57 protein-coding genes and 3 pseudogenes (2 of these 60 only partly in view) are annotated in these 56900 nt (G+C 73.6%); 52 read left to right on the top strand and 8 right to left on the bottom strand.

Translation table 11 applies throughout. The annotated features are described in order from the left end of the window. The 9 genes from AFB00_RS28170 to AFB00_RS28130 all read left to right on the top strand — a co-directional run. Window positions 1–1699: the 3' portion of a primosomal protein N' gene (locus AFB00_RS28170; RefSeq protein ID WP_083275889.1), read on the top strand. The gene continues 395 nt to the left of window position 1, outside the view; only the last 1699 of its 2094 coding nucleotides appear in the window; the start codon falls outside the window, past its left edge; it ends in the stop codon at window positions 1697–1699. Window positions 1700–1805: 106 nt separating this feature from the next. Continuing rightward, window positions 1806–2354 (top strand): peptide deformylase, encoded by a 549-nt coding sequence (gene def / locus AFB00_RS28165; RefSeq protein ID WP_068799689.1) that lies wholly within the window; start codon window positions 1806–1808, stop codon window positions 2352–2354. Then, window positions 2351–3283, top strand: a complete 933-nt coding sequence (locus AFB00_RS28160) for a methionyl-tRNA formyltransferase (protein WP_068799688.1) — start codon at window positions 2351–2353, stop codon at window positions 3281–3283. The genes def and AFB00_RS28160 overlap by 4 nt, the downstream gene beginning before the upstream one ends. A gap of 796 nt (window positions 3284–4079) precedes the next feature. Then, window positions 4080–5423 carry an RsmB/NOP family class I SAM-dependent RNA methyltransferase gene (locus tag AFB00_RS28155; RefSeq protein ID WP_068800760.1) on the top strand — a complete coding sequence of 448 codons (1344 nt, stop codon included), beginning with the start codon at window positions 4080–4082 and terminating at the stop codon, window positions 5421–5423. Window positions 5424–5521: 98 nt separating this feature from the next. Beyond that, window positions 5522–6208: a ribulose-phosphate 3-epimerase gene (gene rpe / locus AFB00_RS28150; RefSeq protein WP_068799687.1), complete on the top strand. Its 687-nt coding sequence runs from the start codon at window positions 5522–5524 to the stop codon at window positions 6206–6208. A gap of 298 nt (window positions 6209–6506) precedes the next feature. Beyond that, window positions 6507–7151 carry a riboflavin synthase gene (locus tag AFB00_RS28145; protein ID WP_068799686.1) on the top strand — a complete coding sequence of 215 codons (645 nt, stop codon included), beginning with the start codon at window positions 6507–6509 and terminating at the stop codon, window positions 7149–7151. A 41-nt stretch (window positions 7152–7192) separates the two neighbouring features. Beyond that, window positions 7193–8461 carry a bifunctional 3,4-dihydroxy-2-butanone-4-phosphate synthase/GTP cyclohydrolase II gene (locus AFB00_RS28140; protein ID WP_068800759.1) on the top strand — a complete coding sequence of 423 codons (1269 nt, stop codon included), beginning with the start codon at window positions 7193–7195 and terminating at the stop codon, window positions 8459–8461. A gap of 103 nt (window positions 8462–8564) precedes the next feature. Next, on the top strand, window positions 8565–9050 hold the full coding sequence (gene ribH / locus AFB00_RS28135; protein WP_068799685.1) for a 6,7-dimethyl-8-ribityllumazine synthase: 486 nt from the start codon (window positions 8565–8567) through the stop codon (window positions 9048–9050). Further along, window positions 9047–9571, top strand: a complete 525-nt coding sequence (locus AFB00_RS28130) for a PH domain-containing protein (RefSeq protein WP_083275887.1) — start codon at window positions 9047–9049, stop codon at window positions 9569–9571. The genes ribH and AFB00_RS28130 overlap by 4 nt, the downstream gene beginning before the upstream one ends. Here AFB00_RS28130 and AFB00_RS28125 read toward each other — a convergent pair. Then, the gene (locus tag AFB00_RS28125) at window positions 9558–10382 is read right to left on the bottom strand and encodes a DUF2786 domain-containing protein (RefSeq protein WP_083275886.1); all 825 of its coding nucleotides are present in this window, start codon (window positions 10380–10382) and stop codon (window positions 9558–9560) included. The two genes, AFB00_RS28130 and AFB00_RS28125, sit on opposite strands and share 14 nt — an antisense overlap. Window positions 10383–10551: 169 nt before the next feature. On the opposite strand from AFB00_RS28125, the gene uvrC reads away from it, so the two are divergent. From uvrC to AFB00_RS28070, 11 genes are all read left to right on the top strand, one after another. Continuing rightward, window positions 10552–12555, top strand: coding sequence for an excinuclease ABC subunit UvrC (gene uvrC, locus AFB00_RS28120; protein WP_068799684.1), 2004 nt, complete (start codon window positions 10552–10554; stop codon window positions 12553–12555). Further along, window positions 12533–13435 carry an RNase adapter RapZ gene (rapZ, locus tag AFB00_RS28115; RefSeq protein WP_156819755.1) on the top strand — a complete coding sequence of 301 codons (903 nt, stop codon included), beginning with the start codon at window positions 12533–12535 and terminating at the stop codon, window positions 13433–13435. The genes uvrC and rapZ overlap by 23 nt, the downstream gene beginning before the upstream one ends. Before the next feature lie 59 nt (window positions 13436–13494). Further along, window positions 13495–14520, top strand: coding sequence for a gluconeogenesis factor YvcK family protein (locus AFB00_RS28110; RefSeq protein ID WP_068799683.1), 1026 nt, complete (start codon window positions 13495–13497; stop codon window positions 14518–14520). Further along, window positions 14511–15503 carry a DNA-binding protein WhiA gene (gene whiA / locus AFB00_RS28105; protein ID WP_068799682.1) on the top strand — a complete coding sequence of 331 codons (993 nt, stop codon included), beginning with the start codon at window positions 14511–14513 and terminating at the stop codon, window positions 15501–15503. Before AFB00_RS28110 ends, whiA begins: the two co-directional genes overlap by 10 nt. 66 nt (window positions 15504–15569) lie before the next feature. Further along, window positions 15570–16394, top strand: coding sequence for a hypothetical protein (locus AFB00_RS28100; RefSeq protein WP_156819754.1), 825 nt, complete (start codon window positions 15570–15572; stop codon window positions 16392–16394). 240 nt (window positions 16395–16634) lie between these two features. Then, window positions 16635–17648, top strand: coding sequence for a type I glyceraldehyde-3-phosphate dehydrogenase (gene gap, locus AFB00_RS28095; RefSeq protein ID WP_068799680.1), 1014 nt, complete (start codon window positions 16635–16637; stop codon window positions 17646–17648). Beyond that, complete coding sequence (locus AFB00_RS28090) at window positions 17645–18838, top strand: phosphoglycerate kinase (RefSeq protein ID WP_068799679.1); 1194 nt, start codon at window positions 17645–17647, stop codon at window positions 18836–18838. Before gap ends, AFB00_RS28090 begins: the two co-directional genes overlap by 4 nt. Continuing rightward, window positions 18838–19623, top strand: a complete 786-nt coding sequence (tpiA, locus tag AFB00_RS28085; RefSeq protein WP_068799678.1) for a triose-phosphate isomerase — start codon at window positions 18838–18840, stop codon at window positions 19621–19623. The genes AFB00_RS28090 and tpiA overlap by 1 nt, the downstream gene beginning before the upstream one ends. A gap of 204 nt (window positions 19624–19827) precedes the next feature. Beyond that, a complete protein-coding gene (gene secG / locus AFB00_RS28080) occupies window positions 19828–20061 on the top strand; it encodes a preprotein translocase subunit SecG (RefSeq protein WP_068799677.1) in 234 nt (77 codons plus the stop codon). 29 nt (window positions 20062–20090) lie between these two features. Next, window positions 20091–20432, top strand: coding sequence for an RNA polymerase-binding protein RbpA (locus AFB00_RS28075; protein WP_068799676.1), 342 nt, complete (start codon window positions 20091–20093; stop codon window positions 20430–20432). A 66-nt stretch (window positions 20433–20498) separates the two neighbouring features. Beyond that, complete coding sequence (locus AFB00_RS28070) at window positions 20499–20861, top strand: nitroreductase family protein (RefSeq protein ID WP_068799675.1); 363 nt, start codon at window positions 20499–20501, stop codon at window positions 20859–20861. 15 nt (window positions 20862–20876) lie between these two features. Here AFB00_RS28070 and AFB00_RS28065 read toward each other — a convergent pair whose 3' ends face one another. Next, window positions 20877–21821 (bottom strand): LysR family transcriptional regulator, encoded by a 945-nt coding sequence (locus tag AFB00_RS28065; RefSeq protein ID WP_068799674.1) that lies wholly within the window; start codon window positions 21819–21821, stop codon window positions 20877–20879. A 115-nt stretch (window positions 21822–21936) separates the two neighbouring features. On the opposite strand from AFB00_RS28065, the gene AFB00_RS28060 reads away from it, so the two are divergent. The 8 genes and pseudogenes from AFB00_RS28060 (at window position 21937) to AFB00_RS28030 (ending at window position 28887) form a co-directional block, all read left to right on the top strand. Beyond that, window positions 21937–22806: an alpha/beta fold hydrolase gene (locus tag AFB00_RS28060; RefSeq protein ID WP_068799673.1), complete on the top strand. Its 870-nt coding sequence runs from the start codon at window positions 21937–21939 to the stop codon at window positions 22804–22806. A 142-nt stretch (window positions 22807–22948) separates the two neighbouring features. Continuing rightward, a complete protein-coding gene (locus AFB00_RS28055; protein WP_068796246.1) occupies window positions 22949–23746 on the top strand; it encodes a transposase family protein in 798 nt (265 codons plus the stop codon). Window positions 23747–23849: 103 nt separating this feature from the next. Beyond that, window positions 23850–25334, top strand: coding sequence for an MFS transporter (locus tag AFB00_RS28050; protein WP_231974114.1), 1485 nt, complete (start codon window positions 23850–23852; stop codon window positions 25332–25334). A gap of 250 nt (window positions 25335–25584) precedes the next feature. Then, window positions 25585–26392, top strand: a pseudogene (locus AFB00_RS28045) (IS256 family transposase); the annotation flags it as partial. 165 nt (window positions 26393–26557) lie between these two features. Next, window positions 26558–26794: pseudogene (locus AFB00_RS36470) on the top strand (transposase); the annotation flags it as partial. Between the two features lie 239 nt (window positions 26795–27033). Next, the gene (locus AFB00_RS28035; RefSeq protein ID WP_083275376.1) at window positions 27034–28149 is read left to right on the top strand and encodes an IS110 family transposase; all 1116 of its coding nucleotides are present in this window, start codon (window positions 27034–27036) and stop codon (window positions 28147–28149) included. A 12-nt stretch (window positions 28150–28161) separates the two neighbouring features. After that, window positions 28162–28372 (top strand): annotated as a pseudogene (locus AFB00_RS34320) (IS256 family transposase); the annotation flags it as partial. After that, window positions 28369–28887 (top strand): GNAT family N-acetyltransferase, encoded by a 519-nt coding sequence (locus AFB00_RS28030; RefSeq protein WP_068799671.1) that lies wholly within the window; start codon window positions 28369–28371, stop codon window positions 28885–28887. The pseudogene AFB00_RS34320 and the gene AFB00_RS28030, both read left to right, overlap by 4 nt. Window positions 28888–28941: 54 nt before the next feature. Here AFB00_RS28030 and AFB00_RS28025 read toward each other — a convergent pair whose 3' ends face one another. Continuing rightward, window positions 28942–29166, bottom strand: a complete 225-nt coding sequence (locus AFB00_RS28025) for a hypothetical protein (RefSeq protein ID WP_156819753.1) — start codon at window positions 29164–29166, stop codon at window positions 28942–28944. Between the two features lie 11 nt (window positions 29167–29177). On the opposite strand from AFB00_RS28025, the gene AFB00_RS28020 reads away from it, so the two are divergent. Continuing rightward, window positions 29178–29540: a hypothetical protein gene (locus tag AFB00_RS28020; RefSeq protein WP_156819752.1), complete on the top strand. Its 363-nt coding sequence runs from the start codon at window positions 29178–29180 to the stop codon at window positions 29538–29540. Between the two features lie 41 nt (window positions 29541–29581). Here AFB00_RS28020 and AFB00_RS28015 read toward each other — a convergent pair whose 3' ends face one another. Both AFB00_RS28015 and AFB00_RS28010 read right to left on the bottom strand, forming a co-directional pair. Next, a complete protein-coding gene (locus tag AFB00_RS28015) occupies window positions 29582–30310 on the bottom strand; it encodes a peptidase E (protein ID WP_068799668.1) in 729 nt (242 codons plus the stop codon). A 188-nt stretch (window positions 30311–30498) separates the two neighbouring features. After that, a complete protein-coding gene (locus tag AFB00_RS28010) occupies window positions 30499–31701 on the bottom strand; it encodes an FAD-dependent monooxygenase (RefSeq protein ID WP_068799667.1) in 1203 nt (400 codons plus the stop codon). Window positions 31702–31761: 60 nt separating this feature from the next. Here AFB00_RS28010 and AFB00_RS28005 point away from each other — a divergent pair, with 60 nt between their 5' ends. The 14 genes from AFB00_RS28005 to AFB00_RS27945 all read left to right on the top strand — a co-directional run bounded on the left by AFB00_RS28005 (window position 31762) and on the right by AFB00_RS27945 (window position 41895). After that, on the top strand, window positions 31762–32343 hold the full coding sequence (locus tag AFB00_RS28005) for a MarR family winged helix-turn-helix transcriptional regulator (RefSeq protein ID WP_197519688.1): 582 nt from the start codon (window positions 31762–31764) through the stop codon (window positions 32341–32343). 151 nt (window positions 32344–32494) lie between these two features. Further along, entirely contained in the window at window positions 32495–32764 is a 270-nt protein-coding gene (locus AFB00_RS34315) for a hypothetical protein (protein ID WP_197519687.1), read from the top strand. After that, entirely contained in the window at window positions 32724–33014 is a 291-nt protein-coding gene (locus AFB00_RS28000; protein WP_060710840.1) for a transposase, read from the top strand. The genes AFB00_RS34315 and AFB00_RS28000 overlap by 41 nt, the downstream gene beginning before the upstream one ends. Next, a complete protein-coding gene (locus AFB00_RS27995) occupies window positions 33011–33919 on the top strand; it encodes an IS3 family transposase (protein WP_060710839.1) in 909 nt (302 codons plus the stop codon). The genes AFB00_RS28000 and AFB00_RS27995 overlap by 4 nt, the downstream gene beginning before the upstream one ends. 53 nt (window positions 33920–33972) lie before the next feature. Then, complete coding sequence (locus AFB00_RS27990) at window positions 33973–34449, top strand: GntR family transcriptional regulator (RefSeq protein ID WP_231974113.1); 477 nt, start codon at window positions 33973–33975, stop codon at window positions 34447–34449. Window position 34450: 1 nt separating this feature from the next. Continuing rightward, window positions 34451–35584 carry an LLM class flavin-dependent oxidoreductase gene (locus AFB00_RS27985; protein ID WP_068799665.1) on the top strand — a complete coding sequence of 378 codons (1134 nt, stop codon included), beginning with the start codon at window positions 34451–34453 and terminating at the stop codon, window positions 35582–35584. Continuing rightward, entirely contained in the window at window positions 35581–36219 is a 639-nt protein-coding gene (locus AFB00_RS27980) for an amino acid synthesis family protein (RefSeq protein ID WP_068799664.1), read from the top strand. Before AFB00_RS27985 ends, AFB00_RS27980 begins: the two co-directional genes overlap by 4 nt. Next, window positions 36216–36773, top strand: coding sequence for an amino acid synthesis family protein (locus tag AFB00_RS27975; RefSeq protein ID WP_068799663.1), 558 nt, complete (start codon window positions 36216–36218; stop codon window positions 36771–36773). The genes AFB00_RS27980 and AFB00_RS27975 overlap by 4 nt, the downstream gene beginning before the upstream one ends. Beyond that, the gene (locus AFB00_RS27970; RefSeq protein WP_068799662.1) at window positions 36770–37549 is read left to right on the top strand and encodes an alpha/beta fold hydrolase; all 780 of its coding nucleotides are present in this window, start codon (window positions 36770–36772) and stop codon (window positions 37547–37549) included. Before AFB00_RS27975 ends, AFB00_RS27970 begins: the two co-directional genes overlap by 4 nt. Then, window positions 37546–39075 (top strand): aldehyde dehydrogenase, encoded by a 1530-nt coding sequence (locus AFB00_RS27965; protein ID WP_156819751.1) that lies wholly within the window; start codon window positions 37546–37548, stop codon window positions 39073–39075. Before AFB00_RS27970 ends, AFB00_RS27965 begins: the two co-directional genes overlap by 4 nt. A 14-nt stretch (window positions 39076–39089) precedes the next feature. Further along, window positions 39090–39623 (top strand): flavin reductase family protein, encoded by a 534-nt coding sequence (locus tag AFB00_RS27960; protein WP_068799661.1) that lies wholly within the window; start codon window positions 39090–39092, stop codon window positions 39621–39623. Beyond that, window positions 39620–40375, top strand: coding sequence for a 3,4-dihydroxy-2-butanone-4-phosphate synthase (locus tag AFB00_RS27955; protein ID WP_068799660.1), 756 nt, complete (start codon window positions 39620–39622; stop codon window positions 40373–40375). The genes AFB00_RS27960 and AFB00_RS27955 overlap by 4 nt, the downstream gene beginning before the upstream one ends. A gap of 21 nt (window positions 40376–40396) precedes the next feature. Continuing rightward, window positions 40397–41134, top strand: coding sequence for a GntR family transcriptional regulator (locus AFB00_RS27950; protein WP_231974112.1), 738 nt, complete (start codon window positions 40397–40399; stop codon window positions 41132–41134). Window positions 41135–41205: 71 nt separating this feature from the next. Next, window positions 41206–41895, top strand: a complete 690-nt coding sequence (locus tag AFB00_RS27945; protein ID WP_068800752.1) for a DUF3159 domain-containing protein — start codon at window positions 41206–41208, stop codon at window positions 41893–41895. 70 nt (window positions 41896–41965) lie between these two features. Here the strand turns inward: AFB00_RS27945 and AFB00_RS27940 are convergent, their stop codons facing one another. Beyond that, window positions 41966–42994: a M20/M25/M40 family metallo-hydrolase gene (locus AFB00_RS27940; RefSeq protein ID WP_231974111.1), complete on the bottom strand. Its 1029-nt coding sequence runs from the start codon at window positions 42992–42994 to the stop codon at window positions 41966–41968. Between the two features lie 229 nt (window positions 42995–43223). Between AFB00_RS27940 and AFB00_RS27935 the strand changes: the two genes are divergently transcribed. The 5 genes from AFB00_RS27935 to AFB00_RS27915 are packed head-to-tail and all read left to right on the top strand — an operon-like array spanning window position 43224 to window position 48807. After that, the gene (locus AFB00_RS27935) at window positions 43224–43958 is read left to right on the top strand and encodes a GNAT family N-acetyltransferase (RefSeq protein WP_197519686.1); all 735 of its coding nucleotides are present in this window, start codon (window positions 43224–43226) and stop codon (window positions 43956–43958) included. Continuing rightward, entirely contained in the window at window positions 43955–44632 is a 678-nt protein-coding gene (locus tag AFB00_RS27930) for a MurR/RpiR family transcriptional regulator (protein ID WP_068799657.1), read from the top strand. The genes AFB00_RS27935 and AFB00_RS27930 overlap by 4 nt, the downstream gene beginning before the upstream one ends. Next, window positions 44629–45792, top strand: a complete 1164-nt coding sequence (menC, locus tag AFB00_RS27925) for an o-succinylbenzoate synthase (protein WP_083275883.1) — start codon at window positions 44629–44631, stop codon at window positions 45790–45792. The genes AFB00_RS27930 and menC overlap by 4 nt, the downstream gene beginning before the upstream one ends. Continuing rightward, window positions 45789–47228, top strand: a complete 1440-nt coding sequence (locus AFB00_RS27920) for a Na+/H+ antiporter NhaC family protein (RefSeq protein WP_083275882.1) — start codon at window positions 45789–45791, stop codon at window positions 47226–47228. Before menC ends, AFB00_RS27920 begins: the two co-directional genes overlap by 4 nt. Before the next feature lie 10 nt (window positions 47229–47238). Further along, entirely contained in the window at window positions 47239–48807 is a 1569-nt protein-coding gene (locus AFB00_RS27915; protein ID WP_068799656.1) for an N-acyl-D-amino-acid deacylase family protein, read from the top strand. Window positions 48808–48814: 7 nt separating this feature from the next. On the opposite strand, the gene AFB00_RS27910 is transcribed toward AFB00_RS27915, so the two are convergent. After that, the gene (locus AFB00_RS27910; protein ID WP_068799655.1) at window positions 48815–51625 is read right to left on the bottom strand and encodes an FAD-binding and (Fe-S)-binding domain-containing protein; all 2811 of its coding nucleotides are present in this window, start codon (window positions 51623–51625) and stop codon (window positions 48815–48817) included. Window positions 51626–51653: 28 nt separating this feature from the next. Between AFB00_RS27910 and AFB00_RS27905 the strand changes: the two genes are divergently transcribed. The 4 genes from AFB00_RS27905 to AFB00_RS27890 all read left to right on the top strand — a co-directional run bounded on the left by AFB00_RS27905 (window position 51654) and on the right by AFB00_RS27890 (window position 56007). Next, window positions 51654–52328 (top strand): GntR family transcriptional regulator, encoded by a 675-nt coding sequence (locus AFB00_RS27905; RefSeq protein ID WP_068799654.1) that lies wholly within the window; start codon window positions 51654–51656, stop codon window positions 52326–52328. A gap of 119 nt (window positions 52329–52447) precedes the next feature. After that, the gene (locus tag AFB00_RS27900; RefSeq protein ID WP_068799653.1) at window positions 52448–53722 is read left to right on the top strand and encodes a hydroxyacid-oxoacid transhydrogenase; all 1275 of its coding nucleotides are present in this window, start codon (window positions 52448–52450) and stop codon (window positions 53720–53722) included. A gap of 16 nt (window positions 53723–53738) precedes the next feature. Beyond that, a complete protein-coding gene (locus AFB00_RS27895) occupies window positions 53739–55079 on the top strand; it encodes an MFS transporter (protein ID WP_068799652.1) in 1341 nt (446 codons plus the stop codon). 130 nt (window positions 55080–55209) lie between these two features. Further along, window positions 55210–56007: an IclR family transcriptional regulator gene (locus AFB00_RS27890; protein WP_083275880.1), complete on the top strand. Its 798-nt coding sequence runs from the start codon at window positions 55210–55212 to the stop codon at window positions 56005–56007. Here AFB00_RS27890 and AFB00_RS27885 read toward each other — a convergent pair. Then, window positions 55974–56900, bottom strand: partial view of a phosphate acyltransferase gene (locus AFB00_RS27885; RefSeq protein ID WP_068799651.1) — the 3' portion only. The gene runs 120 nt beyond the window's last position; only the last 927 of its 1047 coding nucleotides appear in the window; its start codon lies beyond the right edge, outside the window — the gene reads right to left on this strand; its stop codon occupies window positions 55974–55976. The two genes, AFB00_RS27890 and AFB00_RS27885, sit on opposite strands and share 34 nt — an antisense overlap.

Here is a 56900-nt window from a genome sequence, read left to right as displayed (position 1 = left end):
CCGGCACGCCCGCGTCGAGTCGGAGACCCCGCGCGAGCGGGTGCAGCCCGCGCCGGAGCCGCCGGACCGGGCCGGCTGGGCGCGCTACCCGCGGGGCGGTCCGTTGCTCGACGCCCTGACCGGCGGGCGAGCCGCGCACGCGGTGTGGCAGGCGCTGCCGGGGGAGGACTGGCCGGTCCGCCTGGCGGAGGCGGCCGCAGCGACCCGGCTCGCCGGCCGTTCGGCGTTGCTGGTGGTGCCCGACCAGCGCGACGTCGACCGTGTGCACGCGGCCTGCGCCGCGCTGCTGGGCGCCGACACGGTCGTCGCCCTCACCGCTGATCTCGGCCCGGCCGAGCGGTACCGGCGGTGGCTGGCGGTGCGCCGCGGGGCCGTACGGGTGGTCGTCGGCACCCGGTCCGCCGCGTTCGCGCCGCTGGGTGAGCTGGGCCTGCTCGCGGTGTGGGACGACGGGGACGACTCGCACGCCGAGCCGCGCACACCGGGGCCGCAGGTCCGGGACGTGCTGATGCTGCGCGCGCACCGCGAGGGGGCCGCCCTGCTCGTGGGCGGCTTCGCACGCACCGCGGAGGCGCAGCTGCTGGTCGAGTCCGGCTGGGCCGGGTCGGTGGTCGCGGACCGGGCCACCGTGCGGGCCGCGGCCCCGCGGATCACGGCGATCGGGGAGTCCGACACCCAGCTCGCCAGGGACCCGGTGGCGCGGGCCGCGCGGGTGCCCGGTGTGGCGTTCGAGGCGGCGCGTGCGGCGATCGCCGCCGGGCGCCCGGTGCTGGTGCAGGTCCCGCGCTCGGGCTACCTGCCGTTCCTGGCCTGCACGTCCTGCCGGGAGTCGGCGCGCTGCCGGCACTGCGCCGGGCCGCTCGGGCTGCCGCGGGCGGCGTCCGGGTCCGGCGCGGACGGGGGCGCGGCGGGGCTGCCGGCCTGCCGGTGGTGCGGGCGGGCCGAGCCGGCCTTCCGCTGCGGGCACTGCGGCTCGCGGCGGCTGCGCGCCGGGGTGATCGGGGCCGGCCGGACGGCCGAGGAGCTCGGCCGGGCGTTCCCCGGTGTGCCGGTGCGCAGCTCCGGGGGCGGCACCGCCGTGCTCGACGAGGTCCCGGCCGGGCCCGCGCTGGTCGTCGCCACGCCGGGTGCGGAGCCGGTGGCCGACGGCGGCTACGGCGCGGCACTGCTGCTCGACGGCTGGGCCATGCTCGCCCGCCCGGACCTGCGGGTCGCGGAGGAGACGCTGCGCCGCTGGTTCGCGGCCGCGGCGGGCGTCCTGCCGCACGAGGACGGCGGCCGGGTCGTGGTCGTCGCCGAGTCGGCCATCCCGACCGTCCAGGCGCTCGTCCGGTGGGACCCGGTCTGGCACGCCGAGGCCGAGCTCGCCGAGCGAGCCGGTGTCGGTTTCCCGCCCGCGGTACGGATGGCCGCCGTCGAGGGGCCGCCGGCGGCGGTCGCCGAGATCTGCGACGCCGTCCTCGACCCCGGCCACGATCCGCCGCCCGGGGTGGAGCTCCTCGGGCCGGTGGAGATCGATCCGCCGGAGCACCCGTCCGGATCCGGGCGTGCGGAGATCCGGGAGCGCGCGCTGCTGCGGGTGCCCCGGGCGCAGGGCCGCCGGCTCGCGACGGCGCTGCACGACGCCCAGGCGTCCCGGACGGCGCGCAAGGCACCCGAGACGGTGCGGGTACGGCTGGATCCGGACGAGATCGAGTGAGGGCCGGACGCCGCGGACGGCAGTGGCACAATGGCGCGTCGACCCGCCGCCCGCCGTCGTGCGCGCCCTACCCGGCCAGCCCGGACCCCCAGCCCCGAGGAGCCCCGTGCCCATCCAGCCCGTCCGGTTGTTCGGCGATCCCGCGCTCCGCACCCGCGCCACCGAGGTCACCGACTTCGACGCGGAGCTGCGCACGCTGGTCGCCGACCTCACCGACACCATGCACGACGAGGGCGGTGCCGGGCTGGCCGCGCCCCAGATCGGGGTGGGCCGGCGGGTGTTCGTGTTCGACTGCGACGGCGTCTCCGGTCACCTGGTGAACCCGGTGTGGGAGCCGGTGGGCGAGGAGGAGCAGATCGGGCGGGAGGGCTGCCTGTCCATCCCGGGTCTGGGCTGGGACTGCCGCCGGCGGGCGAACGTCGTCGCCCGTGGGTGGAACATGTACGGCGAGCCGCAGGTCATCGAGGGCACCGCGCTGTTGGCACGGGCCATCCAGCACGAGACCGACCACCTCGACGGTGTCCTGTTCGTCGACCGGCTCGACGCCGAGACCCGCAAGCAGGCGATGCGCGAGATCCGCCAGGCGGCCTGGTTCGGCGAGCCGGAGCCGGTCGTCAAGGTCAGCCCGCACGCCATGTTCGGCAAGGCCCGATGAGACTGCTCTTCGCCGGTACGCCGGAGCCGGCCGTACCCGCGCTGCGGGCGCTGCTCGCGTCGTCGCGGCACGAGGTCGTCGCCGTACTGACCCGGCCGGACGCCCCGTCCGGCCGCGGGCGCCGGCTCACCCGCTCACCGGTGGGCGCGCTCGCCGACGAGGCGGGCGTCCCGGTACTTACCCCGGCGCGGCCGACCGGCGCGGAGTTCGTGGAGACCCTGCGCGGGCTCGAGCTGGACTGCGCGCCCGTGGTCGCCTACGGGGCACTGCTGCCCCGCCCGGTGCTGGACGTCCCCCGCCACGGCTGGGTCAACCTGCACTTCTCGCTGCTGCCGGCGTGGCGCGGTGCGGCCCCGGTGCAGGCGGCGATCCGGCACGGCGACGACATCACCGGCGCGACCACGTTCCGGCTCGAGGAGGGCATGGACACCGGGCCGACCTACGGCGTCGTGACCGAGCCGGTCGGCGCGACGGACACCGCGGGAGAGGTGCTCGCGCGGCTGGCCGAATCGGGGGCCACGCTGCTGACCGCGACGCTGGACGGGATCGCCGACGGCACCGTCGACGCGGTGCCCCAGCCCGCCGACGGGGTGTCCCACGCGCCCAAGGTCACCCCGGCCGGCGCCCGGGTCGATCCCGCGTCGCCGGCGGCCGCGATCGACCGGCTCGTGCGGTCGGTGACACCCGAGCCGGGTGCGTGGTGCGAGTTCCGCGGGGACCGCCTCGGCCTCGGCCCGGTCCGCCCGCTGCGCACCGGCGAGATCGAGCTGGCCCCCGGCGAGCTGCGGGTGGAGCGCCGCCGGGTGCTGGCCGGCACGGCGACCGTCCCGGTCGAGCTGGGTGCGGTCACCGCGAAGGGCAAGCGGCAGATGCCGGCCGCGGACTGGGCCCGCGGGGCCCGGATCGACGCCGGCGAGCACCTGACGTGATGCGGGCCGGTGATCCGGCCACGAGAACTGCGACGACGAGGTACGAGGACGGCCGGGCCCCCGGCCGCGGCGGACGACCGCCGAGGAGAACGACGTGAGCGAGCAGGACCCCGGATCCCGTCCGGACGACGGTGACCGCCGCGACCAGCGCCGCGCCCCGCGCGACGGCGACCGCCGCGGCCCCGGTGCGGACCGGGGGCGTCCACGCGACGGCGGCGGCCGCGGAGCGGAGCGGACCGGTTCGGGCTGGGGTGGTGGCCGGGACCGTTCCGGCTCCGGCCGGGGCCCGGATCGCGACGACCGCGGCGGGCCGGGTGGCGACCGTGGGGGTTACCGCGGCGATCGCGGTGGCTTCGGTGGCGACGGTGGTGACCGGGCCCGCGGCGGGCACCGGGACGATCGCGGTGGTTCCGGCACCGGTCGCGGCAGGTACGGCGGTGGGCGTGGTGGGCCCGGTGGCGACCGGGCCCGGCGCGACGACCGTGACTCCCGGGGCGGGCGTGGTGACGGGGGCGACCGGGGCGCCGGGCACGACCGCCGGCCCAGCCACTCGCGCTCCGGTGGCGACGTCGCTCGCCGCCCGGGCTCCACGGGACCCCGCGGCGACACCCGCCCGTCCCGGGACCGCGACACCGGGCGCGGCCCGCGCCGCGAGCAGGACCGGCACGACTCCGAGCGCCGCGACGGCGGCCGTCGCGAGCGCTCGGCGGGCCCGCGCAACTCCGGCCCGCCGCGCGGTCGGGTCGGGCCCGGCCGGCCGCCGGGCGACGACCCGGCCCGTCAGGCCGCCTACGAGCTGCTGACCGCGGTCCGCGAGCGGGACGCCTACGCGAACCTCGCGCTGCCGGGCATCCTGCGCCGGTACCGGCTCCGGGACCGTGACGCCGCCCTGGCCACCGAGCTGGGCTACGGCACCCTGCGCGCCCAGGGACTGCTCGACACGATCATCGACGCGTGCACCGACCGGCCGCTGTCGAAGATCGAGCACCCGCTGCTCGACGCGCTGCGGCTGGGCGCCTACCAGCTGCTGCGGACCAGGGTCCCGGCGCACGCCGCCGTCTCGACCTGCGTCGAGCTCGTGCGCGGCGACCACGGTTCGCAGTCGGCCGGCTTCGTCAACGCCGTGCTGCGCCGGATCGGCGAGCACGACGAGGGCGAGTGGCTCGACCGGCTCGCCCCGGACGCCGCCGAGGACCCGGTGGGCGCGGCCGCGCTGCGCCACGCCCACCCCCGGTGGATCGCCCAGGCGTTCGCCGACGCGCTCGGCGACACCGGCGAGGAGCTGACCGCCGCACTGGCCGCCGACGACGCCCGGCCCCGGGTGCACCTGCTCGCCCGCCCCGGCGAGATCTCCGCCGAGGAGCTCGCGCTGGCCACCGGGGGAGAGCAGGCGCCGTGGTCGCCCTACGGGGTGCACCTGGAACCGGGCAGCGGCGACATCGGCGAGCTCGACGCCGTCGCCGAGGGCCTGGCGCTGGTCCAGGACGAGGGCAGCCAGCTCGTGGCGGCCGCCCTGGCCCGGGCCGAGCTGCACGGGGAGGACACCGGGCGCTGGCTGGACCTGTGTGCCGGGCCGGGCGGGAAGTCGTCGCTGCTCGGGGGGCTGGTCGCCGCGCTCGGCGGCACCCTGGACGCGGTGGAGTCCAGCGAGCACCGGGCCGGGCTGGTCCGGTCCGTCACCGACGAGCTCCCGGTGACCGTGCACGTCGCCGACGGCCGCGAGGCCCCGCTGCCCGACGGCGTCTTCGACCGGGTGCTGGTCGACGCCCCGTGCACCGGGCTCGGTGCGCTGCGGCGCCGGCCCGAGGCCCGGTGGCGCCGGCGCCCGGAGGACACCGCGGCCCTCGCCCGGCTGCAGCGCGAGCTGCTGGTCGCGGCGCTGCGGCACGTCCGGCCGGGCGGTGTGGTCGCCTACGTCACCTGCTCACCGCACCTGTCCGAGACCGCCGGGGTGGTCGGGCGGATCGTGGGCCGGGCGGACCGGCCCGGCCCGGCCGGCCCGGTCGAGCAGCTCGACGCGCGGTCCGGCCTCCCCGCGGAGATGCCCGGCCTGGGCGACGGCCCCGCCGTGCAGCTGTGGCCGCACCGGCACGGCACCGACGCCATGTACCTGACGTTGCTGCGCAAGCCGCTCGGGTGAGCCCGGCGCCGTCGCACCCCGGACGGGTGTGACGGCGCCCTCGCCCACGGGTGTCCGTGCCCGGACCGCGCCGAAGTAGCCTGCTCCGCGTGCACCCCATGATCGCGCCCAGCATCCTCTCGGCCGACTTCGCGCGGCTGGCCGACGAGGCCGCGGCCGTCGGCCCGCGTGACGGCACGACCGGTGCGGACTGGCTGCACGTCGACGTGATGGACGCGCACTTCGTGCCGAACCTGACCCTCGGGCTCCCGGTCGTGCAGAGCCTGCGGGCCGCCACCGAGATCCCGCTCGACTGCCACCTCATGATCTCCGACCCGGACCGCTGGGCCCCCGGTTACGCCGAGGCCGGCGCCCGCAACGTCACCGTGCACGTCGAGGCCGCGGACGACCCGGTGAAGCTGGCGAAGGACCTGCGCGCCGCCGGCGCGCTCGCTGGGCTGTCGATCAAGCCGAACACCCCGCTCGACCCGTACGTGGAGCTGCTCGGGCACTACGACACGCTGCTGGTGATGAGCGTCGAGCCGGGCTTCGGCGGGCAGAGCTTCATGCCCGAGGTGCTGGACAAGGTCCGGACGGCCCGCCGGCTCGTCGACACCGGTCACCTGCGGCTGATCGTCGAGATCGACGGCGGCATCAACGCCGACACCATCGAGCAGGCCGCCGAGGCCGGCGTCGACTGCTTCGTCGCGGGGTCCGCCGTCTACAACGCCGAGGACCCGGGGCGCGCGGTCGCGGCGCTGCGCGACAGCGTGCGCCGGGCGAGCCCGCACCGCTGGGCCGGCTGAGCACGACCGGGCGGCGCCGCGGCGCCGGAGCGGCGGGTGCCTCCGTGTGACTCCGCGCACAGCAGGCGGTCCGGGTCATGACCTGTGCCGCAGGAGGACCGCGATCGCTCCCGGCAGGGGTAGCGTCCGCACCGACGGCCCGGCACCCTGCCCGGCCACCGGGAACGGTGGACGGCACCCGGCGTGGGAACGATCTCGGACACCGTGCGGTTGCAGGGGACGAGGACCGCTCGGCCGGACGTGGAGATCGACCCACGGTCGGCGTCGGCGCCGATCGGAGGAGCAGGAGGGAACACCGATGTTCACCGGCATCGTGGAGGAGGTCGGCGAGGTCGTCGACCTCCGGACCGACGGCGACGTCGTCGTGCTGACGGTACGGGCGGCGCTCGCCGCCGACGTCGGGCACGGGGAGTCGGTGGCCGTGAACGGGTGTTGCCTGACCGCCGTCGTGGACGGCCCCGGCGCTGCGACCCTCACCCTCGAGCTCGTCCCGGAGACCCTGAAGCGCACCTCGCTCGGAGCGGTCGGCCCCGGATCCGGGGTCAACCTGGAGCGCGCGGTGCGCGCCGGTGGCCGGCTCGACGGCCACATCGTGCAGGGCCACGTCGACGGGGTGGGGAGCGTCGTCTCGCGCACCCCGGGCGAGCGCAGCGACGAGGTCCGCTTCTCGTTGCCCGCGGAGCTGGCCCGGTACGTCGTGGAGAAGGGTTCGATCGCCGTCGACGGGGTGTCGCTGACCGTCGCCGCGGAGTACCCGGACGGGTTCGGTGTGGCGCTCATCCCGACCACGCTCGCCGACACCACCCTGGGCGCGCGGACTCCCGGTGACCCGGTCAACCTGGAGGTCGACGTGATCGCCAAGTACGTGGAACGGATGACCGCGGGGTACCTGCGGGGAGCCTCGGCGGGATCGGACGCAGGACAGGAAGGGGTCGCGCGGTGAGCGAGTCGACGGAGATCCAGGCCGGGCGGCCGCACACCGCCATGAGCCCGTCGGAGCGTGCGGAGCGGTTCGCCCGGATCGAGAAGGCGATCGCCGACATCGCCGAGGGCCGGCCGGTCGTCGTGATGGACGACGAGGACCGCGAGAACGAGGGCGACCTCATCTTCGCCGCCACCGCCGCGACCCCGGAGCTGCTGGCGTTCACCGTCCGCTACACCTCGGGCTACATCTGTGTCGCGATCACCGAGGAGGCGTGCACCCGGCTCGACCTCCCGCCGATGCACCACACCAACCGGGACTCCTTCCGCACCGCGTACACGATCACCGTGGACGCGAAGGAGGGGGTGACCACCGGGATCTCGGCCCAGGACCGGGCGCGCACGATCCGGCTGCTGGCCGACCCGGCCACCGAGGCCGCCGATCTCGTGCGCCCGGGGCACGTGCTGCCGCTGCAGGCCCGCGAGGGCGGCGTGCTGCGCCGGCCGGGCCACACCGAGGCCGCGGTCGACCTGGCGCGGATGGCCGGCCTCCCGCCGGCGGGCGCGCTCTGCGAGATCGTGTCCGAGAAGGTCGAGGGCGACATGGCCCGCGGCGACGAGCTGGGTGTGTTCGCCGCCGACCACGACCTCACGCTGATCACCATCGCGGACCTGATCGCCTACCGCCGCCGGTTCGAGAAGCACGTCGAGCGGGTCGCCACCGCGCGGATCCCGACCGGGCACGGCGACTTCCTCGCCTACGGCTACGACTCGCTGCTCGACGGCGTCGAGCACATCGCCATGGTGATGGGCGAGGTCGGCACCCCGGCCGACGACGGCGAGGACGTCCTGGTCCGGGTGCACTCGGAGTGCCTGACCGGCGACGTGCTCGGCTCGCTGCGCTGCGACTGCGGCCCGCAGCTCGACGCGGCGCTGGAGGCCGTCGCCCGGGAGGGCCGCGGCGTCGTGCTCTACATGCGCGGGCACGAGGGCCGGGGGATCGGCCTGCTGCACAAGCTGCAGGCCTACCAGCTGCAGGAGGCCGGCGCCGACACGGTCGACGCGAACCTCGCCATGGGCCTGCCCGCGGACGCCCGCGACTACGGCATCGGCGCGCAGATCCTCGCCGACCTGGGTGTGCGCTCGATGCGGCTGCTCACCAACAACCCGGACAAGCGCGCCGGGCTCGAGGGGTACGGCCTGCGCGTCGTCGGCCGGGAGCCGATGCCGGTCCGCCCGACCCCGCAGAACCTGCGCTACCTGCGGACCAAGCGGGACCGGATGGGGCACGACCTGCCCGACCTCGGCGGCGTGGCGGACCCGGGCCGCTGAGCCGCCCGGGTCCGCCGTCCCGTCGGCGCGCGCCGGTCGGCCCGCCGGGCCGGCGGGCACCCCGGTGCTCCGGTGCCCGCCCGCACGGGCGAGAATCGTGGGCATGAGCGGTGAGGGGCGGCCCGCCGGGGCCACGCAGCTGGACGCGAGCGGCCTGCGGCTCGGCGTGGTCGCCGCCCGCTGGCACGCCGAGATCGTGGACGCGCTGCTGGAGCGGGCGGTCGGCACCGCGCGCGACGCCGGCGTGGAGCCCGTCGTCGTCCGGGTGCCGGGTACCGTCGAGCTGCCCGTGGTGGCCCAGGAACTGGCCCGCACCCACGACGCGGTCGTGGCGCTGGGCGTGGTGGTGCGCGGCGGGACGCCGCACTTCGAGTACGTGTGCGACGCCGTCACCGCCGGTCTCACCCGGGTGGCGCTCGACGAGGCGACCCCGGTCGGCAACGGCGTGCTGACCACCGACACCGTCCAGCAGGCGGTGGACCGCTCCGGCGGTCCCGGGGCCGCGGAGGACAAGGGGGCCGAGGCGTGCCTCGCCGCCCTCGAGTCGGCGCTGGTGCTCCGGGATCTCCGCGCCGGGGCACGCACATGAGCGAGGGCCCGGACCGGGCCGGGCAGGGAGAACGCACCGTGACCGAGCACCCGCAGCACACACCGGCGGCCGAGGGCCCCGGTCCGGACGCCGTGACCCTGCGTCCGCGGGCCCTGCTGATCACCGCGTGGGTGTCCGCGGCGGCCGTCATGGTGTTCTTCGCGATCGTCGCCTACCTCATGCCGGGCGAGGACACCGGCGTGATCTTCCGGCCCGCCGACCAGGTGGCCATGATGGTGATCGGTGCCTTCGTGGCCGGTGGGCTGTTGCTGATGGCCCGGCCGCGGGCCCGCGCCGACCGGCACGGAGTCGAGGTCCGCAACGTGCTGACGACCCGCTGGTTCACCTGGGCCGAGGTCGAGGGCGTCTCGTTCCCGGACGGCGCGGCGTCGGCCCGCCTGGAACTGCCCGACGACGAGTACCACCCGGTGCTCGCGGTCCAGGCCGTGGACCGGGGGCTCGCCGTGCGCGGCGTGCGCACGCTGCGGGAGCTGCACCACTCCGCCGTCACCGCGGGGTGATCCGGGCCGGGGCCCGCCCGGTCACCGCGGGCCCGCCCAGGTCGGCCCGGTCGGCGGCCGCGGCGCCGTGCCGGTGCCCGGAGCCCGACACCTGCGGGCGGCGGGCCCGGGGCAGGGCGCCGAACTCCTCGGCGTAGGCCCGGTCCACCCGGTCGCCGCGGTCGGCCAGGACGAGTTCCACCGAGGGCCCGGCCGCGCCGCCCCGCCGGTCACCGGCCTCGGCGACCGCGGCCTGCTCGGCCTCGGCGACCGCGGCCTGCTCGGCCTCGGTCAGCCGCTGGTGGATCCGGGAGGCGAACCCGAAGATCCAGGACCGGCGGAAGGCCGCGACCGACTCGCCGGGGTGCGGCGGCCGTACCCCGGCGACCTGGGCCGAGATCTGCAGGAGCAGCGAGGTGTAGAGCAGCTCGGCCCGTTCGGTGTCCGAACGGTGGCCGAACAGGGTGACGGCCCCGACCCGCCCGTTGCGGTGGTCGTGCATCACCCAGCGGCACCGCAGCGCGGCCGCCGTCCACCCGAGCAGCCTGGCCTTCGCGCCGCTGTACGGGTCGTCGACCGGGATCCGCACCCGGCCGATCGGGTCGGCGCGCCGGTCGCCGCCGGTCGCGGCGAGCACCGCCTCGTCGACCCCGTGCCGGGCCATCATCTGCACCGCCTTGTCGGTGTAGATCTCGGCCTCGTCCGGGGTGCCCGCCCGCTCGGCCTTGGCCAGCAGCTTCCGGATGGTGTCGAGCCGGGCCTCCGGTACCGGAGGCACACCGGGCGCGGTCCCGGACGCGACGTCCTGCGGTGTGCGGTGTGCGGTGCTCATCGCTCTCCCCGTCCGGTGTCGAACTCGTGTTCGACCGCATGTCTACCCCAGCGCCCCGACAACCTCCGGGCCGGGCCGCCCGGGAGGTCCCTACACCCACGCGCCACGCCGGGGCGTCGGCGGGGGCCGGGCGGGAGTGTCGGTGCCCGGATCTACCCTGGAACCCACCATGGCCGACCCGAGCACCTACCGTCCGGCGACCGGGACGATCCCGGAGTCGCCGGGGGTCTACCGGTTCTCCGACCCGCGTGGCCGGGTGATCTACGTCGGCAAGGCCAAGAGCCTGCGGCAGCGGCTCAACTCCTACTTCGCCGATCTCGCCGGTCTGCACCCGCGCACCCGGCAGATGGTGACCACGGCGTCGAAGGTCGAGTGGACCGTCGTCGGCACCGAGGTCGAGGCACTCCAGCTGGAGTACAACTGGATCAAGGAGTACGACCCGCGGTTCAACGTCCGCTACCGCGACGACAAGACCTATCCGGTGCTCGCGGTGACGATGCACGAGGAGTACCCGCGGCTGCACGTGTACCGCGGTCCGCGGCGCAAGGGCGTGCGCTACTTCGGGCCGTACGCGCACGCCTGGGCCATCCGGGAGACCCTCGACCTGCTGCTGCGGGTGTTCCCGGCGCGCACCTGCTCGACCGGGGTGTTCAAGCGGCACGGTCAGATCGGGCGGCCCTGCCTGCTCGGCTACATCGACAAGTGCTCGGCGCCGTGCGTCGGCACGGTCACCGCCGACGAGCACCGCGACATCGTCGAGAGCTTCTCCGACTTCCTGTCCGGGCGCACCGACCGCATGGTGAAGCACCTGGAGCGGGAGATGGCCCAGGCCTCGGAGAACCTCGAGTTCGAGCGCGCCGCCCGGATGCGCGACGATCTGGGCGCGCTGCGCCGGGCGATGGAGAAGCAGGCCGTCGTGCTGGGCGACGGGACCGACGCCGACGTCGTCGCGTTCGCCGAGGACGAGCTGGAGGCGGCGGTCCAGATCTTCCACGTGCGTGGCGGGCGGGTCCGCGGCCAGCGCGGCTGGGTGATCGACAAGGTCGAGCCGACCGACACCGAGCAGCTCGTCGAACGGTTCGTCTCGCAGTTCTACGGCGAGCAGCACGCGCTGGCGGGCTCCGCGGACGACGCGATGCAGCCGGTGCCGAAGGAGATCCTCGTCCCGGTGCCGCCGGCCGACGCCCCGGCGCTGGAGCGCTGGCTGACCGGCCTGCGCGGCTCGAAGGTCTCGCTGCGGGTCGCCCAGCGCGGCGACAAGAAGGCGCTGGCCGAGACGGTCGCGCGCAACGCCAAGGAGGCGTTCGCCCAGCACAAGCTGCGCCGGGCCGGTGACCTCACGGCGCGCTCCGCGGCCCTGCAGGAGATCCAGGAGAACCTGGAGCTGGACCAGGCGCCGCTGCGGATCGAGTGCATCGACATCAGCCACGTGCAGGGCACGAACGTGGTCGCCTCGCTGGTGGTGTTCGAGGACGGCCTGCCCCGCAAGTCCGAGTACCGCCGCTTCGAGATCCGGGCCGCGGCCCAGGAGGGCGACGTCGCCTCGATCGCCGAGGTCGTCCGCCGCCGGTTCCGCCGCTACCTGGCCGAGACCGCCGACGAGCCGGACCCCGGTGGCCCGTCCGGCGAGGTCGGGCCGGGCGACACCGTCCGGACCGGCATCGACCCGGAGACGGGCCGCCCGAAGCGGTTCGCCTATCCGCCGAACCTGCTCGTCGTCGACGGCGCGAAGCCCCAGGTCGACGCCGCGGCCGCGGAGCTGGCCGAGCTGGGGATCACCGACGTCGCGGTCTGCGGCCTGGCCAAGCGCCTGGAGGAGGTGTGGCTGCCCGACGACACCGACCCGGTCATCCTCTCCCGGACGAGTGAAGGTCTGTACCTCCTCCAGCGGGTTCGGGACGAGGCGCACCGTTTCGCCATCACCTATCACCGGCAGCGTCGTTCGCAGGGCATGACCGCCTCCGTGCTGGACGGCGTACCCGGTCTCGGCCCGGCCCGCAGGCAGGCGCTGCTGAAGCACTTCGGCTCGGTGCGCAAGCTGCGTGCCGCCGACGTCGACGAGATCGCGGGGATACCGGGATTCGGGCGGCAGACCGCCGAGTCGGTGGTCGCCGCGCTGCACGGTGGGGACGACGCCCAGGGGGACGGCGATGACGGGGACGGAGACCGGTGAGCAGGGGAGCGCTCCGGGTATCGAGGTGGCGGTGGTCAGCGGGCTCTCCGGGGCCGGCCGCAGCACCGCCGCGAAGGTGCTCGAGGACCTCGGCTGGTTCGTGGTGGACAACCTGCCACCGGAGCTGATCGCGACGATGGTGGAACTGGGCTCGCGGGCCCGCGGGGAGGTGACCCGGATCGCCGTCGTCATGGACGTGCGGTCCCGGGCGTTCACCGACGACCTGGGTGCGGTCCTGAAGGACCTGGACGGGCGCGGCTACCGCCCGAAACTGATGTTCCTGGAGGCGTCGGACGCGGTGCTGGTGCGCCGGTTCGAGCAGAACCGCCGCTCGCACCCGCTGCAGGGTGCCGGCCGGATCACCGACGGGCTCAACGCCGAGCGGGAGGTGCTGCGCCCGCTGCGGTCCGAGGCCGATCTCGTCGTCGACACCTCGAACCTGTCGGTGCACGACCTGCGGGCGCGGATCGAGGCCTCGTTCGCGGGGGAGGGGGCGCACGCCGCCACCCGGGTCACGGTGCTCTCCTTCGGGTACAAGTACGGGCTGCCGCTGGACGCCGACCTGGTCGTCGACGTCAGGTTCCTGCCGAACCCGCACTGGATCCCGGAGCTGCGCGAGCACACCGGCCGCGACCGCGAGGTCAGCGACTACGTGCTGTCCCAGGAGGGCGCGGCCGAGTTCGTCGACCGCTACCTGGAGCTGCTGGACCTGGTGGGCGCCGGCTACCGGCGGGAGGGCAAGCGGTACCTGACGGTCGCCGTCGGCTGCACCGGCGGGAAGCACCGCTCGGTGGCGATCTCCGAGGAGATCGGCCGGCGGCTGTCCGCCACCGAGGGCGTCCAGGTGAACGTGGAGCACCGCGACATGGGGCGCGAGTGAGGGCAGACGGCGCCGGCGGCGCAGACGGCTCCGGCGACCCGGACGGCTTTGGCGGCGGGTTGCGCGTCGTGGCGCTGGGCGGCGGCCACGGCCTGCACGCCACGCTCACGGCGCTGCGCCGCTGCCCGGCCGTCTCGCAGATCACGGCCGTGGTCACCGTCGCCGACGACGGCGGTTCCTCCGGCCGCCTGCGCCGCGAGCTCGGCCTGCTGCCGCCCGGTGACCTGCGGATGGCACTGGCGGCCCTGGCCGCCGACGACGAGCGGGGCCGGTTCTGGTCCGGGCTGGTCCAGCACCGCTTCGGCGGCAACGGGGCACTGGCCGGGCACGCCGTCGGCAACCTGCTGCTCGCCGGGCTGCTGGAGCGCGGCGGCGATCCGGTCACCGCGCTGGAGGCCGTCGGTGGCCTGCTCGGCTGTGCCGGGCGGGTGCTGCCGATGGCGCGCGTCCCGCTGGACATCGAGGCCGAGGTGGACCTGGACGGCCGGGACCGGCCGCACCGCATCCGGGGACAGGTCGCCGTCGCCTCCACCCCGGGCCGGGTGCGCCGGGTGTGGCTGCGGCCGGACGGCCCGCCGGCCTGCGACGAGGCCGTCCGTGCGGTCCGGGACGCCGACGCGGTGCTGCTCGGCCCCGGGTCGTGGTTCACCAGCGTGCTGCCGCACCTGCTGGTGCCCGGGCTGCGCGAGGCGTTGCTGACGACCACGGCCGCCCGGGTCGTGTTGCTGAACCTCACACCGGAGCCGGGGGAGACCGCCGGCTTCTCCCCGGAACAGCATCTTGAAGTACTGTCCGGTCACGCGCCCGATCTGCGGGCGCACGCGGTCCTCGCCGACTCCGGATCGGTACCCCTCCCGGACCGGCTGCACGCGGCCGCCACCGACCTGCTGACACCCGGCGGGACGGTATGGCTGGCCGACGTCGCGGACGTCGACGCGGCGACCCCGCGCCACGATCCGGACGCCCTGGCGGGTGTCCTGCTCGAGGTGTTCGAGGCGCTGGTCCCGCAGGGGCGGCGCACGGCAGCACGGACCAGGACGGGTGAGCACGGCCCGCAGCGCGGAAGGAGCCCCGTATGGCCATGACCGCCACGGTGAAGGACGAGCTGAGCCGGCTCACCGTCACCAAGCAGTCGTCACGGCGCGCCGAGGTCGCCTCGTTGCTGCGGTTCGCCGGCGGGCTGCACATCGTGGGCGGCCGGGTCGTGATCGAGGCCGAGGTGGACACCGGCTCGGTCGCACGCCGGCTGCGCCGGGAGATCCACGAGCTCTACGGCCACGCCGCGGACGCGCACGTCATCACGGCCGGGGGCCTGCGCCGCAGCGCCCGGTACGTGATCCGGGTGATCCGCGACGGGGAGGGGCTCGCCCGTCAGACCGGCCTGCTGGACAACCGCGGCCGTCCGGTCCGCGGCCTGCCGCCGCCCGTCGTGTCGGGGGACCTGGCCGACGCCGAGGCGGCCTGGCGCGGGGCCTTCCTGGCGCACGGCTCGCTGACCGAGCCGGGCCGCAGCTCCGCACTGGAGGTCACCTGCCCCGGGCCGGAGGCCGCGCTGGCGCTGGTCGGGGCCGCCCGGCGGCTCGGGATCGCGGCGAAGGCCCGTGAGGTGCGCGGGGCGGACCGCGTCGTCGTCCGCGACGGCGACGCGATCGGCGCGCTGCTGACCAGGATGGGTGCCCACCAGAGCGTGCTGTCCTGGGAGGAGCGGCGGATGCGCCGCGAGGTCCGGGCCACGGCGAACCGGCTCGCGAACTTCGACGACGCGAACCTGCGCCGCTCGGCGCGGGCGGCCGTCGCCGCGGCGGCCCGGGTGACCCGGGCCCTGGAGATCCTCGGTGACGAGGTGCCCGACCACCTGCGCGCGGCCGGGCGGCTGCGGGCCGAGCACACCCAGGCGTCCCTGGAGGAGCTCGGTCAGCTGGCCGACCCTCCGATGACGAAGGACGCGGTCGCCGGCCGCATCCGCCGCCTGCTCCAGACGGCCGACAAGAAGGCCGCCGAACTGGGTATCCCGGACACGGAGTCGGCGGTCACCGCCGAGATGCTGGAAGAACCCGAGGGCGGCTGAGGCGCGGGCGGGGTCTGCTCACACCCCGTCACCGGGCGGCTGCGACGGGTCCGGCATGATGCCGCCGTGACGAACCCGGGCTCCACCCTCCTGGCCATCCATCTCGATCGATCCAGTGCCGTGCGGCCGGTGCTGCCGGCCCTGCGTGCCGGGCTCGCCGACCTGCTCGTGTCGCAGGCCGACGGCCCCGGCACGCTGCAGGTCGTGCTGTCCACCGGCGACGACCTGACCCGCTCGCTGGCCGACGGCTCGCACCCGCAGGCGCTCCCGGCCGATCTCGACGCCGCCCGCGCCGCGCTCCCGGCGACGCTGCGTGCACGCACCGGCCCGGACCTGGGTGCCGCCACCGTCCGGCTGCTGGACGCCGTCGGCGACGAGCTGGCCGCGCGGGACGAGTCCGACCGCCCGGAGCGGGTCGTCGTGCTGCTCGTCGGGGAGGCCGGTGTCGGCGACGCCGGCGCGGCGCGGGAGCGGATCGCGCACCAGCAGTCCGCCTACGCCTGGGAGTTCGCGATGGTCGACGTCGTGACCGGGATGCCGCCCGCCGGCGCGGGGAGTGCGGCGCCCGGCGGCACGCCCGCGGAGGACGAGGCCGGGACCGGGGACGAGGCCGCGGACGGGAGCCGTGCCGCGGCGCCGGTCGCGGTGGCCGAGCGACCGGTCGAGCCCGCCGCAGCGGGGCTGTTCGGCGTCCCGGTGACCGCCGCGATCAGCGCCGGTCCGGGTGCCGACGGCGTCTCCGCCGCACTGGCGGCCGCCTCGGCGTTCGTCACCCGGGCCCGCGGGAGCCGACCGCACGAGCCGGTCGAGGGCTTCTCCGGCGACGAGCGGTCCGCCGCCGCCACCCCGGACGGCCGTCCGGCCTGGCGCCGGCTGCTGCGGCTGCGCTGAGCAGCTCCTCCGGGGCGGCCCGCGACGGGCCGCCCCGCCGGGCTCCGCAGCAGATCGCGGCGCAGCTCACGGGGTATGGCGGCGCAGTCCCGGGCGGCGCGCCGATAGGGTGTTGCCCGAGCACGGCACGCAGCGTCCCCCGACGGGGTGGGAGGCGGCGGTCTGCCTGCCGCACCCCGGCGTCGGTCTCCGGCGTGACGGGGCGAGTACGGACACTCCCGACGAGCCCATGGAGGCACTGTGACGGTCCGCGTAGGAGTCAACGGCTTCGGTCGTATCGGCCGGAACTTCTGGCGGGCGGTGGACGCCCAGCGCGCCGCCGGCACCACCGACATCGAGATCGTCGCGGTGAACGACATCACCGACAACGCGACGCTCGCGCACCTGCTGAAGTACGACTCGATCCTGGGCCGGCTGCCCTACGAGGTCTCCACCTCCGGCGACGAGATCCTGGTCGACGGCAAGGGCTTCAAGGGCCTCGCCGTCCGCGACCCCGCCGAGCTGCCCTGGAAGGACCTGGGCGTCGACGTGGTCGTCGAGTCGACCGGCATCTTCACCAAGCGTGACGCCGCGGCCAAGCACCTCGACGGCGGCGCCAAGAAGGTCGTCATCTCCGCGCCGGCGACCGACGAGGACATCACCATCGTCAAGGGCGTCAACGACGCCGACTACGACGGTTCGCAGACGATCGTCTCGAACGCGTCCTGCACCACCAACTGCCTCGCTCCGATGGCGAAGGTGCTCGACGACCTGGCCGGGATCGAGAAGGGTCTGATGACCACGATCCACGCCTACACCCAGGACCAGAACCTGCAGGACGGCCCGCACAAGGACCTGCGCCGCGCCCGCGCCGCCGCCCTGAACATCGTCCCCACCTCGACCGGGGCGGCCAAGGCGATCTCGCTGGTCATGCCGCACCTCAAGGGCAAGCTCGACGGCTACGCGCTGCGGGTGCCGATCCCCACCGGCTCGGCCACCGACCTGACCGTCGAGGTCCGCAAGGAGGTCACCGCCGCGGAGATCAACGCCGCGATGAAGGCCGCCGCCGAGGGTCCGCTCAAGGGCGTCCTGAAGTACACCGAGGACCCGATCGTCTCCTCCGACATCGTGACCGACCCGCACTCGTGCATCTACGACTCGGGCCTGACCAAGGTCATCGGCAACCAGGTCAAGATCGTCGGCTGGTACGACAACGAGTGGGGCTACTCGAACCGCCTGGTCGACATCACCGGTCTGGTGGCGTCGAAGCTGTGAAGAACCTCGACGACCTCGTCGGGGAGGGCGTCGCGGGCCGGACGGTGCTCGTCCGGTCCGACCTGAACGTCCCGCTCGACGGCGACCGGATCACCGACGACGGCCGCATCCGCGCCTCGGTGCCGACGATCACGACCCTCCGCGACGCGGGGGCCCGCGTGGTCGTCATGGCCCACCTCGGGCGGCCGAAGCCGGGACAGGACAACACGGCGTTCTCCCTCGCCCCGGTCGCGGAGCGGCTCGGTGAGCTGCTCGGCGCCCCGGTGGCGCTGGCGCAGCACGGGGACGCGGCCCGCGCGGCCGTGTCCGGGCAGGCCGACGGCGACGTGGTGCTGCTGGAGAACATCCGGTTCGACCCGCGCGAGACCAGCAAGGACTCCGGCGAGCGTGCGGCGTTCGCCGGTGAGCTCGCCGGGCTCGCCGGCGACCGGGGTGCGTTCGTCTCCGACGGCTTCGGTGTCGTGCACCGCAAGCAGGCCTCGGTCTACGACCTCGCGACCCGGCTCCCGGCCTACGCCGGCGGGCTCGTGCTGGCCGAGGTCGAGGTGCTGCGCACCCTGACCGGTGCGCCGGAGCGGCCCTACGCCGTCGTCCTCGGCGGTTCGAAGGTCTCGGACAAGCTCGCCGTGATCGAGGCGCTGCTGCCGACCGTCGACACGCTGCTCGTCGGCGGCGGGATGTGCTTCACCTTCCTGGCCGCCCAGGGCCGCGGCGTCGGCTCGTCGCTGCTGGAGTCCGACCAGGTCGAGACCTGCCGCAAGCTCCTGGAGTCCGGCAAGATCGTGCTGCCGTCGGACGTGGTGGTGGCCGACGCTTTCGCCGCCGACGCGACCACCCGCACGGTGCCGGTCGACGAGATCGCCGACGGCTGGATGGGGCTCGACATCGGCCCGGAGTCGGTGGCGGAGTTCGGCTCCCGGATCGCCGACGCACGGACGATCTTCTGGAACGGCCCGATGGGCGTGTTCGAGATGGCCCCGTTCGCCGAGGGCACCCGGGGGGTCGCGACCGCGATCGCCGACGGCGAGGCGTTCTCGGTGGTCGGTGGCGGGGACTCCGCCGCCGCGGTCCGGGCGCTCGGCGTCGGGGAGGCCGGGTTCTCCCACATCTCCACCGGTGGCGGTGCCTCGCTGGAGTTCCTCGAGGGCGCGACCCTGCCGGGTGTCGCGGTACTGGACGGTGACGCCTGATGGCACGCACGCCGCTCATCGCCGGCAACTGGAAGATGAACCTCAACCACCTCGAGGCCATCGCGGTGGTGCAGAAGCTCGCCTTCGCGCTGCCGGAGCGGTACTTCGCGAAGGTCGAGGTGGCGGTCCTGCCGCCGTTCACCGACATCCGCAGCGTCCAGACGCTGATCGACGGCGACAAGCTGAAGGTCGTGCACGGGGCGCAGGACCTGTCCCCGCACGACTCGGGCGCCTACACCGGTGACGTGTCCGGCCTGATGCTCGCGAAGCTCGGCTGCCGGTACGTCGTCGTCGGGCACTCGGAGCGCCGCGAGATCCACGGTGAGGACGACGCGGTCGTCAACACCAAGGTGCACGCGGCGCTGCGGCACGGGATCACCCCGATCCTGTGCGTCGGCGAGGGCCTGGACGTCCGCGAGGCCGGTACCCACGTGCAGCACTGCACCGACCAGCTCCGCGGCGCCCTGGCGAAGGTCACCGCGGAGCAGGCGGCCGGGCTCGTGCTGGCCTACGAGCCGGTCTGGGCCATCGGGACCGGCAAGGTCGCCGGCCCGTCGGACGCCCAGGAGGTCTGCACCGCACTGCGGGCCACGCTGCAGGAGCTCTACGGCGACGAGGTCGCCGCGGGCGTCCGGATCCTCTACGGCGGTTCGGTGAAGTCGTCGAACGTCGCGGAGATCGTCGCGCAGCCCGACGTGGACGGTGCACTCGTCGGCGGGGCAAGCCTGGACGCCGAGGAGTTCGCGAAGCTCTCCGCGATCGCCGCGGGCGGCCCCCTGCCCTGAGGCCCCACCCGCCCGCTCCGCCCGCCCACCCCTCTCACCCCGCCACTCATGGAGCTTCGGCCCCGTGTCACGAGGCCGAAGCTCCATGAGTGCGACGGGGGAGGGGTGGGCGGGTGGGGGCGCGGGACGGGGTGGGGGCGGAGGGGGACGGGTCGGCCGAGTATTCTTCGGGTTTCGGCGGGCTATCCAGATCCGGGAGTACGTGTGATCCTGACCCTCCAGATCATCCTCATCGTGACCAGCGTGCTGCTGATCGCGCTGGTTCTGCTGCAGCGCAGCAAGGGTGGGGGTCTGACCAGCCTCTTCGGTGGCGGCGTGCAGTCGAGCCTCTCGGGCTCCGCGGCCGCGGACCGCAACATCGCCCGGTACACGGTCTTCGTCGGGCTGATCTGGTTCATCGCCGTGGTCGGTAACGGACTGCTGCTGGCCGGCGAGTGAACGCGGCGACGGTGTAGGGGAGAGAGACGATGGCTGGCGGCAACGCGATCCGCGGCACCCGAGTCGGGGCCGGTCCGATGGGCGAGTCCGAGCGCGGCGAGACCGCGGCGCGTGAGCGGATCCCCTTCTACTGTGCCAACGGGCACGTCAACAACACCTGGTTCGCCGCGGACGCGGAGGTCCCGGACACCTGGGACTGCCCCCGTTGCGGGCTGCCGGGTGGCCGGGACGCGGAGAAGCCGCCGTCGGCCCGCCGCACCGAGCCGTACAAGACCCACCTGGCCTACGTGAAGGAGCGGCGCAGCGACGCCGACGGCGAGGCCATCCTGGAGGAGGCCCTCGGCCGGCTCCGGGCCTCGCGCGAGCTCTAGCTAGGCCAGGGCGACAGCCCGATGTCGGGAGCCGACCAGCGCCGGGCCAACGTACGGCCCGGATCGATGGACCGCGTGTGGACCGGCCTGCGATACCTGCACGACAACCTGCACCGGGTGCCTGCTCTGGTCATCCCGTGCATCGAGGGCCGCACGGACGGGCAGTCCGCGGCTCGGCAGGCCGGGCACTGGGGGTCGGTCCTGCCGGCGGCGTGGAGCTTCATGCTGGCCGCGCGCCTGCATGGGCTGGGCACTGTGTGGACGACGGGCACGATGGCCGTCGAGCGCGAGGTCGCTCAGCTGCTCGACATTCCCTACGACGACGTGATGCAGGCCGCCCTGATCCCGGTGGCGCACACGCTCGGCACCGATTTCCGCTCGGCGCACCGTGTGCCGGTCGAGTCCGTCCTGCACTGGGATGGGTGGTGAGGCGCGCCGTCCCGCTCAGGCGGTGACCGATGTGTGGGTCGCCGGGTGGCGAGCCAGAAGGTCGTCGAGGCGGCTGCCGACGTCGGCGCAGTTCTGCCGCACCACCGTAAGGAAGGCGGTCAGCACCGGCGAGGTATCGGCAGCCGGGAACGAAATGTGCAGATCCGGCAGCCGCAACTGCGGGACGACATCGCAGAACCAGACGTCGGTGCGCCCGGTGAGCCGCATCCGGCCGGGCCCCAGACCGACCCCGGCGCAGCAGGCGGCAAGCCCGGCGATCGTGTGGACGTCGCGCGCCAGTGCGGCACCGTCGAGGGCGGTGGGGTCCGCGGCGAACAGCGGACGAAGGTACGAACTCGCGGCGTCCGGTCCGACCACGAGCGGTTCGCGGGCGAGCTGCTCCACACCAACGGTCGGTCGTCCGGCGAACGGATGCGCCGTGGACACGACCGCGACGAGGTGATCGGCGCCGATCGGCACGGTCACCAGCGCCTCGGCGCCGGCGCCGCGTGGTCCGCCCCGCCCGACGGCGACGTCCAGATCGCCGGCGAGCAGCGCGGCGGCGGAGTCGGCGCTGTCGAGCTCCTCCAGCGCGAGCCGGACCTCCGGGTGGGTCCGGCGGAAGCGGCCCAGCACGCCCGGCAGCGGGGCGAGCAGTGCCGACCCGATGAAGCCGATCCGCAGCCGCCCCGTCTCTCCCCGGGCCGCGCGACCCGCGTCGACCGTCGCCCTGCCCATCTCCGCCAGCGCACCGCGGGCCCTGGAGAGGAACGCCGCACCGGCCGCGGTGGGGACGACACCCCGGGATGTGCGGTCGAAGAGCCTCTCACCCACCTCGCGCTCCAACGCCGCGATCTGGGTCGACAGCGGCGGCTGGGCGATCCCCAGCGACGACGCCGCGCGACCAAAGTGGCCGTGCTCTGCGAGGGCGACGGCGTATCGGAGATGACGCGCTTCCATGACACGACCATATCTTAGATGTATCGGCGAGTGCGATGTTAGATATGGAAGTGGATAGCGGATCGGTGTCGGCGTGTCCTGATCATGTACTGCTCGACCGACATGAGGAGAACCCGTGAGCCGACCGACCGCCGCCGAGACCACCGCCCTACTCGTGCACGGCGCCTGGCACAACGGACTGCACTGGGCGGCGACGCAGCGTGCCCTCGCCCACCACGGCATCGCCAGTAGCGCCATCGATCTACCCGGCAGTGGGCTCGACGCGCCCGTCCCCAGCGGGTACTACCGGCCGGGCCAGCCAGGGTTGACAAGGGAGCGGTCAGCGCTCGCCGACGTGACGATGCAGCACGCCACCGAGGTGGTGCTCGCGGCACTGGTCGCGGCCCGCACGCGCTACCGCAACGTCGTCCTCGTCGCTCACAGCGCCGGGGGATCGCCGGCGTCAGCCGCCGCGGAGCAGGCCCCCGACCTCGTCGACCAGCTCGTCTACCTCTCCGCGTTCGTCCCGGCGGGTCGGCCCCGGTTCATGGACTACATCACCGCCGAGGAGAACGCCGGCGCCGTCGCGGCGCCGTCCGTGGGGGAGCCGGCCGAGCTGGGCGCGTTCCGCATCAATCCGATCTCCGCGGACCCGGCCACGACCGCGGCCATCAAACTCGCCTTCCTCAATGACCTCCCGGCCGAGAGCACCGACTCGTGGCGCCAGTTCCTGCACCCCGACCACCCGTACTCCAGCTTTACCACCCCGGTGCCAGTCTCGCAGCGGCGATGGGGGCGGCTGCCTCGCACCTTCGTCCGCCTGGCCGACGACCTCGCGCTGCCGCCCGTCACCCAGGACCTAATGATCGACGAGGCCGACCGGTTCACTCCGGACGACCCGTTCCGGGTGCACACCCTGCCCGGTGGCCACTCGCCCTTCGTGACCCGGCCCGTGGAGCTGGCCACGCTGCTCACCACCATCGCTTTGACGAAGGCCGACCGGTGAGTAAGAATCAAGCACTGAGCCTTTGCCAACCTGGTGTTGGGGCTGGTCAGAGCCTGTGCGGCGTGGCGTGCCCCCGAATGGGTGAAGCTCCTGGTAGACGGGCGATTGCTGAGATCGAAACCGTCCAACCAGGAGCTTCAAGGTGCTGTCCTACCCGTCCGGGATGACCGTGTCCAGCCGTGCCCTGCACGTACTCTCTGACGCGCTACGGGCGCACCGCAACCAGCGGGCGACCCGCTGGCGGAAGCTGACGTGCGGCCGCCAGGCCCTGCTCGTGGTCGCCCACCTGCGCAAGGGCGAGACCTACACCGACCTCGCCTGCGGTTTCCGGGTCGGGACCTCGACGGTCTACCGCTACCTGCGCGAGGCGATCGAGCTGCTCGCGGCGATGGCCCCGACCCTGGAGCAGGCGATCGACGTCGCCATCGGGAAAGCGTTCGTCATCCTCGACGGCACCCTGCTGCGCATCGACCGCGTCGGGATGGCCTCGGGCTATGACCGCGGGTTCTACTCCGGCAAGCACAAGTGCCACGGACTCAACGTCCAGGTCATCGCCGACCCCGCCGGCCGGCTGGTGTGGATCTCCCCGCCGCTTCCCGGAGCCCGCCACGACATAGGCGCCGCCCGCGAGCACGGCATCATCGACGCCCTGACCGAGCACCGGATCCGGGCGGCTGCCGACACCGCATATCAGGGCGCCGGCCCGACGGTCGCGGTCCCGCACCGGCGGCGACGCAAGGACCCCGACACCGGCCGGTTCCGCCCGCTGTCGCACAACCAGCGCGAGGTCAACGCCGCTCACTCACGCCGCCGCGGACCCGGTGAGCGGGTCAACGCCGAGCTGAAGAACTGGAAGATCCTCCGCAAGATCCGCTCCAGCCCGAACCGGGCCGGACAGCTCATCGCCGCAGTTCAGACCCTCATGATCGTCAACACCTGACCAGGTTGGCAAAGGCTCACTGAGCCTTTTTCAACCTGCCGTTCCGGCAGCTCAGGGGCCTGGTTGTGTGGGTGCAGACGCCGAGCTGGCGAGCCGGTGACCTGTGCAGCTGTGGTCAGAGCAGTTGCGCTGCAACCTTCGCGATCTCCTGACGCAGAAGCTCGCTGGTCAGGTTGAAAAAGGCTCACTGGCCGGCCGACTCTTTCTGCCGATCCTGCTGTCTGGCACCTTCGTCCAGCTCTTCAGCGTGACTGTGATGCAGGTGGCGATCGTCGACATCCAGCGGGGCCTCGGCGCGGGGGCAGGGCAGACCGATCTCGTGCTCGCCGGGTACACGCTCACTTACGCGTGCTCGCTAATCGTCTCCGCGCGACTGGGTGACCGGTACGGCTACCGCCGGATGTTCGTCACCGGGATGGCGCTGTTCATCCTCGCCTCGATCGGCGCGGCGGCTGCGCCGAACGCCTGGCTGTTGCTAAGCGGCCGGCTGGCCCAGGGTCTGGGTAGCGGGCTCATGGCGCCGCAGATCCTCTCGCTCATCCAGTCGGCGCTGCCCGCGCACCGCCGCCCTGCTGCCCTGAGCGCGTTCGGGGCGACGATGGCGGTCGCGTCGATGGCGGGTCCGGTGCTCGGCGGCGTGCTCATGCAGCTTGACCCGCTGGGCCTGGGATGGCGAGCGGCGATGCTGCTGGCGGTGCCCATCGGCGTCGGTGCGCTGCTGCTGTCACCGGCCCTTCCGCCGGTCCGCCCGTCCCGCGCGGCGGAGCGGATCGACGCGGTCGGCGCAACTCTGAGTCTTACCGGGCTGGTCCTGCTGGTGGCGCCGCTGACCGTGGGGAGGGACGCGGGCTGGCCGCCGTGGACCTGGGTGAGCTTCGCGACGGCGGTCGTGCTGCTGATCGCGTTCGTCGCCTCGCAGCGGCGGGTGGCCGAGCCGCTCGTGCACCCGGCCACCCTGGCCTGCCCGGCGACGCGATGGGGGCTGACGGTGGTGTTCGTGTTCAACGCGGGCGTGCCGTCGTTCACCATGCTGCTGTCGATGCACCTGCAGGGCGCGCAGGGCTGGACGCCGCTTGAATACGGGCTGAGCATCGTGCCGTACGCGATCGGGTCGCTGGCCGGCAGCGCCGCCGCGACCGCCCTCAGCGCCCGGTTCGGCCCGTGGGTCCTTATAGCCTCCGCCTTCCTGATGGGACTCTCGGTGATCGTGGTCGCCGTGGCGATCGACCGCGCCGAGCTGCTAGGGCTATACCTACTCGCTCTAGGACTGAGTGGGGTCGGCTTCGGACTGTTCGCCGCGTCGGCGTTCACCCAGGTAATTAGCCGGGTACGGCCCGAGTTGGCGACGTCGGTCTCTGGGCTCTTGCCGATGGCGCAGCAGCTGGGCGGAACCTTCGGCGTCACGTTCGCGGGCGTCGCCTACTCGGCTGCAGGCCCCGACGGCGCGTTCTGGAACGCGATGACCTACGAGGCTGTGGCGTTCACCCTCGCTGCGGCAACGGCGGTAACCCTCGTGCGGTTCCGCAGCCGGTCGGACCAAGCTGGGCTGGCCGCGACAGCGCAACTGACACGTGCCACGCACCGGTGATGCACCGACCGGGACGGTGGGCCGACGCGTCCGTTGCAGCGTTCACTTGCAAGGTCGTCAGCGTTGCGCGTGGCGGTTCCTGTCGAAGACAGCTTCGGGCACCGTGAATGCGAAGGACCTGTCCGATCGAGCAATGCTCAAGATCTGTGGATCGGGCTCGGGTTGGATGCGAGCGGCGTACCTTCCCGAGTGATCGATCGAAGATCACCGAGTAGGCCGACGTTGGCGCGTCGGTCGGGAAAGCACGCTCGTGCTCAGCGTAGTTAATGCCGATGGCGGCACCTCGAACGGTTCCTCGATCGATGAGATCGTCCGCGGGGGCGCCCGGCGGATGCTCGCCGCTGCCCTGGAGGCCGAAGTCGATGCCTACATAGCCGAGTTGGCAGTCCAGCGTGACGAGAAGGGGCGTCGCCTGGTGGTCCGTAACGGGCATCACCAGCCACGGAAGGTCGCCACCGCGGTCGGGGTCGGTCGAGGTTCGAGCCCCGCGCGTGAACGACCGCCGGAGCGACGAGGGCACCGTCGAGCGCAAGCGATTCTCCTCGGCGATCCTGCCGCCCTGGGCCAGGAAGGCTCCGAAGATCAGCGAGGTACTCCCGTTGCTCTACCTGCACGGCCTGTCCACCGGAGACTTCGTGCCCGCACTCGAACAGTTCCTCGGCTCTTCGGCCGGACTCTCGCCGGCCACCGTCACCCGGCTCACCACGCAGTGGCAGGCGGACCACAAAGCCTTCGGCGAGCGCGACCTGTCCGCATCGGACTACGTCTACGTCTGGGCTGACGGCATCCACCTGCGCATCCGCCTCGCCAAGGCGAAGTCCTGTGTCTTGGTCCTGATGGGCGTACGCGCGAACGGCACCAAGGAGCTGATCGCGATGGCCGACGGCTACCGCGAGTCCGCCGAGTCCTGGGCCGACCTGCTGCGGGATGCCGCCCGGCGCGGCATGCGCGCCCCCGTCCTCGCGGTCGGCGACGGCGCGCTGGGTTTCTGGAAGGCCCTGACCGAGGTCTTCCCTGCAACCTGGCACCAGAGGTGCTGGGTTCACAAAACGGCCAATGAGCCTTTTTCAACCTGACCAGCGAGCTTCTGCGTCAGGAGATCGCGAAGGTTGCAGCGCAACTGCTCTGACCACAGCTGCACAGGTCACCGGCTCGCTAGCTCGGCGTCTGCACCCACACAACCAGGCCCCTGAGCTGCCGGAACGGCAGGTTGAAAAAGGCTCAATGTGATCAACGTGCTCCCGAAGGCCGCGCAGCCCGGCGCCCGCAAGACCCTGCAGGACATCTACAACGCCGACGACCGCGACCACGCTCTCAAGGCGATCACCGCGTTCGGCAACACCTACGGCACGAAGTGGCCCAGGGCCGTCAAGAAGATCACCGACGACGTTGAGGAACTGCTGGCGTTCTACGACTTCCCCGCCGAACACTGGATTCACCTGCGCACGACGATCCCCATCTGGGTGTTTAGATCAAGGAGTCGGTCAGGGCGTTGCTTCCCCGGCCGATGCTCGAGGCGGCCAGCCCTGACTCTGAACGCTATTGACGCCGTGAGGCTGTCTTCGATTCGAAGTGTCGGGCTGGCCGCGTGAGCGCAGGCCCGCGGTGCCTGGCTTGAAGAGAGCCTGCCTGACTCAACCCAGATCTGCCGACACCGCGGGCCTGCGCTGTCCACGATAGGCCACGCAGACGGGAACAAGTGTTGACGCACGAACACGGTGTCGCGGGGATCGATCCTCACAAGAATACGGCTACCATCGCAGTCCTCGATCATCGAGGCGGCGTGGTCGACAACAAGTCCTTCTCCATCACCAAGGGCGGTATCGATGAGCTGCTGACGTTCCTGCTCGGTGTCGAGCTGACGATCGACCGGATCGGCATCGAAGGATCGGGATTTCTCGGCCAGCCGCTGGTCCTCGCGCTCGCGGCCGCGGGTTACGACGTGCGCGAAGTCCAAGCCAACCGCACCGCGGAGCGGCGTAAGCGTCGTCGTCGGGCCAAGACCGACGCCGAGGACGCGGAGGCCATCGCCCGAGAGGCCCTCAGCGACCCCGAGCTGCCTCCGGCCGGGAAGCACACCGCGCCCAGCCCGACATGGCAGACGCTCACGGTGATCCGCGACTGGCGTGAATCTCTTGTCCTGCAGCGTGTTCGGCTGCTCACCGAGTCCGAAGCAGTACTCGTCACGCTCCCCGTCGCCATCCGCGCCACGTTGCCCTCGACCAGCCGCGTTCTCCCGCAGCTCCAGTCCCTGGTCGACGGCGTCGCGAACCCCGATCTGCTCAGCCCAGCCGAGCGGCTCAAGCTCGACCGGCTCGCGGCCAGCCTGAACGACATCATCACCCTGACGGCGCGGATCAAGGAACTCGACCGACAGATTCCCGCCCTCCTCAGCGACCTTGGCTGCACCCTCACAGAGGTCCGCGGTGTCGGCGTGGTCACAGCCATGGATCTTCTGGTCGAGATCGGCGATCCGTGCCGGTTCACGACCGAGGCCCAGTTTGCACGCTGGTGCGGAATCGCGCCCGTCGCCCTCTCGTCGGGTGAAGGTCACGGGCCGGCCCGTCGGCACCGACTCGACCTCGGCGGCAATCGAGCTGTCAACTCTGTTCTGCACATCGTGCACGTCACGCAAGTCCGATGCCACCCGCCGGCGAAAGAGTACATGGCGAAACGGGTCACCGACAACAAGACAAAACGTGAGGCTCGGCGAAGCCACAAGCGGCAGCTCGCGAACATCATCATCAGACACATGTGGACCGACGCAAGACGCTCCACGGCGACCACACCGACCAGCTCCGCAGCTGCTGCTTGACAAGAGAGCTTCGAGTCGACCTTCGCAACGGTGCGGCTCCGGACCAAGGTCACCCGCGGCGCCGGCAGCGCAGTCGCAGCCCTGGCCATGATTTTCAAGCTCGTCGAGTCCGCTCAGGCCCGCTGGCGATCCGTGAACGCACCCCACCTCGTCGCTCGTGAGGGACGGAGCCCGCTTCGAACGCGGCCACCTCGTCGAACGCCCCGAGGCGGTCGCGGCGTGAGCACCATCGAAGCAGAAGCCATCAGCACCGGGCGACTGGAGCTGACGCCTCTTACCGTCGGACACGCCGAGGAGATGGACACAGTGCTGTCCGACCCGGCTCTGCACACCTTCATCGGCGGCACCCCGGATACCCCGCAAGCGCTGCGCTCGCGCTACCAGCGCGTCACCGCAGGCTCTCCCGATCCCGCCGTCTCCTGGCTGAACTGGGTGATCTGGCTCCGTGACGAAGCCTGCCTGGCGGGCACAGTCCAGGCGACGATCAGCCTCTCCGGCCACGGCCACATCGCCGAGATCGCCTGGGTGGTGGGGACCCCGTGGCAGGGAAGAGGCATCGCCACCGAAGCCGCCCAGGCACTCACCACCTGGCTCGGCCAGCAACCGATACATACCGTCATCGCCCACATCCACCCCGACCATCGGGCATCCGCTACCGTCGCCACCGCCGCCGGACTCACACCCTCCGAGGACAAGTACGACAATGAGATTCGATGGCGCCGGAGTATCAGGCGATAGCTTCACCGATCCACAGGTCTTGACTATTACTCGCGGTCCCCAGGTGCGTCGCCACTATAGCGGCGGTGCCGCTTCCACAACGTCTGCCACGGCCGCGCCGAGAACTTCTCCCTCGACGACACCCTCGACGACACCCTCTACGACGACCGCGGCGACGGCCGCAACCCCGGTGACACGGCCGCGGCCGGGGCCGCCGCACTGCGGGATGCCCGGCGTGCGCTGCCTGAGCTGATCGAGGCGCTCGGCCGAGCGCACGACGCGACCGGGTGCCTCGGGCACCGGGACGTGTGATGCCCGCCAACGGCGACGAGCTGGACCTTTCGGCCGCCGCCGACCCGGTCACCGCGGCGTATGTCGCCGCCGTCGCCGCCATGAACGCCGGCACCGCCACCGCCCGCCCCGGCAGCACCGACGGCGTGCTCGCGACAGACCCTGGGCCCGTCACCGACGGCGAGTACGTGACCCGGCTGGAGGCGCTGCACCATGTCGCGGGGGCTCTGATCCAGGGGTTGGCCACGTTGCGCGACAGTGACGCCGCCACCCGCGCCGGGGCCGTCGATGAGCTACGGGCCGCCACGACCCGCGCGTGGGAGACCAGCACGACGTTGACCATGCTCCGGCGGCCGCCCGCAGCCGACGAACACGACTGGTGACGTCGCGTGGATATGACGTCCCGGTCGGACGCGAGACACGCTCAGAGCAGCCGCACCGGCAGCCGCGTCTCGTTCACGGTCCCGTCGGACGCCCGCTCGATCTCGTAGCCGTACGCGCCCGGCGCCTCCGCGACCACCTCGTGCAGGTCGGTCCCGCGGTAGTGCAGCCCGGCGCCGTCGTCGGTGGCGAATCCGGGTGGGAGCGTGCCGGCGGCGACCAGGTCGTGGAGCAGGGGGCGGCGCTCGGCTTCGGTGTCGTGGTGGACGCCGTTGGAGTACGGCAGGAACCCGAGCCCGTCGGTGACCGGCCGCAACTCCGGACCGAACGAGTCGGTCGTGCCGCCGGCGTGCCAGCAGATCGATCCCGCGGAGACGCCGGTGAGCACGACACCGGATTCCCACACCTGGCGCAGCGCCACGTCGAGACCGTGCAGCCGCCACATCGCCAGCAGGGCCGCGACGCTCCCGCCCGACACCCAGATGACGTCCTGTGTGAGCAGGTGTTCGGCCGGATCGTCGATGTTGGGCATCGCCATCAGCGAGAGGTGGCTGGCAGTCCAGCCGTGCCGCCATGCGTTGTCGTAGAAGGTCATGATCAGGCGAGGGTCGTCACCGGCGGCGGTGGGCAGGAAGCAGATCCTCGGGGCGCGGCCGGACACCCGGGCGAGTGTGACAGCGTGCTGGGCCAGCGGGGCGATCTCCCAGGACAGCCGGCGGGACCGCCGGAAGCCGCCGGAGGTGGCGAGGATCGTCGGGTGGAACGCGGTCATCAGGGGAGGCTAGAAGCCGGCGCGGACGGGGTCAGCCGGATTACGCATGCCCACCTGGCCTTCCGCCGGGCCGTCAGCTTCCACGGGAGGATCCGTCACGAGGATCCGGTCGAGGAACGAAGTGCACGCTGCAGGGTCCGGGACGGTGTCGTCCGGGCGGGGTTGTGTCGGATGTCGTGTCGAGCGGGTCAGCGTCGGGTGGCTGTGCGGGACGGGTAGTCGGGCAGGGTGATGGTGTCGACCGGCGGTGCTGTTGTACGGACGCGGTTGAGGGCGTTGCCCAGTGGTCCGGCGAGCGCACGCAGGCCGCCGTGCAGCAGCCGGCGCTGCCACTTGGAGCGGGGGTGGGCGATGCGGGGCATGACGAAACTCTGGGCGCGGTCGGTCTGGGGGCGCAGGACGGTTTCGTAGCGGGTGAACGCCGCTGCGATGTCGCCGGGGGTTCTTCCCAGCTCGCCGGCCAGGACGTAGGCCCCGGTGAGCGCGTTGGTGGTGCCGGTACCAAACGGGCCTGCGCTCCAGGCGGAGTCGCCGAGCAGAGCGATCCGCCCGCGGTGCCAGGTGGGCAGATGGATCTGGGCGACCTGGTCGAGGTAGAGCGGGGCGTGCTCGAGCGCGGCGAGGATCCGCGGGGTCTGCCAGCCGACGTCGGCAAACGTCGCCCGCAGGACCGCCCGGACGTCGTCGTGGTCGAGCCGGTCGAGGCCGCGCACATCGGTGCGCAGGGTCAGCATGGCGCGGGTGGTGCCGACGTTGTCGGGCCGCAGGTGAACCAACCGTCCGCCTCCAGGGGCGTGGATCCGCCACCGTCGGTCGTCGTGGCTGGTTCGGGGGATGGTGGCGTAGGCGAACACGAGCCCGAGCTCGCGCAGCCCGGATTCGCCGAAGGCGAGCTCACGGGTCCGGGACCGCGATCCCTCCGCGATCACGACCGCGTCGAACCGGCGCGCGGCACCGTGGGCGAACTCGACGTCGACGCCGTGGCCGTCATCGTGCAGGGCGGTGATCCGATCGCCGAAGACGTACTGCGCGGCTGCGGAGGAATGGTCGTAGAGCAGGCGGGCGAGCTGGCCGCGCAGGATCTCCAGATCCGCTGTCGGGCTGGTGTCGGCGTCCTCGGCGCCCGCGGGGAACGACGCGTACACACCGCCGTCGGCATCGAGGAAGGCTTGGCCGGTCTCGCTGGTGTGGTGGGCACGTACGGCGTCGTCGAGGCCCATGCGGCGCAGGACCTCGCGTCCGGTGCCCCGTACATCGACGTTCTGGCCGTCGTCGCGCAGGTGCTCGACGCGCTCGATCACGGTGGCGTTCCAACCGGCTGCGGCCAGTCGCGACGCAGCGACCGGCCCGCCGATACCCGCGCCGGAGATCAGGATGCTCGGAGTGTCCATGCCCGACGACTGCCCGATAGTTAAAGAGTTTAATCATCTGGGTGTGGTGGGATGCCGTTCATGACCGATGAGGCGACCCGGCGGATCCGGCGACAGCCCGCGTTCGCGGAGCTCAACAGCACGACGCTCGCTGTGCGCAGTCTCATCGGTGCAGCTCAGGACCTCACCGCGCGCACGGCTCGCGGCATGGGGATGAATCTCAGCGACATGACCGCGATCATGCAGCTCTCCGAGCACGGTCCGATGGGGGTCGCGGAACTGGCCCGGCGGTTGGGGGTGTCCCCGCCCGCGACGACGGTTCTGGTCGACCGCCTCGAGCGCTCCGGACACCTGGAACGCGTCCGAGACACCGCCGACCGCCGGCGGGTACGGATCACCGACACCGCCGCGGGCCGCGCCTGCACCGAGCGCGCCTGGCTGCCGGCCATCCAGGAGATCGACGAGATCTGCCGCTCGCTCTCCGAACCCGACCAGGTCGTCGCGCGCGACCTACTGGGACGCCTGACCGCGGCGATGGCCCGCAGCGACCGACCCCCACCCGCATCCGGACCGGTAGCACCGGAGCCGGGGATGGTCGTCCGTGTCCCGCGGGCCCCCACGTCGGCGCTGACGCCGGCGTGTAGGCGGTCGGGCGAGAGTTGATGACGGGGGTCGTTACCGAGCACGCGGCCAGGGCCCGTCCGAACGCTTCTGGGGGTCTCGTCGATGACGGGCTCGGATCGATCCGACGCTGGGCTGGGCGGTGGGTGACATGCTGCGTCCCCGGTATAGTCTGCACGCGGGGAGGAGCCTCATGAGTTGGCAGGACGAGCTGGACGTGGCCTGGGATCGGATCGCGGAACTCGAACCCCACGAACTGCTCGACGCCATTACCGGCATCGTCGAACGTCCCGAGGTTCCGAGGGACGTCCGGGCCTTCCATCTGGCCTGCGCCCACGACTCCACCGGACGTCCCGACCTTGCCGTCACCGGTTACTGCGGTTCCCCCATGATCGGGGAGGCATCAGCTATAAGGGGTAGCGATGCCAGAGGTACGGAAGCGCTACGACCGGGAGTTCCGTGACGGAGCGGTCCGGGTCGTGGAGGAGACGGGCAAGCCGATCGCCCAGGTCGCCCGTGACCTGGGGGTCAACGAGGGCACGCTGGGCAACTGGGTGGCCCGTGCACGAGAGGCCCGCGAGGACACCGAGGGCCTGTCTCGCGGCGGCGTCGAGGAGCTCAAGCGGCTGCGCGCGGAGAACGCCGAGCTGCGGATGGAGCGTGATGTCCTCAAGCGATCCGTGGTCCTGTGGGTCAAGGAGGCGACGAAGTGAGCGTGGCCCGTTTCATCGCCGACCAGAGGACCTTCCACCGGGTGCCGCACACGCTGGCCTGCGCCCTGTTGGGGGTGTCGATCTCCTGGCTGTACAAGTGGCTCGACCGCGCCGCGCGTTCCGACGGTGGTGCCACCGCGACCGAGAAGCGCCGCTGCGCGTTGGACGCCGCCGTGGCCGTGGCGTTCGACGACGCCCAGCGGCTACACGGCTCACCCCGTCTGCACGCCGACCTGTGTGAGGCCGGATGGCGGGTGTCGGAGAAGACCGTGGCGGACTCGATGCGCCGCCAGGGCCTGGTCGCCCGCCGGATCAAGCGGCACAACGGGCTGACCCGCCAGGACCGCACGGCGCCGAAGTTCCCGGACCTGCTTCGTCGGGGTTTCACTGCGGCCGAGCCGAACCGCAGATGGGTCGGGGACATGACCGAGATCCCCACCGCGGCCGGGAAGTTGTATCTGGCCACGGTGATCGACCTGTACTCGCGGCGGCTGCTCGGCGCGGCCACGGGGCTGCACCCGAACGCCGAGCTGGCGTGTGCGGCGATCCGGATGGCGGTGGCGGCCCGCGGCGGGGCGGACCGAATCGCCGGGGTGATCTTCCACACCGACCGCGGGTCGACCTACACCGCGGGCGCGTTCACCGCTCTGTGTCGGCGGCTCGACATCCGTCAGTCGATGGGCCGGGTCGGGTCGTGTTTCGACAATGCCGCGGCGGAGGCGTTCTTCTCCAGCCTGGAGTGGGAAGTGCTGTCCCGCAACGACTTCGACACCATCAGTAGGGCGCGGGCGGCGGTCATCGACTGGTGTTACGGCTTCTACAACCACCGGCGGCGACACAGTGCCGCCGCCGGGCTCTCACCGATCAACTACGAGAACGCCGCCCTCACCCGAGACGCGGCATAAGAACCCTCCACGATCTCGGGGGAACCGCAATCCGTCCCCGGGTCGGGACGTTCGTGCGGGCCCCGAGCCGTCGCGAGGTGGTCGAGCTGTTCGAGCTCAAGGAGATGCTGGAGGGCATGGGTGCCCGGCTGCTCGCCGGCCGTGGCCCGGTCCGCGAGCTCGACGCGCTCGAGGAGAACATCGAGCGCTCCGCCGCCGCCGTGGCCGCGTCCGACGCGGCGACCTACGCCGTGCTCGTGCACGGGTTCCACGAGCTGCTCGTGACCGGCGCCGACAACACCCAGCTGGTCACGCACTACCGCACGCTGATGAACCAGCTCGCCTACCACCGGCTCGTCTCGGCGTCGCTGACCCGGCCCGGCCGGCTCGGGGAGTCGCTCGCCGAACACCGGCACGTCCTGGAACTGGTCCGCGGCAAGGACGGCGTCGGGGCGGAGTTCGCGATGCGCGACCACGTCCGCTCCAGCGAACGGGCCACCCTCACCGCCGGCCACCGGACCGGCGGACACCCACCGACGAAGGAGTCCTGAGATGCGCTTCTCCATCTTCCACAACGTCGGGGCACCCGGCAGGCTCGACGACGTCGCCGGCGTGCTCGACGAGATCCGTGACGTCGCGACCTACGCCGACACCGCCGGCTACCACTCCATCTGGTACACCGAGCACCACTTCGGGCACGAGGGCTACGAGCTGGTCCCGAACCCGGTGCTGATGGGCGCCGACATCGCGGCCCGCACCGAGCGGATCCGGATCGGCCAGGCCGCGAACATCGTGACCTTCTGGAACCCGATGCGCCTGGCCGAGGACATCGCGATGCTCGACCAGATGTCCCGCGGCCGGGCCGAGGTCGCCGTGGGGCGCGGGCTCTACGGCCGGGAGGCCATGAACCTCAACCCCACGGCCGACCCGCGGGACCAGGAGCAGAACCGCGCGCTGTTCGAGGAGACCCTCGAGGTGCTCCGCAAGGCGTGGTCCGGGGAGTTCTTCTCCCACTCCGGCGACTTCTACACCTACCCGGCGCCCGGCATCGGCTGGGACCACCCGCTCTCGCCGCCGTCGCCGGAGTTCGTGGGTGCGGACGGGACGCTGGACCGTCTGAAGGTCGTGCCGCAGTCCTTCCAGCGCCCGCACCCGCCGATCTCGCAGGTGATCGACACCCCGCGCTCCATCCAGAGCGCGGCCCGCTCCGGGATGAAGGGCATCTTCTGGATGCCGCCGATCTCCGAGCTGAAGGGCCGCTTCGAGCTCTACCGGGACACCCTGAGCGAGGCGACCGGGACCGAGGCCGCGCTGGGGGCCGGGCTGTCGCTGGTCCGCGACGTCTACGTCGCGGACACCATGGAGCAGGCCAGGGCCGACTTCGAGGAGGCGCTGCTGACCTCCTACCGGTGGATCTGCCACTGGCGCGGGCTGAACAACCTGCGCGAGGTGGGGGAGGACATCACCGGCCGGGTGCTGGACTACGACTTCCTCGCCGAGCGCAACCTGCTGGTGGGCACCCCCGACCACGTCGCGGAGAAGGTGCACGAGCTGCAGCAGGAGCTGAACCTGCAGGACCTGCTGCTCTGGACCACGCACCCCGGTCTGGAGCACGGCAAGGCGATGCGCAGCTTCGAGCTGTTCGCCGAGAAGGTCATGCCGCAGTTCGCCGGGAGTTCCGCGTGACCGGCGCGATCCGCCGCGTCGTCACCGTCGTCGAGGAGAGCCTGCACGAGCTCGGGCGGCCGGTCCGGACCCCGGTCCGGCGGGCGGCCGCGGTGGCGGTCGTCGCGAACCCGTGGCTGGGCCGCGGCGTCCAGGACGACCTGTCGCGCGAGGCCGCCGCGCTGGCGCCGGAGATCGCGCACGCGCTGTCCGACCGGCTGCTCGCCGCGCTCGGTGGCGCGACCGGGGTGGAGGCGTTCGGCAAGGCCGCGATCGTCGGGCTCGACGGCGAGATCGAGCACGCCGGGGCCCTGATCCACACCCCGTTCTTCGGCGACGTGCTGCGCCACCGGACCGGCGGCGAGTCGATCATCGTGTTCTCCGACCAGCGCGCCGGTGCCGGTACACCGCTGACGGTCCCGTTGTGGCACAAGGAGCACGCCGCGACCCGATCGCACTACCAGACCATCACCGTCCGGGTCCCCGACGGACCGCGTCCCGGCGAGATCGCCGTCATCGCGGCCGCGTCGGACGGACCTCGGCCGAACGCCCGGATCGGGGACCGGCGTACCGACGCCGCACTCGCCGACCACGTCCTGGACCGCCGCAACGGCCGGTCCGCCCGCACGTCCGATCAGAGGGAGCCCGTCTCGTGAGCGTCACGATCCGCACCGTCCACACCGTCGTCGACGAGATCCACACCGAGGGCGGCCGACCGGTCGAGCCCGCGGCCCGGGTCGCCGTCGTCCTCGCCGTCATCGAGAACCCGTGGGCCGGGCGGGGCTTCGTCGACGATCTCGGCCCCACGATCGACGAGGTCGCCCCGGAGCTCGGCAAGCTGCTCTCCGACCGGGTGGTGGCCGCCCTCGGCGCACCGGTGGAGGCGTTCGGCAAGGCCGCCATCGTCGGGCTCGACGGGGAGATCGAACACGGCTCCGGACTGATCCACACCCTGAAGTTCGGCAACCACTTCCGCGACGCCGCCGACGCGACGACGCTGCTCCCCGCCGTGGAGAAGCGCGCCGCCGCCGGGACGGTGTTCGACATCCCGCTCAAGCACGTCACCGACGCCACCATCCGCTCGCACCACCAGACCGTGGAGGCCCGGGTGCCGGACGGCCCGCGCGCCGACGAGATCGTGGTCGGCCTGGCCGCCGCGGCCCAGGGCAGGCCGCAGGCCCGGCTCGCACCGCTGGCGAGCGAGAAGTGAGCCGGCCGGCCGACGTGGTCCTGCTGCACGGGGTGGGCCTGGACCACACCGTGTGGGACCGCGTCGTGCCGGGCCTGGCCGGCGAGGGCCGGACCGTGCACGCCCCGGACCTGCTCGGGCACGGGACGGCGCCGGACGCCCCGGCCGGCAGCACCCTGTCCGACCTCGCGGCGCCGGTGGCCGCGCTGCTCGACCGGGCGGGGGAGCGGCCGCTGCACCTGGTCGGGTTCTCGCTCGGCGCGCTGGTCGCCACCCGGGTCGCGCTCGACCGCCCGGACCGGGTCGCCGCGCTGACCCTGGTCAGCGGCGTCGCGGACCGTAGCGACGCGCAGCGGGCCGCCGTCCTGGACCGGCTCCGCGCGGCGCGCTCGGACCTCCCGGCGACGTTCGACGCGGCCGTCGAGCGGTGGTTCTCGCCGTCCTGGCGGGCCGCCGAGCCGGGGACGGCCGACCGGATGCGCTCGGTCCTCGGCGCGAACCGGCCGGCGTCCTACCTGGCCTGCTACGAGGTGTTCGCCACCGCCGACGCCGAGCTCTGGCCCGAGCTGCCCCGGCTGGGCGCCCCGGTGGTCGCCACGACCGGGGCGGACGACCCGGGATCCACCCCGGCGATGTCCGAGGGCCTCGCCGACCGGGTCCCGCACGGCCGGGCCGTGATCGTCCCCGGAGCCCGGCACCTGCTCCCGCTGGAGCGCCCGGACGCGGTACTCGCCGCGATCCGCGAGACCCCGCCCCGCACACCGACCGATCCGAGCACTGGAGCACTGGCCCGATGACGACCACGCCGGACGCCCCCGCGGCGTCGGAGCCGACCACCGCGCCGCTGCCGCGGCACGACCACCTGATCGCCGGCGAGCGCGTCCCGCCGGCCGGTGGCGAGTACTTCACCAGCGACAACCCGACCACCGGGCAGCCCTGGTACGAGGCCGCGCGGGGAACCGCGGAGGACGTCGACCGGGCCGTGGCCGCGGCCCGCCGCACGTTCGAGTCGCCCGGCTGGCGCCGGCTGTCCCAGACCCGCCGCGGCGCGCTGCTGCGCCGGATGGGCGAGCTGGTCGGGGAGCACGCCGCGGAGCTCGCGCGCACCGAGAGCACCGACAACGGCAAGCTGCTGCGCGAGATGACCGCCCAGCTCGCCGGGCTCCCCGAGTACTTCTTCTACTACGCCGGGCTGGCCGACAAGATCCACGGCGAGACGATCCCGGCCAGCAGCGTCGACGTCCTCAACTACACGCTGCGCGAGCCGGTCGGCGTGGTCGGTGCGATCACACCGTGGAACTCGCCGCTGACGCTCACCGTCGCGAAGCTCGCGCCGCTGCTGGCCTGCGGCAACACCGCCGTCGTCAAGCCGTCGGAGTACACCAGTGCGTCGATGCTGGCGCTCGCCCCGCTGTTCGAGCAGGCCGGGTTCCCGGCGGGTGCGGTGAACGTCGTGACCGGCTACGGCGCGGACGCCGGGGCACCCCTGGTCGACCACGCCGACGTCGCCAAGCTGTCGTTCACCGGCAGCACCGCGACCGGGTCGTGGATCGCCGAGCGGGCCGGGCGGCGGCTGGTGCGGGCCGGGCTGGAGCTGGGCGGCAAGTCCCCGCAGCTCGTGTTCGCCGACGCCGACGTCGCCAGCGCGGCCAACGGCGTCATCGCCGGGATCTTCGCCGCCGCCGGGCAGACCTGTATCGCCGGCAGCCGGGTGCTCGCCCACCGTTCGGTCTACGACGAGCTGGTCGAACGGGTGGTCGCCAGGGCGCGCACGATCCGGATCGGCGACCCGCTGGCCGATGGCACCGAGCTCGGCCCGCTCGCGATGCCCGCCCAGCTGGCGAAGGTCGAGGAGTACGTCGCGGCCGGCCGGGCGGACGGCGGGGTGGTCGCGCACGGCGGAGGCCGCCCGGACACCGGGCTCGGTGGCTGGTTCCACGAGCCGACCGTGTTCACCGGCCTGTCCAACGACACCCGGATGTGCCGGGAGGAGATCTTCGGCCCGGTCGTCGCGATCATCCCGTTCGACGACGACGCCGAGGCCCTGCGGATCGCGAACGACACGAACTACGGCCTCGCGGCCGGGATCTGGACCCGTGACCTCGCCCGGGCGCACCGGGCCGCGGCGGCCCTCGACGCCGGGACGGTCTGGGTGAACATGTACCGCGCGATGTCGCCGATGTCGCCCCGGTCCGGGTTCAAGACCTCCGGTCTCGGCGTCGAGCACGGCACCGAGGTCGTCCGCGAGTACACGCGGTTGAAGAGCGTCTGGGTCAACACCAGCGACGAGCCCGCGGGCGACCCGTTCGTCCTGCGGTCCTAGGGAGGAGGACACCCGTGTCCGAGTTGATCCCCACCATCACCGGCGGGGCCGGCGGCACCGTGGACACCGCCGGGCTCCGGCAGGTGTTCGGACGGTTCCCGAGCGGCGTCACCGCCGTCTGCGCGCTCGACGACGACCGGGTCCCGGTGGGCCTGGCCGCGAGCTCGTTCGTGGCCGTCTCGCTCGATCCGCCGCTGGTCGGGCTGTGCGTGCAGCACACGTCGACGACCTGGCCGCGGCTGCGTGACCGGGCCCGGCTCGGGCTGTCGGTACTGGGCGACGGCCAGGACCGCATCTGCCGGCAGCTGGCCTCCAAGCAGGGCGACCGGTTCGCCGGGCTCGACCTGCACCGCACCGCGGACGGGGCGGTGCTGCTCGGCGGCGCCTCGGCGTGGCTCGACTGCTCGGTGGAGAGCGCGGTGACCGCGGGCGACCACGATCTCGTGCTGCTGCGGGTGCACCGCCAGTGCACCCACCCCGGTCGCGGACCGCTCGTGTTCCACGAGAGCGGGTTCCACGCACTGGCCAGCCTGGGGGCGGCGTCGTGACCGCGGTGGCCGAACCGGTCGCGCCGCGGCCGCCGTCGCCGTGTGACCCGCTCACCCGTGCGCTCGACGCCCTGCGGGCGGGGCGCCCGGTCCTCGTCTGCGCCGACGCGGCCGACCGCACCACCGCCGACCGGGCAGCCGGCGGCGGCGCGGAGTGCGTCGCGGTCCTGCCCGCCGCGCTGGCCGGCCCGGCCGGGGTGGCCTGGATGGTCCGGCACACCTCCGGCCTGCTGCGGGTGCCGATGGAGCCGGACCGGGCCGACGTGCTCGGCCTGCCCCCGATGCTCTGGCACGACACCGGTCCGCACGGCACCGGGTTCACGGTGTCGGTCGACGCGGCGACCGGCGTCGGCACCGGGATCAGCGCCCGCGACCGGGCCCGCACGGCCCGCGTGCTGGCCGACCCGGAGAGCGTGGCCGCGGACCTGACCCGGCCCGGTCACGTGCTGCCGCTGCGTGCCCGGCCCGGTGGGGTGCTCGCCCGGCCGGGGCACGCCGAGGCGGCCGTGGACCTGTGCCGGCTGGCCGGGCTGCCCGCGGTCGGCCTGATCGCCGACGTGGTGACCGATCCCGGGACCGCGGGCGGCGGCCGCACCGCGGACCGGGCCGGGACCGTGGAGCTGGGTGCCCGGCACGGCGTGCCCGTCCTCGACGTCGCCCGGCTGGTGCGGTACCGCACCCGGCACGACCACCACCACGCCGGCCACACCGGCGCCGCCGACACCGACCGGCGGTGGGTGGGCAGCGCCTGAGGCCCGGGATAGGCTCGCGGTGTGCAGGCCGGTACCGGGAGTGACGAGGCCCCTGCGAACGGTCGCCGCGGTGCGCAGGCCCGGGTGCTGGACGGTCTGCGCGACGCCATCGTCAGCGGGACCCGGCAGCCGGGGCAGCCACTGTCCGAGCTGGCCCTGGCCACCGAGTTCGACGTCAGCCGGACGCCGGTCCGCGAGGCGCTGAAGCAGTTGCAGATCGAGGGCCTGGTCGAGATCCGGCCCCGGGTGGGCACCTTCGTCCGGGTCCCGAGCCGGCGTGAGCTGGTCGAGCTGTTCGAGCTCAAGGAGATGCTGGAGGGCATGGCGGCCCGGCTGCTCGCCGCCCGGGGCGCCACCGAGGTGCTCGACCGCATCGAGGACAACCTCGAACGCTCGGACCGGGCCGTGGCCCGTGGGGACGCCGAGGCCTACGCGGCACTGGTCCACGACTTCCACGAGCTGGTCGTCACCGGGGCCGACAACACCCGGCTGCTGGCGCACTACCGCACGCTCATGAACCAGCTCGCGTACCACCGGCTGGTCTCGGCGTCGCTGAGCCGGCCCGGCCGGCTCGGGGCGTCGTCAGCGGAGCACCGGCGGGTTCTCGAACTGGTGCGGGAGAAGGACGGGTTCGGGGCGGAGTTCGCGATGCGCGACCACGTCCGCTCCAGCGAGCGGGCGACGATGTCGCTCGAGGATCCCCTGCGCGTCGCGGCCCCGACGCGGGCTGAGGTCCCGGTGTGGCGCCGGTCACCCTGATTTGAGTGTGCCGCAGCGTCACGGTCTTGTCTGTTGCTGCAACCGGGTACGACCAGAGGGGCGAGATGACGATGACCGACCTGAACCGGGAACGCGACGAGGGCGTGACCCCCACCGAGCACCCGACCGCCACGCCGGCGGCGCCGTCGGCGACGCCGGCCTCGGCGGCGTCGATGCTCGACCAGATGGGCGGCCCGATGGGGTTCGTCTACTCCACGGTCCCGGTCGTCGTCTTCGCCGCCGCCAACGCGTTCCTGCCACTGCCGGTCACGATCGCGGTCTCGGTCGGCGTCGCGGTACTGCTGACCGTGTTCCGGCTGGTCCGCGGGGAGCGGTTCTCCTCGGCGGTCGGCGGCCTGATCGCGGTGGGCGTGGCGGTCGGTCTGGTGGCCTGGACCGGGTCGGCGAAGGACTTCTTCGCGATCGGGATCTGGGCGGCGCTGGCCGGGTTCGTGGTCACGGCGGTGTCGGTGCTGGCCCGCCGGCCGGTGACCGGGCTGATCTGGAACGCGGTGCACGGCAACACCCATGACTGGCGGGCCGACCGGCCGAGCCTGCGGGCCCACGACATCGCGACGCTGGCCGCGGCCGCGGTGTTCGGCGCCCGGTTCGTGGTGCAGTACTGGCTGTACGCGATCGACACCACCGGTGGTCTGGCGATCGCGCGGGTGGCGATGGGTACCCCGCTGACGATCGTGGGTGCGCTGGTCGTGGTGTGGGCGTTCCGCCGGACGAGCAAGCGGCTGCTGCCCCGGTCCTGATCCCCTTCTCCCGCGGCGCCCGTCCTCCGTCCCCGGAGGGCGGGCGCCTTCGCGTGTGGTGGGCGCGACGTCAGAGCGCGGCCAGCAGTTCGGTGACCAGCGCGGCGCGTTCGGGCAGCGAGTCCAGGCGGATCTGCTCGTCCGGGGCGTGCGCACCCCGGCCCTGTGGCCCGAGACCGTCGAGGACCGGGACGCCGAGGTCGCCCACGAGGTTCGTGTCGGCGGCGCCCCGGGCGGGCCGGCCGTCGACGTCCTGGCCGCAGGCCGCACCGGCCCGCGCGGCGAGCGCCAGCAGCTCCGCGCAGCCGGGGCCGCCGGGCCATGGTGGCCGGGAGGCGAGGATCTCCCCGCGCACCACCGCGCCGGGACGGACCGGCTCGGGCGCGGCCAGCCGGTCCAGGACGGCGGTCTCCGCGGCCGGTGTCTCGAACCGCAGGCCGAGATCGCACCAGGCGTGACCGGCGACGACGTTCGTCCGCCCACCGCCGCCGAGCGTGCCGGCGTTGCACAGCACCCCGGGCGTCGCGACCGCCAGCGCCCGGGCGGCGACGAGCTGGTCGACCAGTTCGTCCACCGCGGAGACGCCGTCCTCGGGGGCGAGCGCGGCGTGCGACTCCCGCCCGGTGCAGGTCAGCCGCAGCCGGGTGCTGCCCCAGCGGGCGGTCTTGAGCGCGCCGTCCGGGTGCGGGGGTTCGAACCCGAGCACGGCGACGCTGTCCCGCGCCCGCGCCCGGACCAGGTCGCGCGCGGTGGGGGAGCCGACCTCCTCGTCGGCGACGACGCATACGTGGATCGGCCGGTGCCCGCGGCCGGACGCGCGCAGCGCGCGGACGGCCGTCTCCAGCACGACCAGGCCGCCCTTCATGTCGTAGACGCCCGGGCCGTGCAGGACGTCCCCGCCGGGACCGGGGGCCACCCGCAGCGGGACCGGTCCGTCGAGGGTCCCCGCCGGCCAGACGGTGTCGTGGTGGCCGAGGCACAGCACCGGCGCCTCGCCGGCCCGGTCGGCCGTGCCGTCGATCTCGACGAGGAGGTGCGCTCCGTCGGCGGCCGGGACCGGCCGGGTCCGGGCACCGAGGTCGCGCCAGGTGCCGGCCACGACCTCCAGCAACGCGTCGAGGCGCGCCGCGTCGCCGGTGGGGGACTCCAGGCGCGCGTAGGCTCCACGTCGGCCTGCATCCGGTCCGCGTCGTGCTCGCCGCGGTACGATGATGACGTCATGGATACGTAACGTATCAGCGAACCGTCTCTCCTTCAGGGCTTGACTAGCTGCGGATTCTGGAAGACAGTCGCGACATGCGTTTCACAAGTCGGTCGGCATGCTGACCGTGGACGAGCCTCGTCGCGGCCTGACGGTCCGGGATCTCGACGACCCCGAGCTGCAGCGCCAGGCCGTCGACCTCTACCGGCGGGTCTTCGGTGCGCCCGACCGCACGGGCCTGGAGCTGAACACCCGGCTGCTGAGCGCGGTGCTGCGCAACGGCGGGACCGCGCTGGGCGTCGTGGACGGGGACTCCCTGGTCGGGCTGGCCGTCGGGTTCTGCGGCATGTCCGGGGGGCGGGTGTACCACTACTCCCAGACCGCCGCGGTGGCCCCGGAACTGCGCGGCCGCGGGGTGGGCCGGCTGATCAAGCTGGCCCAGGCCGACGCCGCACGGGCGGCGGGCGCGACCCGGATGCGCTGGTCGTTCGATCCGGCGAGTGCCCGCAACGCGCACTTCAACCTCGACGTCCTCGGCGCGACCGGGCGGTGGTACGTCGACGACTTCTACCACCGCCCCGGTACCGACCGGGTGGTCGTCGACTGGGACCTGGAGCGCACCGGCCCCCCGCCCGCGGCCCCACCGGCGCCCCCGGTGCAGGACCCTGCCGTCGGGGCGTGGTCGGCCGGTCCGCACACCGGCGTCCTCGTCGTGCCCACCGCGGACGAGGTGACCGAGCACGACCGGATGCGGATCCGGGCCGGGTTCCGCGCCCTGCTCGGCCGCGGCCTCCTCGCGCGCTCCTGCCGCCGGATCTCCGACGACCGCGCCGTGTACACCTTCGCCGGGGACCTCCCGTGACGGCGCGCGAGCCGGGCGCCGCCGACGTCGACCGCGCACTCGTCAGCCCGAGCCAGCGGTTCGACGCACGCGTGCAGCGACGTTCCGGATCGGTGCTGCGCCGCCGGCTGGTCGAGCAGGAGCTGGCGTCGCTGACCACCGCGCTGCACTCGCTGACCGAGGACGGCAGCATCGAGCGGGCCGCGGGCTGTGTCGTCGGGGCCCGGCGCCGGTTCGTCCTCGGTACCGGCAAGTCGTTCGCGTTCGCCCGGCTGCTGACCGGTGACCTGGGGGCCTCGCTGTCGCAGGTCGTCCAGATCGACGGGACCCTCACCCCGGCGCTGGACATCCTCACCGACGTCCGCGACAGCGACGTGCTCGTCGCGTTCTCGCTGCGCCGTTACCGCCGGGAGACCGTGGAGATCGGCCGGGCCTTCGCCGCGGCCGGCGGCGCCCTCGTGCTGGTCACCGACGCGGCCGACGCCCCGCTGACCGACGTCGCGACGGTCTCGCTGGTGGTGCCGACCGAGAGCGCGTCGTACTCCGACTCGCCCACCGCCGTCGCCTCCGCCACGCACCTGCTCGCCGCCCTGACCACGGCGAGCGCGAAGGGCGCGCGGCGACGGCTGCAGGAACGCGACCGGATGTCCGCCCGGCTCGGCCTCTACCTCGACCCGGAGCAGGAGCACCCGTGAAGATCGTGCACGCCCGCCTGCACCTGGTGCGGCTCCCGCTCGTCCACTCGTTCGAGACCAGCTCGCACCGCAAGGCGCACCTCGACCACATCCTCGTCGAGCTGACCGACGAGGACGGGCACACCGGCTGGGGCGAGATCGCCTCGCCGAGCGACCCGTACTACACCGCCGACACCGTGGAGAGCAGCTGGCTGGTCGCGACCCGCTACCTGCTGCCGGCCGTGGTCGGGGCCGAGGTGGAGTCCCCGGGCCGGCTGCGCGAGACCTACGCCAGGGTCCGCGGGAACCGGTTCGCCACGGCCGGGATCGACGCGGCCGGCTGGGCCCTCTTCTCGGCCGCGCGGGGGACCCCGCTCGCGGCGGAGCTGGGCGGTACCCGCGACCGCGTGGTCGCCGGGGTCTCGCTCGGGATCGAGCCGACCGTCGACGAGCTGCTGGCGCAGGTCCAGCGGCAGGTGGACGCCGGCTACCGCCGGGTCAAGCTGAAGATCGCCCCGGGCTGGGACGCCGAACCGGTGCGGGCCGTGCGCGCGGCGTTCGGTGACCTGATGCTGCAGGTGGACGCGAACGGCGCCTACCGCGACGAGCCCGCGCACCACGACACGCTGCGCAGCCTCGACGGGGCCGGCCTGCTCATGATCGAGCAGCCGTTCGCCCCCCGCGACCTGCTCGGATCCGCCGCACTCGCCCGCCGGACGGCGACGCCGATCTGCCTGGACGAGTCGATCGAGACCGTCGAGGACCTGCGGACCGCGGACGCGCTGGGTGCCGGGGACATCGTCAACATCAAGGTCTCCCGGATGGGCGGCCTCACCGCCGCGGTGCGGGCGCACGACGTGGCGCGGGAGCTGGGCTGGCCGGCGTGGTGCGGCGGGATGCACGAGTTCGGCGTCGGGCGGGCCGCGAACGTCGCCCTCTCCAGCCTGCCCGGCTTCACCCTGCCCTCGGACGTGTCGGCCTCGGCGAAGTACTACGCCCGCGACATCACCGAGCCGATCACCGCGGACGGCGACGGTGTCGTCGCGGTGTCCGGCCGGGCCGGGCTCGGCGTCACCGTCGACGCCGGGTTCCTGGCCACGGTCCGCCACCGCAGCCACGAGCTCGGCGACCGGGACGCGGCGCCCCGCACGACGACCGACCACCAGGAGGCCCGACGATGAGCACTCCGCACGACCCGCCCGCGACCGGCGACCCGGAGACCACGGGTGCCGCGGCGCCACCACGGCCGCGGCAACGACTGGTCTCCGGCGCCGCGATCGCCGGGCTCGCGGTGTCGCTCGTCGCCGGGATCCTCACCTCGCCGCCGACCCTGTGGGGGCTGCTGCCGATCGTCCTCTACGCCGCGCTGGCCCTGCTCGGCATGGACATCACCGTCGCCACCGCGGTCGCCGTCGTGTCCGCGCTGCTGGTACTGGCGCCGACGCCGATCGTCGCCGCCGAGATGTTCGGGTCCTCGCTCGGCGAGATGGTCACGATGATCGGGCTGATCATCATGCTCGGGGCGGCCGCGGGCGAGGTGCTCCGCGCGACCGGTGTCGCGGACGCGATCGTGCACGCGGTGCTGCGGATCGTCGGGCACGACAGCCGGGTGCGCACGATCCTCGGTGTGATGCTGGCCTGCCTGGCACTGGTCGCGGCGCTGGGGACGCTCGCCGGTGCGCTGGCCATCGCCGCACCGATCCTGCTCCCGGTCGTCGCGCGGCTCGGGTTCACCCGCTCCGCGACCGCGGCGATGATGTTCATCGGCGGGTGCGCCGGGCTCGCGATCGCGCCGTTCGCCGGGTCGAACGTCGCGATCATGTCCGCGGCCGAGGTCGGGTACCTGCAGTACCTGCTCTACGGGGCCGGGCCGCTGGCGGTGCTGTCGATCGTGCTCGGCCTGCTCGTCGTCCCGTGGGTGCAGCGTCGCACCGAGGGCACCGGGGACGACTACACCGACGCCGACGTCGTCGCCCCGGAGGCGGCACCCGGTGGTGCCCGGCGCCGCCGGGCGACCGTCGCGTTCACCGTCACGCTGCTCGCGGCCGTCGGGTACGCGATCGTCACCGCGGCCGGGACGTCGTTCCCGCTGCTCGCGCTGCCGGTGCTGGCCGTCGTCACCGGGCTGGCCGGGGGCCTGCGGCTGGCCGACGTCGCCCGGCACGTCATGCGGGGTGCGAGCACCCAGGTCCCGATGTTCCTGCTGTTCTGGCTGCTCGCGGTGTTCTTCCTCGCCGTCGACGAGCTGAAGCCGTTCGACGTCGTCCTGGCGGCCTTCTCCGACGAGCTCGGGGCGATGTCGCCGCTGCTGTTCGTCGCCGTCATCGCGCTGCTCGGCTGGGTCGGCGTGCCCGGCGCGACCGCGGCCCAGGTCGTGCTGATCGACGAGGTCTTCGGCGGCCTGTCGGCGACCATCGGGGTCGGCGTCAACGCCTGGGTGATCGTCCTGCTGTTCGCGTCGAAGATCGACACCTACGGCCCGTTCCCGAACGCGAACATGCTCGGCGCGATGGGCCTCGCCCGCTCGTCGAACCTGCGCAACCTGCTGATCGTCGGCTGGATCCTGCTGCTCGCGGCATCGGTCATGTACGCGGCGATCCTCGTCTTCGAGGTGTGAGGAGTATCCGATGTCCGAGCACGAGATCGTGATCCGCGGCGGCGAGGTCGCCGACGGGACGGGGGCGCCGCGCCGGCGCGCCGACGTGGGCGTCACCGGGGACCGGATCAGCGGCGTCGGGACCGGCCTGACCGGGGACACCGTCGTCGACGCGGGGGGTCTGCTCGTCACCCCCGGGTTCGTCGACCTGCACTCGCACGCCGACTTCACCCTGGAGGCGTCGCCGTACGCGACGACACAGCTGCACCAGGGCGTCACGACGCTGCTCACCGGCAACTGCGGCTTCTCGCCGTTCCCGGTCGGCGAGAACGGCTCCCGGCACCGCCTCCCGCTCAGCGACGACCCGCTGAGCTGGGACTGGGACGACGCCGCCGGGTTCCGCCGGGCCGTCGAACGGGCCGGGCCCGCGGTGAACGTCGGCCTGCAGGTCGGGCACGGCACGATCCGGCACGCCGTGCTCGGCGGCGCCGACCGCGCACCGACGCCGGGGGAGCTGGCCCGCATGCAGGGCATGGTGGCCGCCGCGGCGGCGGCCGGTGCGCTCGGCCTGTCCTCGGGCCTGATCTACGCACCCGGGCTGTTCGGCACCTCCGACGAGGTCACCGCTTTGGTCCGGACGGCCGCCGAGCACGGGATGCTGTACTCCACGCACGTCCGCAACGAGACCGACCGGGTCGTCGAGGCGGTCGACGAGGCCGTCCGGACGGCGGAGCGCGCGGGTGCCCGGCTGGAGGTCTCGCACCTCAAGTGCATGGGCCGGCCGAACCACGGCGCGGTGCGCGAGGCGCTGGCGCTGCTCGACCGGGCGCGGGAGCGCGGGGTCGACGTCGCCGCCGACGTGTACCCCTACACCGCGTCGAGCACCGGCCTGACCTCCCGGCTGGCGCCGTGGGCGATCGACGGCGGGCCCGCCGCGCTGCTCGACCGGCTGGCGGACCCGGACCTGCGGGCCCGGATCGCGGACGCGCTGCGGGCCCGGTTCGCCCACGACATCGACCCCGGCGGGGTGGTGCTCGCCGAGCTGCCGGACGGCCCGTACTCCGCCGACGTCGGGCGTTCGCTGACCGAGCTGGCCGAGCGCGCGGGCACCGGCCCGGCCGAGGTCGCGCTGGACGTGATCGCCCGGCACCGGGCCCAGGTGGGCATCGTCAACCACGCGATGGCCGAGGAGGACGTCGACACGGTGCTCCGGCACCCGATGGTCTCGGTCGCCAGCGACGGGTGGGTCCTCGAACCGTCCGGCCCCGGGGTGCCGCACCCGCGCAGCTTCGGCACCTTCGCCCGGGTGCTCGGCCGGTACGTGCGCGAGCGCGGCGTGCTGAGCGTGGAGGAGGCCGTCCGCAAGATGACCTCCCTGCCCGCCGGGCGGCTCGGCCTGGCCGACCGGGGCGTGCTGCGCGCCGGGGCCGCCGCCGACGTCGCGGTGCTCGACCCGGCGACGGTCACCGACCGGTCGACCTACACCCGGCCCTGGCAGCTGTCCGACGGCGTGCACGCCGTCCTGGTCAACGGCGTCCCGTCGCTGCTCGACGGGGCCCTGACCGGCCGGGCCGGGGGACGGGTGCTCGGCCGGGCCTGACCCGCGCTCACCGGTCCAGCAGCTGGGCCAGGTGCAGGGCCGGCCGGTCCCGCAGGTCCGCGACCTGGGTGCGGCAGGAGAAGCCGTCGGCGAGCACCACCGCGCCGGGCGCGGCGTCGATCGCGGGCAGCAGGTTCTGCTCGGCGACCGCGACCGACACCTCGTAGTGACCCTGCTCCACGCCGAAGTTCCCGGCCAGCCCGCAGCACCCGGCGAGCGTGCGCACCGTGGCCCCGGTCGAGGCCAGCAGCTCCGCGTCCGTCTTCCACCCGAGGACGGCGTGCTGGTGGCAGTGCGGCTGCGCGACCAGCTCGACGCCGGACAGGTCCGGCGGGGTCCAGTCCGGGGTCCCGGCGAGCAGCTCGGACAGCGTGCGCACCGCGGCGGCCACCGGAGCGGCGTTCTCGTCGCCGGGCAGCAGCTCGTGGATGTCCGAGCGCAGCACCGCGGTGCACGACGGCTCGATCCCCACGATCGGCACGCCGGCCCGGGCGTCCTCGGCGAGCGTCGCCACGGTCCGGCGCAGGATCCGGCGGGCCCCGTCGAGCTGCCCGGTCGTGATCCAGGTCAGGCCGCAGCACACCGAGGACGACGGCAACCGCGGCTCGTACCCGGCCGCGCGCAGGACCCGGACGGTGGCCTCGGCGACCTCGGGGGAGAACGCGTCGGAGAAGGAGTCGGCGAACAGCACGACCGGTCTCCGGTCCGAGGCGACCGGCCGGAAGATCCGCCGGAACGGGCGGCGGGCGAACTCCGGGACCGAGCGGCGGGCGTCGACCCCGGCCAGGCGCAGCAGCAGCGGCCCGACGCCGGGCAGCCGGACCGCGCGGTTGGCCAGGCCGGGGGTCCATCCCGCGAGGCGGGCCCAGAACGGCAGTCTCCCGAGGGTGTAGTGCGAGCGCGGGCGGAGCCGCCTGCGGTAGGTCTGGTGCAGCACCTCGGACTTGTAGGTGGCCATGTCGATGCCCGTCGGGCAGTCCGAGGCGCACCCCTTGCAGGCCAGGCACAGGTCCAGCGAGTCGTGCACGGCCGGGTCGGACCACGCGAGCTCGCCCCGGACGACCTCCTGCAGCACCCGGGCCCGGCCGCGCGTCGAGTCCTTCTCCTCCCGGGTGGCCAGGTAGGACGGGCACATCACCCCGCCGGCCGCGGAGTTGTCGGCCCGGCACTTGCCGACGCCGGTGCAGCGGTGCACGGCCTGGGCGAGGTCGCCGTCGTCGTGCGGGTAGGCCATCGCGAGCTGCCTGCGGCCCAGCGGGAAGGTCCCGGCGACCCGGACGTCGGCGTCGACCGGGTCCGGGTCCACGAGGACACCGGGGTTGAGCAGGTTCTCCGGGTCGAAGGCGTGCTTGATCCCGCCGAACAGGGTGATCGCGTCGGGGGAGTACATGTGCGGGAGCAGCTCCGAGCGGGCCCGGCCGTCGCCGTGCTCACCGGAGAGCGAGCCGCCGAACTCGCCGACCAGCCGGGCCGCGTCGGTGAGGAAGCTGCGCAGCACCGACGTCCCGTCCGGGCGGTCGAGCGGCACGTCGAGCCGGACGTGCATGCAGCCGTCCCCGAAGTGCCCGAACGGCGCCGAGGTCATGCCGTAGGAGTCCACCAGCTCGTCGAACCGGGCCAGGTAGCGGCCGAGCTGCTCCGGCGGGACCGCGGCGTCCTCCCAGCCGGGCCACGCCGGACGGTCGGACGGTGCGCGCCCGGCCAGACCGGCGCCGTCCTCGCGGATCCGCCAGAGCCGGGCCTGGACCGCGGGGTCGGACACGACCGCGGCGTCCGCACCGATCCCGTCGGCCGCGAGCCGCCGGGCCCTGGCCAGGACCTCCTCCGGCTCGTTGCCGGCGAGCTCGACGAACAGCCAGGCCCCGCCGCGGGGGAGCGGCGGGACCGCGTCCGGCCCGCGGCGGTTGCGCAGCACGTCGAGCAGCCGGGAGTCGAGCCCCTCGCAGGAGGTCGGTCCGTGCGCGACGACCGACGGTGCCGCCTCGCCGGCCGCGACGATGTCGGCGAAGCCGAGCACCACCACGACCCGCACCGGGGCGTCCTCCACCAGCTTCACGGTCGCCCGGGTGAGCACGCCGAGCGTGCCCTCGGACCCGACGAGTGCGCGGGTGAGGTCGAAGCGTTCGGGGAGCAGGTGCTGGGCGGCGTAGCCGGAGACCTGCCGGCCGAACCGGTCGAACTCGGTCCGGGCGGTCGCGAGGTGCCGCCCGATCGCGGCCCGCACGTTCGCGACGGTGGCGTCCGCGCCGCTGGTGAACGGCGTGCCGTCGGTGTAGCCGGTGACGAGCCGGTCCCCGGCGGCGGTGAGCAGCTCGAGGCCGGCGACGTTGTCCGAGGTCCGCCCGTAGGCCAGCGAGCGGGATCCGCAGGCGTTGTTGCCGATCATGCCGCCGATCGTGCAGCGGGGGTGCGTCGACGGGTCCGGGCCGAACCGGACGCCGAACGGCGCGGCCGCCCGCTGCAGGACGGCGTGCACGGTGCCGGGTTCCACGACGGCGGTCCGCGCGTCGGGATCGACCGAGAGCACGCGGCCGAGGTGCCGGGAGAAGTCGAGCACGATGCCGCGGCCGACCGCGTTGCCCGCCACCGACGTCCCCGCCCCGCGGGAGGTGACCGGGACCCCGGTCTCCCGGGCCACGGCGAGCGTCGCGGCGATCTCGTCCACGTCGCGCGGGCGCACCACGGCGAGCGGCGGGATCCGGTACAGCGACGCGTCCGAGGCGTACATGCCCCGGGTGGCCTGGTCGGTCCGGACCTCCAGACCCGCACGTCGCAGGGACTGTTCCAGCCCGGCCGAGTCCACGCTCGTCAGTAACATGTTACCGCCCACGGCTAACATGTTACTCATGCCGAGGCTCGAGCTTCCAGCCGATGCGCCGACACTGGCGGCGGGGGTGGCCCAGGCGGTGCGGGACGGGGTGGCCGCCGGTGAGCTCGTCCCGGATCGGACGTACTCCGTCTACCAGCTCGCCGAGCTGCTCGGTGTCTCGCGCAGCCCGGTCCGGGAGGGGCTGCTGCAGCTGGCCGAGGCCGGGCTCGTGCAGATCGCCCGCAACCGCGGTTTCCGGATCGTCCTGCCCGCGGCGCACGACATCGAGGAGATCCTGGAGATCCGGCTCGCGCTCGAACCGCCGGCCGCCGAGCGGGCCGCCCGCCGGGGCACCGACGCCGAGCACGACGCGGTCCGCGAGGCGCTGGCCGGGATGACCGCGGCCGCGGCGCGGGGCGACGAGCCCGCGTTCTGGGCGGCCGACCGGGCACTGCACGACCGGCTGCTGCGGGCGGGCGGCAACGCCCGCGCGGCGGCGATCGTGGAGCGGCTCCGGGCCACGACCGCCCTGCTCGGGCCACCCACGACGGCGAGCGGCCGCACGCTGGAGGAGATCGTCGCCGAGCACGAGCCGGTGGTCGCCGCGCTGGTGTCGCGGGACGGGCCGGCGGCCGGCGCGGCGATGCGCGAGCACCTCGAGCGCACCGGCCGGCTGCTGGCCGGGAACCTGCGCGAGGTGCCGGCCCGGTAGCGGTCCCGGCGGCACCGGATCACCCGGACGGGGTTCCCATCCGGTGTGCCTCGGGTTACGTTGCCCCCGCATAGTGGGGACTGCGCCCACATGGTGCGACCCGAGAGAGGAGCTCAACGATGAGCGAGGCACGGGAGCAGAACGAGAGCGTCTTCACCTGGGCGGCGCCCCCGTTGAAGTTCGGTGACGGCGCGATCGACGAGATCGGGCTGGAGCTCGCGGCGCGCGACCTCACGTCCTGCCTGATCCTGACCGACCCCGGGGTGCGGGGGACCGGCATCCCGGACCGGGTGCTGGACCACGTCCGGGCGGCCGGCCTGAAGTCCGAGATCTTCGACGGCGTGGGTGTCGAGCCGACCGACGAGAGCATCGCCGAGGCCGTCGCCCACGCCCGGGAGCTGGAGTGGGACTGCTACGTCGCGATCGGCGGCGGATCGGCGATCGACACCGCGAAGGCCGTCAACCTGCTGACGACGCACCCCGGCGAGCTGCTGGACTTCGTCACCCCGCCGATCGGTGCCGGCACGGCGCCGTGGCTGCCGCTCAAGCCGCTGGTCGCGGTACCGACCACGGCCGGCACCGGCTCGGAGTCGACCACCATCTGCGTCGTCGACCTGCTGAGCCAGCACCTGAAGGCCGGGATCAGCCACGCGCGGCTGCGGCCGTCGCTGGCGGTGGTCGATCCGCGCACCACCCTGACCCTGCCCTCGGCGGTGACCGCGGCGAGCGGCATGGACGTGCTCTCGCACGCGCTGGAGAGCTACACCAGCGTCCCGTTCGACGCGAAGCCCGCGCCCGCCGACCCGATGCGCCGGCCCGCGTTCTGCGGTTCCAACCCGATCAGCGACGTCTGGTGCGAGATGGCGCTGACCCTGGTGGGCCGGTTCCTCCGCCGGGCCGTCCACACCGGGCGGGACATGGAGGCCAGGACCCAGATGATGCTGGCCTCGACCTACGCCGGCACCGGGTTCGGCAACGCCGGGACCCATCTCCCGCACGCGAACGCCTACCCGATCGCCGGTGGGGCGAAGGGCTACCGGGCCGAGGGCTACCCGGAGATGGTGATGGTGCCGCACGGCCAGGCCGTCGCCTCGACCGCGCCGGAGGTGTTCCGCTGGACGTATCCGGGCCACCCGCAGCGGCACCTGCGCGCCGCGGAACTGCTGTCCGGGCGGACGTTCACCACGACCGACGGCGCCGACGCGCTCGCCGGCGTCCTGTCCGAGCTCATGGCCGACATCGACGTCCCGGTCGGGCTGCGCAGCTTCGGCTTCACCGAGGACGACCTGGAGACGCTGACCGACGGGACGCTCAAGCAGACCCGGCAGCTCGCCGTCGTGCCCCGGGCCGTCGACCGTGACGCGGTGACGACCATCTTCCGCCGGTCGCTCTGAGGGGCGGCGGAGGATCGTGAGCACCTCGAACCCGGACACCGCCACCCAGAGTTCCGACGTGCGGCTGGTCGTCGCGTCCAGCGTCGTCGGCACCACGGTGGAGTGGTACGACTTCTTCCTCTACGGCCTCGCCGCCGGCGTGGTCTTCAACCACCTGTTCTTCCCGGCCGAGGACCCGGTCGTCGGCACCCTGCTCGCGTTCACGACGTTCGCGCTCGGTTTCGTCGCCCGGCCGATCGGCGGCCTGATCTTCGGGCACATCGGGGACCGGCTCGGGCGCAAGAAGACGCTCGTCGCCACGATGATGATCATGGGCGTCTCGACCTGCCTGATCGGGCTCGTCCCGACCTACGACTCGATCGGCGTCCTGGCCCCGATCCTGCTGGTCGTCCTGCGGCTCGCGCAGGGCATCGCGATCGGCGGCGAGTGGGGCGGCGCCGTGCTGATGACCGTCGAGTACTCGCCGGCGAACCGGCGTGGGCTCTACGGCAGCTACCCGCAGATCGGGCTCGCGCTCGGGCTGGTCCTCGGGACCACCGTGTTCGCCGTGCTGGGCGTGGCCATGAGCGACGAGGCGTTCCTCGCCTGGGGCTGGCGGATCGCGTTCCTGCTCTCGGCCGTGCTGGTGATCGTCGGGATGGTGATCCGGCTCAAGATCGTCGACACCCCGGCGTTCCGCAAGCTCGAGTCCGCCGAGCAGAAGGCCACCGTGCCCGCCGCGGAGATGCTGCGGGTCCCGGCCGGACGGCGGAACCTGCTGCTGGGCATGGCCGCCCGGCTGGCCGAGGGCACCGCGTTCAACGCCTGGGCGGTGTTCGTCCTGTCCTACGGCACCCAGACACTGGACCTCGACCGGCAGGACCTGCTGCTCGCCGTGCTCGTCGCGGCGATCGTGATGACGTTCGTGATCCCGATCTGCGGACGGCTGTCCGACACGTTCGGCAGGCGGCGGACCTACGCGGTGGGAGTGGTCCTCACGGCCGTGATGGCGCTGCCCGCGTTCGCCGCGCTGGAGAGCGGGAACACGGTCTGGATCGTCCTCGCGCTGGTCGGCGTGCTCGGGCTGGCCTATCCGGTGATGTACGGGCCCGAGGCGGCGTTCTTCGCCGAGCTGTTCCCGCCGGCGGTGCGCTGCACCGGCATCTCGGTGGTCTACCAGCTGTCCGGGGTGGTGGCCTCGGGCATCGCCCCGCTGGTGCTGGCCTACCTCGTGGCCGCCGCCGGTGGCGGGATCGGCCTGGTGCTGGCGTACCTGGGGGCGACGACGGTCATCAGCGTCGCGGGCACCCTGCTCGTCCGCCGCCGCGACATGCACTTCGACGACGCACCCGCCACCCCCGCGCACGCGCCGTCCTGACCCCCGCGCAACCCGCACTCATGGAGCTTCGGCCTCGTCACACGGGGCCGAAGCTCCATGAGTGCACCGTGGGCGGGGTGGGGACCGTGGCGAGGGGTGGGGATCGTGGGGCGCGCACTAGGATCCTGGCGTGACCGAGGACGGTGAAGAGGTCCGTGCCCCGGCCGGTACCCAGGCGATCGGCCGGGCCCTGCGGATGGTCAAGCTCCTGGCCGAGGAGGGGCGCGAGCTGACCCTCCCGGCGATCGCGGCCCGGCTCGACCTCACCTCCGGCACCGCGCACCGGATCATCCGGGCGCTCACCGCGGAGGGCCTGGTCACCCACGATCCGCAGACGGACAGCTACCACCTCGGTGCCGGCACGGTGCTGCTCGGGCTCGCCGCGCAGCGCGGCTTCGGGCTCGACAAGGCGTTCCCGGTCCTGGAGCGGGTCAACGCCGAGACCGAGGAGTCGGTGAACCTGACCGTCCGGGAGAAGCGTGAGTCGGTCGTGCTGCTGCGGGTCCAGTCGACCCTGCCGCTGCGGTTCGAGCAGAGCACGGGGGCCCGGTTCCCGCTCTACACGACGGCGGCCGGCAAGGCGATCCTGGCCCACTCGCCGGACGCCGCCGGCTACCTCGACGGACTGCCCGAGGAGCTCCCGGCCGTCACCGAGCGCACGCTGCGGCGACGGGCCGATCTCGCCGAGCAGCTGACCGCGATCCGGGAGCGGGGCTACAGCATCGACGAGGAGGAGAACGTCGCCGGGGTCCGGTGCGTCGGGGCCCCGGTGATCGACTCCCGGGGCCGCGCGCAGGCCGCCGTCGTCATCCAGGTGCCGACCGTGCGGATGCCGCCCGCCCGGATGACGGAGCTGGGCGCCCTCGCGATCGACGCCGCCGCCGACGTCGCCCGTTACCTGCCGATCGACCGGTCGCTCTCGCGCTGAGCGGGATCCGGCCCGCCGACCGACTGGACGGCGCTGAGCAGGGCCAGGTGTGCGATGTCGGTGCCGCTGCACCCGCGGGACAGGTCGTTCAACGGCGCGCCGAGACCCTGCAGCACGGGGCCGAGCGCGATCGCACCGCCCAGTCGCTCGGCGATCTTGTAGCCGATGTTGCCGGCGTCGAGGTTCGGGAAGACGAGGACGTTCGCCCGACCGGCCACCTCGGACCGCGGTGCCTTCGCCGACCCGACGGTCGCGACGATCGCGGCGTCGAACTGCAGCTCGCCGTCCACCCGCAGGGCCGGCATCCGCTGCCGCAACCGGGCCGTGGCCGCACCGACCCGGTCGATGCGCTCGTGCCGGGAGCTGCCCAGGGTGGAGAACGACAGCATCGCCACCCTGGGCTCCTCCCCGGTCAGGTCGGCGTGCGTCCCCGCCCCCGCGACGGCGATGTCGGTGAGCTGCTCGACGGTCGGGTCCGGGACGACCGCGCAGTCGGTGAAGGTCAGCTTCCGCCCGTCCCGCAGCACCATGAGGAAGCTGCTGCTCAGCGTGCGCACGCCCGGCCGCAGCCCGACGACGCCGAGCCCGGCGCGCAGGACGTCGGCGGTCGGCCGGCCGGCGCCGGCGACCCCGGCGTCGGCCAGCCCGGCCGGGAGCAGCGCCGCGGCGACGACCAGTGGATCGTCCCGGAGCAGTGCCGGCCGGCGGTCGACCGCGGCGTCGACGACGTCGCGCACGGCCGGGTCGGCGAGCGCCTCACCGACGTCGAGCACGGCGTCGGCGGGCAGCGCGACGCCGGCCGCCCGGCAGGCGACCGACACCGCGTCCCGGGTCCCGACGAGCAGCGGCCGGACCAGCCCCTCGGCGATCAGCGTCGCCGCGGCCCGGACGGC

Origin of the sequence: Pseudonocardia sp. HH130630-07, from assembly GCF_001698125.1 — a bacterium.
Taxonomy (GTDB): domain Bacteria; phylum Actinomycetota; class Actinomycetes; order Mycobacteriales; family Pseudonocardiaceae; genus Pseudonocardia.
This window is presented reverse-complemented; position numbering and strand designations above follow the sequence as displayed.

Excerpts from the sequence above, each read along its gene's own strand:
- AFB00_RS28125 (WP_083275886.1), bottom strand. The coding sequence starts at position 10,382 with ATGAGCACCGCACACCGCACACCGCAGGACGTCGCGTCCGGGACCGCG.
- ribH (WP_068799685.1), top strand. The coding sequence starts at position 8,565 with ATGAGCGGTGAGGGGCGGCCCGCCGGGGCCACGCAGCTGGACGCGAGC.
- AFB00_RS28140 (WP_068800759.1), top strand. The coding sequence starts at position 7,193 with ATGAGCCCGTCGGAGCGTGCGGAGCGGTTCGCCCGGATCGAGAAGGCG.
- uvrC (WP_068799684.1), top strand. The coding sequence starts at position 10,552 with ATGGCCGACCCGAGCACCTACCGTCCGGCGACCGGGACGATCCCGGAG.
- tpiA (WP_068799678.1), top strand. The coding sequence starts at position 18,838 with ATGGCACGCACGCCGCTCATCGCCGGCAACTGGAAGATGAACCTCAAC.
- AFB00_RS28010 (WP_068799667.1), bottom strand. The coding sequence starts at position 31,701 with ATGGACACTCCGAGCATCCTGATCTCCGGCGCGGGTATCGGCGGGCCG.
- AFB00_RS28000 (WP_060710840.1), top strand. The coding sequence starts at position 32,724 with ATGCCAGAGGTACGGAAGCGCTACGACCGGGAGTTCCGTGACGGAGCG.
- AFB00_RS27905 (WP_068799654.1), top strand. The coding sequence starts at position 51,654 with ATGCCGAGGCTCGAGCTTCCAGCCGATGCGCCGACACTGGCGGCGGGG.
- AFB00_RS28160 (WP_068799688.1), top strand. The coding sequence starts at position 2,351 with ATGAGACTGCTCTTCGCCGGTACGCCGGAGCCGGCCGTACCCGCGCTG.
- rpe (WP_068799687.1), top strand. The coding sequence starts at position 5,522 with ATGATCGCGCCCAGCATCCTCTCGGCCGACTTCGCGCGGCTGGCCGAC.
- AFB00_RS28065 (WP_068799674.1), bottom strand. The coding sequence starts at position 21,821 with ATGGAAGCGCGTCATCTCCGATACGCCGTCGCCCTCGCAGAGCACGGC.
- AFB00_RS28075 (WP_068799676.1), top strand. The coding sequence starts at position 20,091 with ATGGCTGGCGGCAACGCGATCCGCGGCACCCGAGTCGGGGCCGGTCCG.
- AFB00_RS28015 (WP_068799668.1), bottom strand. The coding sequence starts at position 30,310 with ATGACCGCGTTCCACCCGACGATCCTCGCCACCTCCGGCGGCTTCCGG.
- AFB00_RS28145 (WP_068799686.1), top strand. The coding sequence starts at position 6,507 with ATGTTCACCGGCATCGTGGAGGAGGTCGGCGAGGTCGTCGACCTCCGG.
- AFB00_RS27900 (WP_068799653.1), top strand. The coding sequence starts at position 52,448 with ATGAGCGAGGCACGGGAGCAGAACGAGAGCGTCTTCACCTGGGCGGCG.
- AFB00_RS27945 (WP_068800752.1), top strand. The coding sequence starts at position 41,206 with ATGACCGACCTGAACCGGGAACGCGACGAGGGCGTGACCCCCACCGAG.
- AFB00_RS28130 (WP_083275887.1), top strand. The coding sequence starts at position 9,047 with ATGAGCGAGGGCCCGGACCGGGCCGGGCAGGGAGAACGCACCGTGACC.
- rapZ (WP_156819755.1), top strand. The coding sequence starts at position 12,533 with ATGACGGGGACGGAGACCGGTGAGCAGGGGAGCGCTCCGGGTATCGAG.
- AFB00_RS27965 (WP_156819751.1), top strand. The coding sequence starts at position 37,546 with ATGACGACCACGCCGGACGCCCCCGCGGCGTCGGAGCCGACCACCGCG.
- AFB00_RS28005 (WP_197519688.1), top strand. The coding sequence starts at position 31,762 with ATGACCGATGAGGCGACCCGGCGGATCCGGCGACAGCCCGCGTTCGCG.
- whiA (WP_068799682.1), top strand. The coding sequence starts at position 14,511 with ATGGCCATGACCGCCACGGTGAAGGACGAGCTGAGCCGGCTCACCGTC.
- AFB00_RS27985 (WP_068799665.1), top strand. The coding sequence starts at position 34,451 with ATGCGCTTCTCCATCTTCCACAACGTCGGGGCACCCGGCAGGCTCGAC.
- AFB00_RS28020 (WP_156819752.1), top strand. The coding sequence starts at position 29,178 with ATGCCCGCCAACGGCGACGAGCTGGACCTTTCGGCCGCCGCCGACCCG.
- AFB00_RS27910 (WP_068799655.1), bottom strand. The coding sequence starts at position 51,625 with ATGTTACTGACGAGCGTGGACTCGGCCGGGCTGGAACAGTCCCTGCGA.
- AFB00_RS27920 (WP_083275882.1), top strand. The coding sequence starts at position 45,789 with ATGAGCACTCCGCACGACCCGCCCGCGACCGGCGACCCGGAGACCACG.
- AFB00_RS28070 (WP_068799675.1), top strand. The coding sequence starts at position 20,499 with ATGGACCGCGTGTGGACCGGCCTGCGATACCTGCACGACAACCTGCAC.
- AFB00_RS27915 (WP_068799656.1), top strand. The coding sequence starts at position 47,239 with ATGTCCGAGCACGAGATCGTGATCCGCGGCGGCGAGGTCGCCGACGGG.
- AFB00_RS34315 (WP_197519687.1), top strand. The coding sequence starts at position 32,495 with ATGAGTTGGCAGGACGAGCTGGACGTGGCCTGGGATCGGATCGCGGAA.